This window comes from Streptomyces sp. NPDC054887, assembly GCF_053610585.1.
In genome coordinates this window covers 1-57,671 of sequence record NZ_JBSGYQ010000046.1, presented here as the reverse complement: position 1 = coordinate 57,671, position 57,671 = coordinate 1, and the positions used below count along the sequence as shown (strand labels likewise).

The 57,671-nt window shown below is 69.8% G+C and carries 48 protein-coding genes and 1 pseudogene (1 of these 49 running past the window's edge); 29 read left to right on the top strand and 20 right to left on the bottom strand.

Annotation, left to right across the window (positions count from 1 at the left end):
- Positions 1–713 carry the 3' portion of a bifunctional riboflavin kinase/FAD synthetase gene (locus tag ACWGH0_RS24210; protein ID WP_453406309.1) on the top strand. The gene continues 259 nt to the left of window position 1, outside the view, so 713 of the gene's 972 nt are visible here — the last part of the coding sequence; its start codon lies beyond the left edge, outside the window; it ends in the stop codon at positions 711–713.
- Positions 714–752: 39 nt separating this feature from the next.
- Here the strand turns inward: ACWGH0_RS24210 and ACWGH0_RS24205 are convergent, their stop codons facing one another.
- From ACWGH0_RS24205 to ACWGH0_RS24185, 5 genes are read right to left on the bottom strand one after another with little or no spacing between them, the layout of a single operon-like run.
- Positions 753–1,775 (bottom strand): ABC transporter ATP-binding protein, encoded by a 1,023-nt coding sequence (locus ACWGH0_RS24205; protein WP_453406308.1) that lies wholly within the window; start codon positions 1,773–1,775, stop codon positions 753–755.
- 29 nt (positions 1,776–1,804) lie between these two features.
- A complete protein-coding gene (locus tag ACWGH0_RS24200) occupies positions 1,805–2,812 on the bottom strand; it encodes an ABC transporter ATP-binding protein (RefSeq protein WP_453406307.1) in 1,008 nt (335 codons plus the stop codon).
- The gene (locus ACWGH0_RS24195) at positions 2,809–3,726 is read right to left on the bottom strand and encodes an ABC transporter permease (RefSeq protein ID WP_453406306.1); all 918 of its coding nucleotides are present in this window, start codon (positions 3,724–3,726) and stop codon (positions 2,809–2,811) included. The genes ACWGH0_RS24200 and ACWGH0_RS24195 overlap by 4 nt, the downstream gene beginning before the upstream one ends.
- Positions 3,723–4,793, bottom strand: a complete 1,071-nt coding sequence (locus ACWGH0_RS24190; protein WP_453406305.1) for an ABC transporter permease — start codon at positions 4,791–4,793, stop codon at positions 3,723–3,725. Before ACWGH0_RS24190 ends, ACWGH0_RS24195 begins: the two co-directional genes overlap by 4 nt.
- Positions 4,794–4,796: 3 nt before the next feature.
- Positions 4,797–6,644, bottom strand: coding sequence for an ABC transporter substrate-binding protein (locus ACWGH0_RS24185; RefSeq protein ID WP_453406304.1), 1,848 nt, complete (start codon positions 6,642–6,644; stop codon positions 4,797–4,799).
- Positions 6,645–6,955: 311 nt separating this feature from the next.
- On the opposite strand from ACWGH0_RS24185, the gene ACWGH0_RS24180 reads away from it, so the two are divergent.
- The gene (locus ACWGH0_RS24180) at positions 6,956–7,579 is read left to right on the top strand and encodes a hypothetical protein (RefSeq protein WP_453406303.1); all 624 of its coding nucleotides are present in this window, start codon (positions 6,956–6,958) and stop codon (positions 7,577–7,579) included.
- Positions 7,580–7,657: 78 nt separating this feature from the next.
- Here the strand turns inward: ACWGH0_RS24180 and ACWGH0_RS24175 are convergent, their stop codons facing one another.
- The 4 genes from ACWGH0_RS24175 to eccE all read right to left on the bottom strand — a co-directional run bounded on the left by ACWGH0_RS24175 (position 7,658) and on the right by eccE (position 13,268).
- Entirely contained in the window at positions 7,658–7,891 is a 234-nt protein-coding gene (locus ACWGH0_RS24175; protein WP_453406302.1) for a DUF397 domain-containing protein, read from the bottom strand.
- 119 nt (positions 7,892–8,010) lie between these two features.
- Entirely contained in the window at positions 8,011–10,890 is a 2,880-nt protein-coding gene (locus ACWGH0_RS24170; RefSeq protein WP_453406301.1) for an SCO5717 family growth-regulating ATPase, read from the bottom strand.
- A 213-nt stretch (positions 10,891–11,103) separates the two neighbouring features.
- Positions 11,104–11,943 carry a hypothetical protein gene (locus ACWGH0_RS24165; protein WP_453406300.1) on the bottom strand — a complete coding sequence of 280 codons (840 nt, stop codon included), beginning with the start codon at positions 11,941–11,943 and terminating at the stop codon, positions 11,104–11,106.
- Positions 11,943–13,268 (bottom strand): type VII secretion protein EccE, encoded by a 1,326-nt coding sequence (gene eccE / locus ACWGH0_RS24160; RefSeq protein ID WP_453406299.1) that lies wholly within the window; start codon positions 13,266–13,268, stop codon positions 11,943–11,945. The genes ACWGH0_RS24165 and eccE overlap by 1 nt, the downstream gene beginning before the upstream one ends.
- A gap of 295 nt (positions 13,269–13,563) precedes the next feature.
- Here eccE and eccB point away from each other — a divergent pair, with 295 nt between their 5' ends.
- From eccB to ACWGH0_RS24085, 15 genes are all read left to right on the top strand, one after another.
- Entirely contained in the window at positions 13,564–15,153 is a 1,590-nt protein-coding gene (gene eccB / locus ACWGH0_RS24155; RefSeq protein WP_453406298.1) for a type VII secretion protein EccB, read from the top strand.
- A gap of 205 nt (positions 15,154–15,358) precedes the next feature.
- Positions 15,359–15,670: a WXG100 family type VII secretion target gene (locus ACWGH0_RS24150; RefSeq protein WP_069926597.1), complete on the top strand. Its 312-nt coding sequence runs from the start codon at positions 15,359–15,361 to the stop codon at positions 15,668–15,670.
- Positions 15,671–15,718: 48 nt separating this feature from the next.
- Positions 15,719–16,003 carry a WXG100 family type VII secretion target gene (locus ACWGH0_RS24145; protein ID WP_453406297.1) on the top strand — a complete coding sequence of 95 codons (285 nt, stop codon included), beginning with the start codon at positions 15,719–15,721 and terminating at the stop codon, positions 16,001–16,003.
- Between the two features lie 218 nt (positions 16,004–16,221).
- Positions 16,222–17,436, top strand: coding sequence for a type VII secretion-associated serine protease mycosin (gene mycP, locus ACWGH0_RS24140; RefSeq protein WP_453406296.1), 1,215 nt, complete (start codon positions 16,222–16,224; stop codon positions 17,434–17,436).
- A 49-nt stretch (positions 17,437–17,485) separates the two neighbouring features.
- Positions 17,486–17,833, top strand: a complete 348-nt coding sequence (locus tag ACWGH0_RS24135; RefSeq protein WP_453406295.1) for a hypothetical protein — start codon at positions 17,486–17,488, stop codon at positions 17,831–17,833.
- A gap of 42 nt (positions 17,834–17,875) precedes the next feature.
- Positions 17,876–19,477, top strand: coding sequence for a hypothetical protein (locus tag ACWGH0_RS24130; protein WP_453406294.1), 1,602 nt, complete (start codon positions 17,876–17,878; stop codon positions 19,475–19,477).
- 87 nt (positions 19,478–19,564) lie between these two features.
- On the top strand, positions 19,565–20,914 hold the full coding sequence (mycP, locus tag ACWGH0_RS24125; RefSeq protein WP_453406293.1) for a type VII secretion-associated serine protease mycosin: 1,350 nt from the start codon (positions 19,565–19,567) through the stop codon (positions 20,912–20,914).
- A gap of 296 nt (positions 20,915–21,210) precedes the next feature.
- Positions 21,211–21,549: a hypothetical protein gene (locus ACWGH0_RS24120; protein WP_453406292.1), complete on the top strand. Its 339-nt coding sequence runs from the start codon at positions 21,211–21,213 to the stop codon at positions 21,547–21,549.
- Entirely contained in the window at positions 21,546–22,673 is a 1,128-nt protein-coding gene (locus ACWGH0_RS24115) for a WXG100 family type VII secretion target (protein WP_453406291.1), read from the top strand. Before ACWGH0_RS24120 ends, ACWGH0_RS24115 begins: the two co-directional genes overlap by 4 nt.
- Positions 22,674–23,297: 624 nt before the next feature.
- On the top strand, positions 23,298–23,624 hold the full coding sequence (locus ACWGH0_RS24110; protein WP_453406290.1) for a hypothetical protein: 327 nt from the start codon (positions 23,298–23,300) through the stop codon (positions 23,622–23,624).
- A complete protein-coding gene (locus ACWGH0_RS24105; RefSeq protein WP_453406289.1) occupies positions 23,624–24,904 on the top strand; it encodes a putative T7SS-secreted protein in 1,281 nt (426 codons plus the stop codon). The genes ACWGH0_RS24110 and ACWGH0_RS24105 overlap by 1 nt, the downstream gene beginning before the upstream one ends.
- Before the next feature lie 36 nt (positions 24,905–24,940).
- Positions 24,941–25,645: a hypothetical protein gene (locus ACWGH0_RS24100; RefSeq protein ID WP_453406288.1), complete on the top strand. Its 705-nt coding sequence runs from the start codon at positions 24,941–24,943 to the stop codon at positions 25,643–25,645.
- 31 nt (positions 25,646–25,676) lie between these two features.
- The gene (locus tag ACWGH0_RS24095) at positions 25,677–26,342 is read left to right on the top strand and encodes a hypothetical protein (protein WP_453406287.1); all 666 of its coding nucleotides are present in this window, start codon (positions 25,677–25,679) and stop codon (positions 26,340–26,342) included.
- A gap of 49 nt (positions 26,343–26,391) precedes the next feature.
- Positions 26,392–26,679, top strand: coding sequence for a ribosomal protein L7/L12 (locus ACWGH0_RS24090; protein ID WP_453406286.1), 288 nt, complete (start codon positions 26,392–26,394; stop codon positions 26,677–26,679).
- A 121-nt stretch (positions 26,680–26,800) separates the two neighbouring features.
- Complete coding sequence (locus ACWGH0_RS24085; protein ID WP_453406285.1) at positions 26,801–27,220, top strand: hypothetical protein; 420 nt, start codon at positions 26,801–26,803, stop codon at positions 27,218–27,220.
- A 317-nt stretch (positions 27,221–27,537) separates the two neighbouring features.
- On the opposite strand, the gene ACWGH0_RS24080 is transcribed toward ACWGH0_RS24085, so the two are convergent.
- The 5 genes from ACWGH0_RS24080 to ACWGH0_RS24060 form a co-directional block, all read right to left on the bottom strand.
- Entirely contained in the window at positions 27,538–28,224 is a 687-nt protein-coding gene (locus tag ACWGH0_RS24080) for a hypothetical protein (RefSeq protein WP_453406284.1), read from the bottom strand.
- A gap of 379 nt (positions 28,225–28,603) precedes the next feature.
- Positions 28,604–29,920, bottom strand: a complete 1,317-nt coding sequence (locus tag ACWGH0_RS24075) for an SUKH-4 family immunity protein (RefSeq protein ID WP_453406283.1) — start codon at positions 29,918–29,920, stop codon at positions 28,604–28,606.
- 54 nt (positions 29,921–29,974) lie between these two features.
- The gene (locus ACWGH0_RS24070; RefSeq protein ID WP_453406282.1) at positions 29,975–31,888 is read right to left on the bottom strand and encodes an ATP-binding protein; all 1,914 of its coding nucleotides are present in this window, start codon (positions 31,886–31,888) and stop codon (positions 29,975–29,977) included.
- A 63-nt stretch (positions 31,889–31,951) separates the two neighbouring features.
- Positions 31,952–34,108 carry an SUKH-4 family immunity protein gene (locus ACWGH0_RS24065; protein ID WP_453406281.1) on the bottom strand — a complete coding sequence of 719 codons (2,157 nt, stop codon included), beginning with the start codon at positions 34,106–34,108 and terminating at the stop codon, positions 31,952–31,954.
- Positions 34,109–34,139: 31 nt separating this feature from the next.
- The gene (locus tag ACWGH0_RS24060) at positions 34,140–37,253 is read right to left on the bottom strand and encodes a toxin glutamine deamidase domain-containing protein (protein ID WP_453406310.1); all 3,114 of its coding nucleotides are present in this window, start codon (positions 37,251–37,253) and stop codon (positions 34,140–34,142) included.
- A gap of 790 nt (positions 37,254–38,043) precedes the next feature.
- Here ACWGH0_RS24060 and ACWGH0_RS24055 point away from each other — a divergent pair.
- The 3 genes from ACWGH0_RS24055 to ACWGH0_RS24045 all read left to right on the top strand — a co-directional run bounded on the left by ACWGH0_RS24055 (position 38,044) and on the right by ACWGH0_RS24045 (position 39,759).
- Positions 38,044–38,877 (top strand): hypothetical protein, encoded by an 834-nt coding sequence (locus ACWGH0_RS24055; protein WP_453406313.1) that lies wholly within the window; start codon positions 38,044–38,046, stop codon positions 38,875–38,877.
- Between the two features lie 39 nt (positions 38,878–38,916).
- Entirely contained in the window at positions 38,917–39,267 is a 351-nt protein-coding gene (locus tag ACWGH0_RS24050) for a hypothetical protein (protein ID WP_453406312.1), read from the top strand.
- Between the two features lie 129 nt (positions 39,268–39,396).
- Positions 39,397–39,759, top strand: coding sequence for a hypothetical protein (locus ACWGH0_RS24045; protein WP_453406311.1), 363 nt, complete (start codon positions 39,397–39,399; stop codon positions 39,757–39,759).
- On the opposite strand, the pseudogene ACWGH0_RS24040 reads toward ACWGH0_RS24045, so the two are convergent.
- The 4 genes and pseudogenes from ACWGH0_RS24040 to eccCa form a co-directional block, all read right to left on the bottom strand.
- Positions 39,642–39,986: pseudogene (locus ACWGH0_RS24040) on the bottom strand (WXG100-like domain-containing protein); the annotation flags it as partial. The gene ACWGH0_RS24045 and the pseudogene ACWGH0_RS24040 overlap by 118 nt on opposite strands.
- A 274-nt stretch (positions 39,987–40,260) precedes the next feature.
- Positions 40,261–40,587 (bottom strand): hypothetical protein, encoded by a 327-nt coding sequence (locus ACWGH0_RS24035; RefSeq protein WP_453406280.1) that lies wholly within the window; start codon positions 40,585–40,587, stop codon positions 40,261–40,263.
- Positions 40,588–40,801: 214 nt separating this feature from the next.
- Entirely contained in the window at positions 40,802–41,173 is a 372-nt protein-coding gene (locus ACWGH0_RS24030; RefSeq protein WP_453406279.1) for a hypothetical protein, read from the bottom strand.
- Between the two features lie 157 nt (positions 41,174–41,330).
- Entirely contained in the window at positions 41,331–45,275 is a 3,945-nt protein-coding gene (gene eccCa / locus ACWGH0_RS24025; RefSeq protein WP_453406278.1) for a type VII secretion protein EccCa, read from the bottom strand.
- A gap of 258 nt (positions 45,276–45,533) precedes the next feature.
- Between eccCa and eccD the strand changes: the two genes are divergently transcribed.
- From eccD to ACWGH0_RS23995, 6 genes are all read left to right on the top strand, one after another.
- The gene (gene eccD, locus ACWGH0_RS24020; protein WP_453406277.1) at positions 45,534–46,991 is read left to right on the top strand and encodes a type VII secretion integral membrane protein EccD; all 1,458 of its coding nucleotides are present in this window, start codon (positions 45,534–45,536) and stop codon (positions 46,989–46,991) included.
- Positions 46,992–47,186: 195 nt separating this feature from the next.
- Positions 47,187–47,477 carry a 30S ribosomal protein S15 gene (gene rpsO / locus ACWGH0_RS24015; RefSeq protein WP_018551846.1) on the top strand — a complete coding sequence of 97 codons (291 nt, stop codon included), beginning with the start codon at positions 47,187–47,189 and terminating at the stop codon, positions 47,475–47,477.
- Between the two features lie 282 nt (positions 47,478–47,759).
- Positions 47,760–49,979 (top strand): polyribonucleotide nucleotidyltransferase, encoded by a 2,220-nt coding sequence (locus ACWGH0_RS24010; RefSeq protein WP_453406276.1) that lies wholly within the window; start codon positions 47,760–47,762, stop codon positions 49,977–49,979.
- Positions 49,976–51,355, top strand: a complete 1,380-nt coding sequence (locus ACWGH0_RS24005) for a M16 family metallopeptidase (RefSeq protein ID WP_453406275.1) — start codon at positions 49,976–49,978, stop codon at positions 51,353–51,355. Before ACWGH0_RS24010 ends, ACWGH0_RS24005 begins: the two co-directional genes overlap by 4 nt.
- Before the next feature lie 23 nt (positions 51,356–51,378).
- Positions 51,379–52,131 carry a 4-hydroxy-tetrahydrodipicolinate reductase gene (dapB, locus tag ACWGH0_RS24000; protein WP_453406274.1) on the top strand — a complete coding sequence of 251 codons (753 nt, stop codon included), beginning with the start codon at positions 51,379–51,381 and terminating at the stop codon, positions 52,129–52,131.
- Between the two features lie 14 nt (positions 52,132–52,145).
- Positions 52,146–52,586 carry a hypothetical protein gene (locus ACWGH0_RS23995; protein WP_453406273.1) on the top strand — a complete coding sequence of 147 codons (441 nt, stop codon included), beginning with the start codon at positions 52,146–52,148 and terminating at the stop codon, positions 52,584–52,586.
- A gap of 62 nt (positions 52,587–52,648) precedes the next feature.
- Here ACWGH0_RS23995 and ACWGH0_RS23990 read toward each other — a convergent pair whose 3' ends face one another.
- Both ACWGH0_RS23990 and ACWGH0_RS23985 read right to left on the bottom strand, forming a co-directional pair.
- A complete protein-coding gene (locus ACWGH0_RS23990; RefSeq protein ID WP_453406272.1) occupies positions 52,649–53,206 on the bottom strand; it encodes a hypothetical protein in 558 nt (185 codons plus the stop codon).
- A gap of 95 nt (positions 53,207–53,301) precedes the next feature.
- The gene (locus ACWGH0_RS23985; protein ID WP_138895371.1) at positions 53,302–53,541 is read right to left on the bottom strand and encodes a hypothetical protein; all 240 of its coding nucleotides are present in this window, start codon (positions 53,539–53,541) and stop codon (positions 53,302–53,304) included.
- 190 nt (positions 53,542–53,731) lie between these two features.
- Here ACWGH0_RS23985 and thyX point away from each other — a divergent pair, with 190 nt between their 5' ends.
- From thyX to ACWGH0_RS23970, 3 genes are all read left to right on the top strand, one after another.
- Complete coding sequence (gene thyX, locus ACWGH0_RS23980; RefSeq protein WP_453406271.1) at positions 53,732–54,472, top strand: FAD-dependent thymidylate synthase; 741 nt, start codon at positions 53,732–53,734, stop codon at positions 54,470–54,472.
- Between the two features lie 207 nt (positions 54,473–54,679).
- Positions 54,680–55,579 (top strand): 4-hydroxy-tetrahydrodipicolinate synthase, encoded by a 900-nt coding sequence (gene dapA, locus ACWGH0_RS23975; RefSeq protein WP_453406270.1) that lies wholly within the window; start codon positions 54,680–54,682, stop codon positions 55,577–55,579.
- A gap of 112 nt (positions 55,580–55,691) precedes the next feature.
- Complete coding sequence (locus tag ACWGH0_RS23970; protein ID WP_453406269.1) at positions 55,692–57,377, top strand: ribonuclease J; 1,686 nt, start codon at positions 55,692–55,694, stop codon at positions 57,375–57,377.
- The last annotated feature ends 294 nt before the right edge of the window (positions 57,378–57,671 follow it).

Genomic DNA, 57,671 nt, shown 5'->3' with positions numbered 1-57,671 from the left:
ACGCGGTGCTGATCCTGCCGTTCACCCAGGAGTTCTCGAAGCTCTCGCCGGCCGACTTCATCGTGAAGGTGCTGGTCGACAAGTTGCACGCGCGTGCGGTCATCGAAGGGCCCAACTTCCGCTTCGGGCACCGGGCGGCCGGGAACGTGGCCTTCCTGGCCGAGCTCGGGCAGACGTACGACTACGAGGTCGAGGTCGTCGACCTGTACGTGCGGGGCACGGCGGGCGGCGGCGAGCCGTTCTCCTCCACGCTCACCCGGCGGCTCGTCGCCGAGGGCGACGTCGAGGGCGCGGCGGAGATCCTCGGCCGGCCGCACCGCGTCGAGGGCGTCGTGGTGCGCGGGGCGCAGCGCGGCCGTGAACTCGGTTACCCGACGGCGAACGTCGAGACGCTGCCGCACACCGCGATCCCCGCCGACGGGGTGTACGCGGGCTGGCTGACCGTCGAGGGCGAGCGGATGCCCGCCGCGATCTCGGTCGGCACGAACCCGCAGTTCGACGGCACCGAGCGGACGGTCGAGGCGTACGCCATCGACCGGGTCGGTCTCGACCTGTACGGACTGCACGTCGCCGTCGACTTCCTCGCGTACGTGCGCGGGCAGGAGCGGTTCGAGTCGATCGAGGCGCTGCTCGAAGCCATAGGGGCGGACGTGAAGCGGTCGAGCGAGCTGATCGAGGCGTACGAGGTCCGGGCCGCGCGGACCACTCCCTAGGGTCGCGCCCGACCCGTCACCCGTCACCGGTCGCCCGGCTCAGGCGTCGGCCGCCTCCTTCCCCGCGACGCGGGCCGCCGCCCAGTGGCAGGCGACCTGCGCCTCCCGGCCTCCGGTCAGGACCGGCAGGAGCGTCGTACGGCAGTCCGCGGCCACGCCCGCCCGCTCGGCGTCACCCGAGGCGAGGACCTGGCACCGGGCGTGGAAACGGCAGCCGCCGGGAACGCGGGACGGGTCCGGGGGCTCGCCGCTGAGGACGACGGGTGCTTCCCGCGACTCCGGAAGTACCGACAACAGGGCCTGTGTGTACGGATGCTGAGGGGCGGTCAGCACTTGTTCCGCCGGGCCCGTCTCGACGATCCGGCCGAGGTACATCACCGCGACGCGGTCCGCGATGTTCCAGGCGAGGCCGAGGTCGTGCGTCACCACCAGTGCGGAGAGGCCCAGTTCGTCGCGCAGCGACAGGAGCAGGGACAGGATCTCGCCCCGTACGGAGGCGTCCAGCGAGGCCACCGGCTCGTCGGCGACGATGAGTTCGGGTTCCAGCACGAGCGCGCCGGCGATGACGACGCGCTGGCGCTGCCCGCCGGAGAGCTCGTGCGGGTAGCGCAGGAAGAAGCGCTCGGGGGGCCGCAGCCCGGCGCGGGAGAGCGCCCCGGCGACGGCGTCGCGCTCGTCACCGGCACAACCGTGGATGCGCAGCCCCTCCGCCACCGCGTCGTACACCGTGTGGCGCGGATTGAGCGAGCCGCTCGGGTCCTGGAGCACCAGTTGCACGCGCTTGCGGTACGCCTTGAGGGCGCGCGAGCCGTAGTCGAGGGGCGCCCCGCCGAACGCGACGCGGCCGGAGGTGGGCGGTACGAGGCCCAGGAGTGAGCGGGCGAGCGTCGTCTTGCCGCAGCCGGACTCGCCGACCAGGGCGACGATCTCGCCGGGGCGGATGTCGAGGTCGACACCGTCGACGGCCCGCGCGTCCGCCGCGCCGCCCCGTCCAGGGAAGGCGACGTGCAGTCCGGCGGCGGAGAGCAGGGGGCCGGCGTCGGTGCTGGTGCTGGTGCTCATGGCTGGCTCCGGGGGAGTACGGGCGGTGGTCAGCTGTGCGGGGCCGGTTCCGCGACCGGGGACTGGGGCGGGACGGCCGCCCCCACCCGTACGCACGCCGCCCGGCGGTCCGTCCCCGCCTCCCGCAGCGCCTGGTCCTGCGTGCCGCACTCCTCCAGGGCGACCGGGCACCGGGGGTGGAACGTGCAGCCGGGCGGGAGCGCCGACGGGTCCGGGGGGTCACCGGGCAGGCCGCGCGGTGACCGGCGGGAGGCCGGGTCGCCGATGCGGGGGAACGCGGCCGACAGGGCCAGGCCGTACGGATGCCGCGCGTCCGTGAAGACCTCGTCCGCCGGGCCCTCCTCGACGACCCTCCCGGCGTACATCACGGCGAGCCGGTCGCACGTGTCGGCGAGCACCGACAGGTCGTGACTGATCATCAGCAGGCTGATGTCCTTGTCGGCCACCAACTGCTCGATCAGCCGCAGGATCTGTGCCTGGATCATCACGTCGAGCGCCGTCGTCGGCTCGTCCGCGACGATCAGCCGGGGGTCGCACGCCAGCGCCATCGCGATCATCACACGCTGCCGCTGCCCGCCGGACAGCTCGTGCGGATACGCGTCGGCGCGCCCCGCCGGCAGCCCCACCTGCTCCAGCAGGTCGCCGGCCCGTCGCCGCGCGGCCGCCGCCGTCGCCCCGCCGTGCAGCAGCACCGGCTCCGCGATCTGCTCCCCGACGCGGTGCACCGCGTTCAGCGAGTGCATGGCGCCCTGGAAGACGATCGAGGCCCCCGCCCACCGCACGGCCCGCAGCCGCCCCCACTTCATGGTGAGCACGTCCTCGCCGTCGAGGAGGATCTGCCCGCCGAGCGTCGCCGACGCGGGCAGCAGCCGCAGCAGCGCCAGCGCCAGCGTCGACTTGCCGCAGCCGGACTCGCCGGCGATGCCGAGCTTCTGCCCGGCGGACAGCGTCAGGTCCACGCCGCGTACGGCGCGCGTCCCGGCGCCGTACGTCACGTGCAGGTCCCTCACTTCCAGCAACGGGCCCTGTGTGCTCATCGGCTCGACACTCCCAGCTTGGGATTCAGTACGGACTCCACGGCGCGCCCGCACAGCGTGAACGCCAGCGCGACGACCGCGATGGCGATGCCGGGCGGCGCCAGGTACCACCAGTGCCCGGAGGAGACCGCGCCCGCCTCCCGCGCGTCCTGGAGCATGCCGCCCCACGAGACGACGTCCGGGTCGCCGAGGCCGAGGAAGGCGAGCGTCGCCTCGGTCAGAATGGCGTTCGAGATGCCGAGGGTGGTCTGGGCGAGAACCAGGGGCATGACGTTCGGCAGGACGTGGCGGCTCATGATGTGCCCGTGGCCGCCGCCGAGCGCCGTCGCCCGTTCGATGTACGGACGGGACTCCACGGCCAGGGTCTGCGCCCGCACGAGGCGGGCCGTGGTCGGCCAGCTCGTGACGCCGATCGCCAGGATCACCGTCCACACGCTGCGCGACATCACCGTGGCCAGCACGATCGCGAGGACCAGCGTCGGCATCACCAGGAACCAGTCGGTGATCCGCATGGTCACGGTCGCGAACCAGCCGCCGAAGTGCCCCGCCAGGATGCCCACGAGCGTGCCGATGGCGACGGAGAGCGCCGCCGCCATCAGCCCGACCGTCAGCGAGATCCGCGCGCCCCAGACCAGCAGTCCGAGCAGCGAGCGGCCGAACTGGTCGGTGCCGAGCGGGAACGCGCCGCTCGGCGCCTCCAGCGCCGCCCCGGGAGCGTGCGTCACACTCTGCACGTCACCGCCGACGAGCAGCGGCGCGGCCAGCGCCACCAGGGCGATCACCGCCAGGGCGCCGAGGCCGAGGAGGCCGGCCCGGTGCGTACGGTACGCACGCCAGAAGCGGGCCACGGACCCGCGCCGCCGTGCCCAGGCGAGGGACGAGGCGCTCTGCGCGGCGGTCGTAGGGGAAGTCATCGGCCCACCCGGGGATCGAGCAGCGGATAGAGCAGGTCGGCGAGGAGGTTCATCAGGATCATCGCTCCGGCGAAGACGACGAACAGCCCCTGCACCAGCGGCAGGTCGGGCACGCTCAGCGCCTGGTAGAAGAGACCGCCGAGCCCCGGCCAGGAGAAGACCGTCTCGACGAGGATGGACCCGGCCGCCACATGGCCGAGGTTGATGAAGACCATGGTGACCGTGGGCAGCAGGGCGTTCGGCACGGCGTGGTGGCGGCGCACCAGGTCGTCCCGCAGCCCCTTCGCCCGCGCCGTCGTCAGGTAGTCGCTGCCCATCTCGTCCAGCAGCGAGGCCCGCATGACCAGCAGCGTCTGCGCGTACCCGACCGCGACCAGGGTGACCACGGGCAGCACCATGTGGTGCGCCACGTCGGCGACGTACGCGAAGCCGGTCTCGCCGCCCGTCTCCATGCCGCCGGTCGGGAACATGCCGGGGATCGGGCCGATGCCCACCGCGAAGGTGATGATCAGCAGCAGCCCGAGCCAGAACGACGGCACCGACCACAGGGTGAGGGCCACGCCCGTGTTGATCCTGTCGCCGAGCCGGCCGTGACGCCACGCGGAGCGGGTGCCGAGCCACAGCCCCAGCACGGAGTAGACGACGACGGCGACACCGGTCAGCAGCAGTGTCGCGGGCAGCTTCTCCGCGATCAGCTCGCCGACCGGTGCGTGGAACTGGTACGAGGTGCCGAGATCGCCGCTCAGCGCCTTGGCGCAGTACTCCGTGAACTGCTGCCACACCGGCAGGTCCAGGCCGAACTGCCGCCGTAAAGAGGCGAGTTGCTCGGCGGACACCTGACGGCCGTGCGTCATGGTGCGCACCGGGTCGCCGGGGATGATCCGGAAGAGGAAGAAGCTGGTGACGAGTACGGCGAAGAGCGAGACGGCCGCGCCGCCGAGCTTCCCCGCGACGTACAGCAGATAGGCACGGGCGGAGCGGGCGCGGGGGCCGGACGGCCCGGTCTTCACCGGGACCGGACCGTCGGCCGCACCCTCCGCGAGGGGGGTGGTGCTTGCAGTGCTCATGTACTACTCACGGTCTTCCGCGGTGGAGCGGCGGCGCATGGCGACGAAGACCACGAGCCCGCCGGCGAGGACCACCGCGACGGCGATGCCGACGACCAGGCCGGTGGAGGAACCGCTCCCGCCGGAGGTGTCGTCCGCCTCCGCGGGCACGGCCGACCACCAGCTCCAGTAGCCGTCCTGGCCCCACAGATTGCCGCCGGACTCGGGCATTGTCGTGATCGCCCTGATCTGGTCGGTACGGTACGCCTCGACCGCGTTCGGATACGCCATGACATTCATGTATCCGGTGTCGTAAAGCCGCGACTGCATCTGTTTCACGAGATCGGCGCGCTTCGCCTGGTCGTACTCCGCCGTCTGCTGCGCGTAGAGCTCGTCGAACTTCTTGTCGCAGATGAAGTTGTCCGTCGCGCCCGTGTCCTTCGGTGTGGAGGGCAGCGCGGCACACGTGTGGATGGACAGGACGAAGTCCGGGTCGGGGTTGACGGACCAGCCGTCGAAGGCCAGGTCGTACTCGCCGGCCAGCCAGGGGTCCGAGACGTTGTCCAGGCAGTCGACCTTCAGCCCGATGCCCAGGTCGCCCCACCACTCCTGCAAGTACTTGCCGATGGCCTTGTCGTTCGGGTCGGTGGCGTGGCACAGGATGCGGAAGTCGAGCGGCTTGCCGTCCTTGCCGACGCGCTTGCCCGCGCCGTTCTTCCGGTAGCCGGCCTCGTCGAGCAGCTTGCCCGCCGCGGCCGGGTCGTACGCGATCTTCTGCTCGGCGGACGGCTTCCAGTGGTACGCCGGGAAGCGCGGCGGGATGTACCCCTCGCCCTCGACGGCGTGCCCCTGGAACACCTTGTCGATGATCGTCTCGCGGTCGGTGGCGGCGAAGAGGGCCCTGCGGACCTTGGGGTTCAGCAGCGCCGGATGGCCGTCGCCGAACTTCTTCCCGTTCTTCGCCCTCGCGCCCGGGTTGGTGGCCAGGGCGTAGAAGCGGCGGCCGGGAGCGTCGTTCACCTTGATGTTCTCGGCCTTGGCGAGGGACGCCGCCTGCGCCGGGGTGAGGTTGGACGCGAACGACACCTCGCCCTTCTGGAGGGCGGCGACGGCGGCGTCACCGTCCTTGTAGTACTTCAGGACCAGCTCGTCGAACTTCGGAGCGCCGCGCCAGAACTTCCGGTTCGGCTTGAACTTGACGTACTGGTCGACCTTGTAGTCCGTCAGGACGAAGGGCCCGTTGCCGACGACGGGGAACTGCTTGTCGTTGTTGAACTTCGAGAAGTCCCCCACCTTCTCCCACACGTGCTTCGGGAGGATCGGCACGTCCAGCGCGGCCATGGTGGCCTGCGGCTTCTTCAGCTCGACCACCAGCTCGGTGGGGCTGGGCGCGGTGACCTTCCTGAAGTTCGCGACGAAGCTGCCGTTGGCGGTGGCCGCGCCCTCGTCGGTCATCATCGTGTTGAACGTCCAGGCGGCGTCCTCGGCGGTGGCCCGCTCGCCGTCCGACCACCTGGAGTTCTCCCGGATGGTGTACGTCCACGTCAGCTTGTCCGGGGACGCCTCCCACTTGGTGGCCAGGCCCGGGATGGCGCGGTTGTCCTTGGCGGAGTAGTTCGTCAGGTTCTCATAGATCAGCCGGTGGACGGTGGTGGAGACCAGGCGCTGGGCCAGGAACGGGCTGAGGGAGTCGACGCTCTGCGAGACCGCTACGGTCAGCGTCCGCTGCCCGTCCGCCCGCGCCTGCCGCGGTGCGGGATTCAGCGGGGTCGCGGCCGCGGCGGTCAGGGCCAGCGCGGTGGCGCCGACCGCGAGCAGGGTGAGGGCTCGGGGCAGGTGGTGGGGGGAGGGCGGAACTGTGGTGTTTTCCATGGACGTTTGACCTCGCGTCATCACTCGCACGGAGAAGGCGTGTTGACCACTGGTGTCCAGCTCGTTATGCGAAGGTGTACCAGCGCTGTTCCGGCCGAGTCAACGATGCCAAAACCCCGTGTGTACTGCGGGAATGCCGCCGCCGACGGCGCCGCGCGCGTGTCGCGGACACCCCGCGTCCCCTCATTGGTCTACACCCTTGCCGCCTCCCTGGTGAGGGTATGGCGGAGACCGCGGTCGCGCCCGGGGCGCGGGTGGGGCCGTACGGTAATTTGGGCAGCTCCAGCTTCTGCTTACCGGGGGACCCCTTCATGAGCCAGCCCTGGCAGCCCCAGTACAACCCGGGCCACCAGCCACCCGTACCCCAGCAGCCGCCCGGGCCCCCGCAGGGGTTCGGCGCGCCGCAGGCCGGCCCGGGGCAGTTTCCGGGGCAGTTCCCGGCGCAGCCGGCCCACCCGCAGGCGCCCTACGGGCCGCGGCCGAGGTCGGGAAGCCCGGTCGGAGCGTTCTTCCTCGGCTTCTTCGCCTCGGTGGTCATCTCCCTCGTGTACGGAGGCGTCGTCTACGCCACGTACAAGGACCAGTCGCCGAACACCGTCTACGCCCTGTACCTGCTGCACGCCCTGGTCAACGGAGCCGCCGTCGGCACACTGGTCGGTCTGGTGGGCCACCGGAGCACCGGAGCGCACATCAGCGGGGCTGTCGTGGCCGCGCTCGGCACCTTCTTCGGCTTCACGAACGCCGTGGTGTTCGTGACCCTGGACGCCGGCGGATGGTACGGCTTCCGGAACATGATGCAGGCCGACGCCCTCATCCCCGCCAAGTCGTGGTGGGGCGCCGAGACCGGCAACCCGCTGATCAGCCTGGGCGGCCTCGTGCTCGCCGCGGCGGCCGCCTGGGGCCTCGCCCACCTGGTCGGCAGGAACCGCCGCTGACACCGCCCGTACGCACGACCGCGCCCCGCCGGATCCTGTCCGGCGGGGCGCGGTGCTGTCACGGTCTCGGCGGCGGGCCTAGGTCAGATCGAACTCGCCGTCGCGCGCGCCGAGCACGAACGCACGCCACTCCGCCTCCGTGTAGCGCAGGACCGTGTCCGGGTCCACGGACGACCTCATCGCGACGGCCCCCTCGGGCAGGTACGCGATCTCGACCCGCTCCTCGTGCTCGCTCGTGCCGGGGGCGCTGTGCCACTCGACGCCAGAGATGTCGAGGGCGTACAGCTCTTCCTTCTCCTGTGCGCTCCCCATCAGTGCAACTCCCTTTCGGCAACGGGCAGGACGTCGTCCGGGCATCTTAGGCCGACCCCGTGTGCCCCGCACACGATCACCTTGTAGTACTCACCCGCACGAGGGACGACCGGCCGGTACTACTGCGTCCAGCCGGGACCGGGCTGCTGCGGGTTCTGCGGCTGAGCCGGCTGCTGCTGCCAGCCCTGGCCCTGCGGCGGCTGCTGCTGGCCCGGCTGCTGCCAGCCCTGGCCGGGCGGGGGAGCGGCGCCGGGGTGCTGCTGGGGCGCGTAACCCTGCGGGGGCTGCTGCTGCGGGATCTGCTGCTGCGGGAGGCCCTGTTGCTGCGGTGCGAACCCCTGGCCCTGCTGGGTGCGGGCGATGTCCTCGGCGACGAGGGCGGAGAGGTGGAAGTACGCCTCGCGGGTCTTGGGGCGCATCATGTTCAGGTCGACCTCGGCGCCCGCCGCCAGGTGCTCGTCGAAGGGCACCACGACGACACCGCGGCAGCGCGTCTCGAAGTGCGCCACGATGTCGTCCACCTTGATCATCTTGCCCGTCTCGCGGACCCCGGAGATCACCGTGAGCGACCGCTGCACCAGGTCGGCGAAGCCGTTCGCGGAGAGCCAGTCGAGGGTCGTCGACGCGCTGCTCGCACCGTCCACGGACGGCGTGGAGATGATGATGAGCTGGTCGGCGAGGTCGAGGACCCCGCGCATCGCGCTGTAGAGCAGACCGGTGCCCGAGTCGGTGAGGATGATCGGGTACTGCCTGCCGAGCACGTCGAGGGCGCTGCGGTAGTCCTGGTCGTTGAACGTCGTGGAGACCGCCGGGTCCACGTCGTTGGCGATGATCTCGAGACCGGACGGCGCCTGCGAGGTGAAGCGGCGGATGTCCATGTAGCTGTTCAGCTGCGGGATCGCCTGCACCAGGTCGCGGATGGTCGCGCCGGTCTCGCGCCGCACGCGGCGGCCGAGCGTGCCGGCGTCCGGGTTGGCGTCGATCGCGAGGATCTTGTCCTGGCGCTCGGAGGCCAGCGTCGCGCCGAGCGACATGGTCGTCGTCGTCTTGCCGACGCCGCCCTTGAGGCTGATCACCGCGATCCGGTAGCACGACATCACCGGCGTGCGGATGAGCGCCAGCTTGCGCTGCCGCTCCTCCTCTTCCTTCTTCGCGCCGAGCTTGAAGCGGGACGGACCCGAGTTGTTCTTACGGGCCTTGGGCTGGTTGCGCAGCAGCCGGTCGGAGGAGAGCTCGACGGCCGCGTTGTAACCCAGCGGCGTACCGGGCGCGGCCTGCTGCTGGGGAGCGCCCGCCTGCGGGCCCGTGGGGGCGGTCCAGCCCTGGGAGCCGTAACCGCTCGGCGCGGACGGGGGCTGCTGCTGGGGCGCCTGCTGCTGCGGGTGCTGCTGGTACTGGGGCTGCTGGGTCTGCGGCTGCTGCTGGTACGGGGCCTGCGGCTGCTGCTGCTGCTGGGGCGCGGGCTGAGCCGCCTGCGGGTAGCCGTAACCCGCTTGCTGCGGCGGGTAGTTGTAGCCGGGCTGCTGCTGCGGCGGCTGCGCCTGCGCGCCCTGCGGGTGTCCCTGCTGCGGCTGCTGCACGGGCTGCGGCTGCGGCTGCGCGGCCTGCGGGTGCGGCTGCTGCGGGTAGCCGGGTGCGCCCGGCCCGCCCTGCGCGGGGTGGCCGGGGTGCTGCTGCGGTACGGGCTGCTGCTGCGGCAGCGGCTGGGCCGCGCCGAACGTGCCCTGCGGAGGCGTCTGGTACTGCGGCTGGTGCTGCTGGGGGAACGGCTGCGGGTAGCCGTAACCGGCCGCGGCGGCCTGCTGGTCCGGCTGCTGACCCTGCGCGGGCACGGCCTGGACCGGCTGCTGGGGGTAGCCGTACCCGTCCGGCACGGGCTGCTGCGGCACGCCCTGCGCGGGGTGTGCGGGCTGCGCGGGCGGCTGCGCCGCGGGCTGGTAGCCCTGGGGCAGCGGGGGCAGTTCCGGCGCGCCCTGCGGCTGGGCCTGCGCCACCGGCTGCGGCTGGGACACGGCGGGCGCCGGCTGGGCGGCCTCGGGCTCGGGTTCGGCGGCGGCCTCGCCGTCGCTGTCGCCCGCGGCGGGGGCTCCGTCGGCCTCTGCGGCCACTTCGGCGGACGGGGCCTCGGCCTCGCCGCCGGGCTCCTCGGCCGCCTCTTCGTCGTCGTCCGGGCTGCCGAAGAGCGCCGCGGCCTCGGCGTCGGCCGCGGCGTAGTTCAGCTGCGGGGCCTGCGGGGCGGGCTCCGCCTGCTGTTCCCGCTCGTCGCCCGCCTCGGGGGCCGCAGCCTGGGGCGCGTTGTCCTGCGCGTCGTCGGAGACCGGGCGCAGCACGGGGAACCCGGGCGCCGGGGCGGGCGCCGGGGCCTGCGCCTGGGGCGCCGCGGCCGGAGGCTGCTGGGCCGGCGCCTGCTGCTGCGGGTACCCGTAACCGCCGGACGTGTCCTGGCCGGGAACCGGTGCGCCGGGCGCGGACTGCTGGGCGGCGGCCTGCGGGGGCGCGGGCTGCTGCGGCGCGGACTGCTGCTGTACGGGCTGCTGGGGCGCGGGTTGCTGCTGTACGGGCTGCTGTGCGTGCTGTTGCTGCGGGGGCTGCTGGGGGTATCCGTACCCGCCCGGCGCGGCCTGCTGCGGGTAGCCGTAACCGCCGGCCTGCTGGGGCGCGCCGGGCCCCTGCTGCTGCGGAAAACCGTATCCACCCGTGCCGTACTGGTCCGCCTGCGGCGCTCCCTGCGCGAACGGCTGCGCGGGCGCCGGGCCCTGCGGGGCGGGCGGCCCCTGCTGGCCCGGGCCGCCCTGACCCAGCGGCGGTCCGGTGGGCGGCGGCGGGGACACGGGGCCGGCGTCGCCCTGGCCACCCGGCGCGGAGCCACCCCGCGTGCTCTGGTCGTACCAGGCAGGAGGCTCGTAGACGATTTCGAACTCGCCGGTGAGGTCCAGCTCGCGGTCGTCCCCGTCCGAGGACTGGCCGTCGCCGTGGTACTCGGACCGATCCCTGTTCACTGCTTTGCCTCCTGGTCAGCAACTGCTGCTGGCGTCGTCGCGGTCGGGCGGATGGGGTGGCGCGTTCCTACGCGGCTGCGACGTTCACCGCATCACCAGAAGACTAATCTTTCGCCCCACGGTACGGAAAAGCGCCCTTGCGTGCGGACCGGCTTCGGGTTCCCCCGCCGGCCCGCCCGCTGCACGCCCCTCCACGACGCCCGGCGCGTGCCCTCAGTCCAGGCGGCGGGCCATGCCGAGCAGGCCCGTCTCCGCGTCCGTGGGCTCCGTCATGACGTACTTGCGATGCTTGCGCGTGCACCACAGGGCGACGTTGTCGGACAGCGTCGGCAGCATCTCCAGGTGCTCCGCCGGAATCCCGAGCGTCTCCCGTACGACGTCCGTCTCCTGCGGCGAGATGCGCTGGATGCCGACCAGCTGCGCCTGCGCGAGCCAGCGCGGCGCGTGCTCCCCGACGAACGGCAGCACCGTCACCACGGCCTGCCACGGCAGCGAGGTGACCCGCCCGCGCGGCGGACGCACACCGCAGTCGCGGATGAGCACCACCGGGCTGGACACCGAAGGACCCTGCGCGGGCACCCGGCCCACCGGGTAGACCGTCATGCACTGCTGACCGCCGCCCGCCGCCTGGGCGAGCTGCTGCCACGCCTGCGGACGGCCCGTCTCCACGGCCACCCGGGCGCCCGTCGCGGCCGAACGCAGCGCCAGTACCTGCGCGATCCACAGACCCCCCACGACGACCACGTCGAAAGGGGTGGGGCGGGCCAGGCCGAGCACCGCCGGCTGGGACTGCGTGTCCGTGCCGATGATGACGCCGTCGTCGCCTATCGGCATGCTGATCGCCGCGATCTCCTCGGCGGTCACGACATGACGGTTGCGACGCGGTCCGCGCAGCCCGAACCCCGGGCTGAAGATGCGCCGTTGCTGCTGGGCCGTCTCCGGGCGGATGATCGGGATGAGACCGGTGTCGGTGGGCGAGGCCACGTGCGCCGGGGTGCGGGCGGGCTCCTGGCCGCGCTGCCCCTGGTTCCTGGTCGGCGTGGGGTAGGACATCAGGAGGTACCTCCGAGCGGCAGGGTGGCGAGTGCTCCGGGGACCTGTTCCCGGTCGAGGCGCACGAGACCGACCTTGGCCGCGCTCGCGGTGCGCTCCAAGTCACGCCGCACCTGGTCGAGTTCGTTCTCGCCGCGGCCCGTGATGCGCACGTGCCCGGCGACGGAGATCCCGCGGTTGCCCGCCTTGCTCAGGGTCATGCTGAACGTCGTCGCGAGGAGCGGCAGCGAGGTGAACTGCGTGACGAGCTGCGGCAGCGCGACACCGCCGTCGCCCAACTGCGGCCAGCGGGAGATCCAGTACGTGGAGTGCCACCGGTCGTCGACCCGCCAGCTGCGCACCGACTCGACCGTACGCCGCTGGGCCGGCCGGCCGTCCTGCCCGCGCTGGGCGTTGGCCCGCGGGTTGAGGCAGCTCGACGTGGCGAGGGCCTGTACGAGCTCGTTCTCGTCCAGGATCGTCGCCCGGAACCCGGCTCCGGCCAGCCGGCTCGCCAGCTGGTCCGCGACGCGCAGCAGCGCCCGCTGGGTGCCGGGGACGCCGTCGCCGCGCGCCTCCACCGCCTCGGGGCACAGCTCCGGGTCGAGCTTGAGCGCGACCCAGGTGAGCCGCAGCGCGGGGGAGCCGGCTTGGGCCTGGAGAGGTCCGTACGACCGTGCGGCGACGGACTGCTGGGGCAGATGGGGCGCGGGAGCGGGCTGGGTGTGCTGCACGACCTGCGCGGAGGCGAGCCTGATGCCGTCGACCTCCAGGGCGTCCTGGACGAGCTGGAGCGGGAGTTGACGATGGGCGAACCCGGGGCGCAGCGGCTCGTCGGCCGGCTGCACGAAGAGCACGGCGGTGAGGAACGACCCGTCACCGATCATGCCGATCGAACGGTCGTCACGGGAGACGAAGGTGTACGTCCGCAGGGCGGGGTCGCACTCCACGGTCGGTGCCAGCATCGGGTCCGTGCCCGGCGGAACGGGCAGCTTGGCCTCGCGCCGGCGGCGCTTGAGCGCGCGCGTCGTCTCGAACCACTCGGGCAGCGGACGGTGGTGCCGGCGCACGATCGCCAACAGCAGCAGCACCGCCGCCACCGCGCCGGCCGGGGCGAGCAGCCACGGCTTGGAAGTGACCCAGGCGGCCAGCATGACGGCCGCCGCCAGCTCGACCAGGATGAGCTGCTGGAGCCGCAGCGGGCCGAGGCCGCCGGGGTGCGGCAGCGTGCGCGGCGCCGCGGAGGTGCCGGCCGCCGCGGGGGCAGGGGCGGGGGCGGCTCTGCGGCCACGGCCCGGTTGCTGCTGTGCGCGGCGTCCGCGCCGAGTGCTCGTAGCGCTGGTCATCCCCCGGGACATCCCTTTCGCGAAGTGGTGGCCGTCGTCGGTGCGGTTCCGTCCACGCGGATCGCGGCGACGGGGCCTGGGGCCACAATTGCCCACGTCAGTTGTGCGAGTGGTCACGGTACCCGTTGATGAACACGGGGCGACACAGGTGCCGGGCTACGAACACGGCACAGCTGTGAAGATGCGGCGGGGACGGCGCACCTGGTGGATCACGGTGGTGCGGCGCAGTGCATAGTAGGTGGCCTGTTCGGCTGAAGCAGCCTTTACGCACGACCACAACGGGAGAGCCAGGACCATGGCAACGCGTCGGGATGAGCTCGCCGCCTATACGTTCGCTCGCAAGCGCACCGTCGCAGCCTTCCTGGCGCCTTCGCCCGGAGGCTCCGACGAGGGAGCGCCGCGGCCCATCCGTACGGTGATGCCCAGCCTGGCGGTGGGTGTCGTCCTGGTGATCGGCTTCATCGCCTGGGGCGTTCTCAAGCCGGTGGCGCCCAAGGGGTGGGACACCCCGGGCCAGCACATCATCGTCGACAGCGACTCCACCACGCGCTACGTCGTCATCGACGACGAGGTGGCGAAGGGCAAGAAGGTGCCGACGCTGCACCCGGTCCTCAACTACGCCTCCGCCAAGCTCCTTCTGGACAAGGGCAAGGGCACCGTCATCGAGGTCCCCGGCAAGGAGATCGACAAGAGCGGCATCCCGCACGGGGCGACGCTCGGCATCCCGTACGCGCCCGACCGGCTGCCCACCACGGAGGACGCCGAGAAGGCCAAGACGTGGGCGGTGTGCGAGCAGCCGGCGCAGGGGTCCGACACCGCCATCGACCGCGCGGTGTTCGTCCTCGACGAGGAGGACGCCAAGTCCGTCGGCGGCACGGGGAAGGTCGACGCCCGCGAGGCGCTGTACGTCGTCGACACGAAAACCAAGGCGGAGTACCTCGTCGACGGCAAGGGCAACGCCTTCGTCCTCGGCGGCTCGGCGGGTCTCGACACCACGCAGATGCAGCAACTGCGCGCCTCCGTCATCGGATCGACGGCCAAGCCGCAGCCGGTGAGCACGGAGTGGCTCAAGACCCTCAACCCCGGCGGTGAGATCTCGTTCCCCGCCGTGGAGGGCATCGGGGAGCAGACCACGCTCCAGCAGCTTCCCGCCGAGGCCACGACGGTCGGCCGGGTGCTCAGGGCGGAAGAGGCGCAGGGGCATCAGTACTACGTCGTGCTGAAGGACCGGATCGCTCTGGTCACGCCGTTCGTCGCCGCCCTCCTCCTCGACTCGCCGTCCGCCTCCAAGGCGTACGGAACCGACGAGGTCGCCGCCGTCAAGGCCGTCACCTCGGACATCATCGAGGCCAACCGCGGCCGCAGCGAGTACTTCTACGACGACAAGGGCTGGCCGCACGACGTCCCGCGGCAGGCCAACCCGGCGGCGACGGCGACCGAGGCCGCGCGTACCACCTCGTGCAGCGTCTTCAGCGGAGGCATCGGAGCGGACGCGAAGCCGAAGCTCGCCGCCTGGGCCGGCGCCGCGTACCCCAAGAAGGTCATCGCCGACTCCCTGAACGCGTACGTCTCTTCGGGCTCGGGACTCCTCTTCCAGGAGGTCGCCGGTGCCGCGGAGGGCGGTGGCTCCACGTACCTGCTGACCGACACCGGCCTGCGCTACTCGCTGCCGTCGAACAACGACAGCGCGGCCGACAAGAGCGGCACGGGCGACGCCTCGTCCCCGTCCTCGGCGGAGAGCGGGGCGACCGAGACGGACAAGGCCCGAACCCGCCTGGGATACGAGAAGGTCAGCCCCACCGCCGTTCCGCGGCCGTTCGCCGAGTTCATCCCCAAGGGACCGATGCTGGACACCGGCAGCGCCGCGCAGCCGCAGAGCCAGTGACCCCAACGGGCATAGACGCAAGGGCACTTGGCGTTGTCGATCACAGGGCCGTCGCGCATGTGTGTGAACTCTGTAACTGATAACCGTCACCTGTGGATGTGTGACGGACGGACGATAGAGTGTGTGCAGCGCTCACTGATATGACGCTTATCCGGGGAGTGGCACAGGCTTCCCGGACCATCAACGACATGGGGGAAGGTTCACCATGGCCGGGCAGTTTCGGGTAACAGAAGATGAGCTGACCAGGCTCTCGGGCCAGATCGCCACCGTGAATGGTCAGATCCAGGGCGAGATCCGCCGTCTCGACGGCGTGATCAGCCAGATCGCGGGGGGCTGGCAGGGCCAGGCGGCCAAGTCGTACCACGAGCTCCAGAACCGGTGGAACGAGGACGCCAAGAAGATGAGCGACATCCTCAACGACATCAAGGAAGCCGTGGACTCCACGCGGAGCAACTACACCGCGTCGGAAGAGCAGCAGAACGCCGAAGTCAGCAAGATCATGTCCGACTTCGGCTGAGCCGACTCTTCCCGACTTCCCACGACTTCTTCCTGAAAGGGAGCGACGATGTCGATTCTCGTCAATTACGCCACCATCACCAACGCGTCCACGGACGTGAAGAACACCGCCGGCCGTATCAAGCAGCAGCTGGACGACGTCGAGGCCGCTGTCCGTCGTGTCGCCGCCACCTGGGAGGGTGAGGCGCAGGAGGGCTACCAGCGCAAGCAGCGCGAGTGGGACAAGACCGCGGCCAACCTGCACGCCACGCTGATGAAGATCGCCGCGGCGCTGCAGAGCTCGGCGGAGAACTACCAGGCCACCGAGAAGAGCAACGCCAACACCTGGGGCTGATCCGGCCCGAGGCACGACGAGTTGGGCCGGCCCGGCGACGCCACGGCGTCCGCTGGGCCGACCCACTTCTGCGACAACCAGATCTTCGGCCGGATCCCGGACCGGAGCGAGAAAGCCTGGGGAGCCTGAACATGGGGGTCCTGACACCCCGTCCGCGTACGCGCACGAGTGGAACCCGCGCACTGCAGCGGGCCTGTGGCGTTCTCGCGGCCGCGGGGATGGTGTGCCTCACGGCCGCACCACCGGCAGCGGCGACCGCCCCTGCGCCCCCCACCCGTCTCGCGGACGCCGACAAGCCGGCCTTCGGACTGTCCGCCAGCTCGGAGTGCACCTTCGGCGGCGAGATCATAAAGTCCACGCCCTGGTCGCTCCAGCGCGTACTCCTGGACCAACTGCGGGAGCAGGCTACGGGCAAGGGCGTCACGGTCGCCGTGATAGACACCGGCGTCGACGACACCAACCCGCAGCTGCGCGGCGCGATGGCCCCTGGCGGCAAGGACTACGTCGGCAAGTCGAAGGACGGAACCGACGACATCGAGGGCCACGGCACCAGGGTCGCGGGCATCATCGCGGCCCGTCCGTACCCGGGCACCGGCTTCGCCGGCATCGCACCGAAGGCCAAGATCCTCTCGCTCCGCTACACCGGCGGCGAAGAGAAGCAGGGCGACTCGGGGACGATGTCCGCCGCCATCCGCGACGCGGTCGCCAAGGGCGCGAAGATCATCAACATCTCGTCGGACACGGCGAACAAGAAGGACAACGGCCCGCTGCGCGCCACGGTGCAGAACGCGGTCGACGCCGGCGTCCTGATCGTCGCGGCGTCGGGCAACGACGGCGCCGACGGCACGTCCGCCGACACCTACCCGGCGTCGTACCCCGGCGTCCTGGCGGTGGCGGCGTCCGACCGCAACGACGAGCGGGCCTCCTTCTCGCAGGCCGGCGACTTCGTCGACATCGCGGCGCCCGGCGTCGGCATGGTGTCGACCGTCCCGAAGGGCGGCCAGTGCACGGCCGACGGCACGAGCTTCGCCGCCCCGTACGTGGCCGGCGTGGCGGCGCTGCTGAAGGAGAAGCACCCGAAGTGGACGGCCGCCCAGATCACCACCCGCATCCAGGAATCCGCCCAGCGCCCCGGCCGCGGCCCGAACCGCTACCTGGGCTGGGGCGTGGTCGACCCGGTCGCCGCCCTCTCGGACGACTCCACCCCGGGCACCCGCCCGCAGGAGGACCCGCCACCGCCACCGGGCTCGACCAAGGTCATCCCCATGGCGGTGACGATGGGCGAGACGGAAGCGGAACAGGAGCGCCGGGTGGCCATGTACGTGGTGGGCGCGGGCCTGCTACTGGTCCTGTTGGCCGGCGGAAGCGGAATCGCGGTGCGCGACTGGCAGAAGAAGCGCGCCGGGCAGTCGGGTTCACCCGGGGCAATTTGAGCGCGTGGGCGCAGAAGAAACGTAGAAAACAGGGGAGAGGACACGGGGTATGAGCGACGGAATGCGGGTCGATCTGAGCGCACTGGATGAGGTCATCCGGAAGCTCTGGGGTCTGCTCGACGACATGGACAAGGCCGGCGGCAAGGTGACGTACTCGACGAACGTCCCGAGCAACGCGTTCGGTAGCGAGAGGTTCCTCGAGTCGAACGATCTCCACCTCGCTCACGAGCAGATGAAGACCAAGATCGAAGGCCTGATCAAGGGCCTGCACGGCCTGATCGACGAGTTCGGCAAGAGCGCCTCGAAGGTCCGGGACAAGTACAACGAGCAGGAGCACGCCAACAAGCACGGGTTGGGCGGCGACTCGGGCCCGGCCAACAAGGGTGCTTACGCCTAAACGACTGCAGGCATCGGTCACAAACGGAGGGGATGAACGAAGATGGGGTACGGCTACCGGCCCACACCCGAGCAGATTGAAGCGCAGCAGAAGCAGCACCAGCAGCGCATCAAGGACGAGCACGACGAGAAGCTCGAAGAGCAGGCGAATGGGGGCAAGACCAGTTTCGACCGGAGTGCTCTCAAGACGCAGTTCATGCAGGAGGGCATTCCTGAGCTGCGCAAGATGATCCTGGACTCGGACCCGGATGCCATCTACGAGGCCAGCCTGAGCTGGAAGCAGGTCCACAACATCCTCTCCGGCGGTGACGGAGACGGCGCGACCGGCGGCGTGGACGCGGTCTCGTCGAAGGACAGCGTCGCCGGCATGCTGCAGACGGCCGTCGACAACGTCATGGAGCACTGGGAGGGCGACGCTGCCCGGGCCTTCCAGCGCAAGGCCGGCGAGATCTCCCAGAAGGTCGTGAACGGCGGCGCCTTCGCCAACCTCGCCGCGGCTCAGATGGATGCCGTGCAGAAGGATCTGCGAGCGGCCAAGGAAAAGATGAGGGACGTCAAGGTCCCCTCGGGCTGGGACAGCTTCTGGAACAAGATGGGCGACTCGGGCGGCCGGGACGACACCATGCTGAAGGAGGACGTCAAGAACGGCGTCAGCGCGGACGCGGCGCGCAAGGCCAACGAGGAAATGCTTTCTGCGGGCAAGGAAGCGCAGCTCCAGGGTGTTGCCGTCATGGAGAGCTTGGCGGCGAACTACCAGGTGTACGCCAAGAACATGAACTCGCAGTCCAAGCACGACCCGAAAGATCCCTTCTCGCCGCCGAATAACGACGTGACGATGCCTCCCCCCATCACTGTGCCGAGCCCTTCTGGAAGTGCTCGCCCCGGGGCGGTAGGCGCAGCTCCCAAGCCATGGAGTGCCGGTGGAACCAGCCAAATTGGCGCAGCCCCGCAGATTCCGCGCGCGAAGGGCATCACGGGCGGTGCCTCCACCCTGCCGACTACCGGAACGAACGTGGACAGCATCAAGCCCGGGCTGACGGGCCCCGGACTTAGCCCTGGTCCCATCCCGGGCGGTGGTGGTGGTGGCGGCGCCGGCGGCGGCGCAATGCCGCCCGGCGGCATCGCTCCCATCGGCGGAGGGCCTGGTCTCGGGGCTGGCGGCGGACGCGGCGGCATTGGAGGTCCGCGGGGGATCTCCCCAGCCGCTCGCAGCGGCCTCGGTGCTGCCGGAGGCCGAGCTGGCCTGAGCGGTGGCCCGGGAGGCGCCGGAGCCGCCCGTGGTACCGGAGGCCGAGCCGGCATGGGCGGCATGGGCGGCGGTGCCGGGGCCGGCGCTGCCGGTCGAGGCGGCGCTGCAGCGGGCGGCCGTGGAGCCCTTGCGAAGGCTCGCGGTGGCGTAGTCGGTGCGGCCAAGACGCCTACTGGTAAGGGCACTGGAACAGGTGCTGGACTCCACGGCAGCCGCGGTGGATCCCAGCGCGGCGGCATGGCGGGCGGTATGGCCGGAGGCATGGGTCGAGGCAACGGCCGACGGCCTGAGGACGAGAACAGCAGGGGCGAGCGTCCTGACTACTTGGTCGAGGACGAAGAGACCTGGATCTCGGAGGAGGATCGCAAGCGTAACGTGCCGCGCAACATCGAGTAGGCACACAAGCGGCCCGACTGGCAAGCTGCCGGTCGGGCCGCGTTTGTAGGCTGGCGTAACCAGTCGTAGTTGAGTGAGGAGCAAGGAATGGGTGTCAAGCGAGTCTGGTCCACGACAGGAGTCGTGGCGCTGACAGGAGCCTTGCTCCTCACTTCGGCCCCAGCAGCGTCGGCCGATTACATCCGTGATAAGCAATGGACGTTGGACGCATTTAGTGTTGAGAAAGTCTGGGCTGAATCACAGGGCCAGGGCGTCACCGTTGCAGTCGTAGATACGGGTGTGGATGCCACTCACCCTGACCTCACCGGACAGGTCTTGCCTGGCAAGGATGTAACGGGGGGCGGAAACGCTCATAAGGATGAAGCTGGTCATGGCACTGGGATGGCAAGTCTTATCGCTGGCCATGGCCATGGGGCTAACAATGCTTCTGGCGTGATGGGCCTCGCCCCCAAGGCGAAGATTCTCCCCGTGCGTGCCGCACGTACGGGCGATAATGACTGGAAAGAGAGAAGTTGGGCTGAGGGTATTCGTTACGCCGTCAAACAGGGTGCGTCAGTCATCAACCTCTCATTCGGTGACGACCATGCTTACGAAGGTTCTGATGCCGCGAAGGCAATTGCTTACGCGCAGGAGCGTGATGTTGTCGTTGTGGCATCTGCGGGCAACGAAGGTGACGCGCGAATTCTAGACCCAGCGGGTTTGCCTGGTGTAGTTGCCGTAGGTGCCATCGATCAGTCATCGGATTTTTGGTACAAGTCAAACTTCGGTAAAGGGATGACCCTTGTTGCGCCGGGCGAGAACATTCTCAGTGCTGACCCCACTCGGTCTGGTGGTTACGCAGAGGCGGACGGAACATCTGACGCGACTGCCTTTGTCTCAGCCACCGCTGCACTGGTGCGCTCGAAGTACCCGGACCTGACAGCCGGTCAGGTCATCAACCGCCTGATCAAGTCCACAACCTTCCTCGACCACGAGGTGAAGAAGGTGCCGGACGAGGAGTTCGGTTACGGCGCGATCCGTCCCTACCGCGCGCTGACGATGGACATCCCCAAGGGTCCCAAGGAGGGTCCCCTCGCCCAGGCGCCGGCGTCCACGTCTTCGAAGGCCGGTAAGTCGTCCGACGGTGCTGACGGCAGCTCGAACCAGGCGAAGAAGAAGAGCAAGTCCTCCTCCAACACCATCCTGGTCATCGCCGGTATCGTCGGCGTCCTGGTCATCGGCGGCATCGTCTTCGCCGTAGTGCGCAGTCGCGGCAACCGAGGCAACGGCGGACCCGGCGGCCCCGGCGGACCCGGCGGCGGAGCCCCGCACGGCGGCGGCTACCCGAACCAGCCGGCGTACCCCACCGCCCAGCAGCCCTACCCTGGCTCGCCTCCCGGCCACGCCCCGCAGCACCCCAACCCATACGGTCAGCAGTCCCCGTACCAGGGGCAGTAAGCCGACAACCACGACCGAGCCCGTCGTGCCGTCCTCCGAGGGAGACGGCACGACGGGCTCAGTCGTGCACGGCGCGCTCACGCGTCTACACGCGCCACTCCCAGTAGGACAAGACCATGTCCTGAACGACAGCTTGATCGTTGGGCCGGGCGAGGAGCGCGGGGCGGGCGGCAACGGGGCATCTCGACGGTGGAAACACGAGTCACTGCCTCCGGCTGCAAGCCGACATGCGCACTCTCCGGGGCCGGTATCCGTCCGCCCCAGCAACGCCATAGCCAACCGAATGAGAGTCGCACGTGGCTGACGACGCGCCGTTCTACGCACAGGATGCCGGCAGGAAACTTGCTCGCGATTTCGAGACCCGCGCATACGACTTACGTGCGCACCTGAAGAAGTTCACCGACGAAACCGGTGAGGAAGCCATCTCGGACGGATTCGGTCTCCTGACGGAATCCGACGAGCTGAGGACCGAGTACGTCGACTACTCCTCGGACGCCGCCGACGCCTTGAACCTCGTGCACAAGTACTTGGACGCCGTGGCGGATTCCCTGCGGAAGGTGCACCGCAACACCGAGGTCACCGACGAAGGTGTCGCTGTGCTCTTCGGTGCGAAGGGCGACGGTGCCGAGAAGTGAGTGGCAACGAGTCGGTGGGTGAGGAGCTCGTAGAGCTCGGTATCGAGCTGGTGAATCCGGGCGGCAGGCCGGAGGAACTCAGGCAGGCGGCAAAGGCATGGCGCCGGTTGCAGAAGGAAGTAGCGGGCGCGGACGGGCTGCTGAAAGCCCTCGACAAGAGCGTCGAGAACGTCGTGGGGGACACCTGGCGAGGACCCGCCGCCGAAGCGTTCAGGGACCACTGGCGTGAGATGAAGGCGCAGGTTGAGAAGGCAACGGCGCAGTATGACGAGATCGCCGCGCAGCTCGACGAAGCCGCCGACTCGATCGAGAAGATCAACGAGGAAATCCACGACATCTACATCGAGATCGGTGTCTCCATCGGAGTCGGCGTAGCCCTGTCCTTCGTCACCCTCGGTCTCGGCAGCGCGGCGGCAGCGGCCAACGTCGCACGATTGGCCGGCCAGGCCATCAGCCTCTCCGATCGCCTCGGTCGGCTGTTGCGAGGCATCGCCGCAGCGATGCGTGCCTACCAACGGTCGACGAAACTGGCCAAGCTCCTGGTGGACTGCGGTCTCAACTGGGCCGGGAACAGCTTCACCACGGTTGCCGGCGCCGCGGCGACGGGCAAGGGCGTCGACGGGTCCACCCTCTACCAGGCGGCCTGGCAGGGCGGCGTGGCGTCGGTCGTCGGTACGCCGCTGGGGATGGCCGGGGCGGGAGGGGCGACGGCCCTGCTGCGGAACCGCGGCATGAGCCAGCTCGGGCAGCGCGCAGCCGAGAGTGCGGCGGGCGGTGTGGTGGGGAACGTCGCGGGCGGCGTCGCCGTCGACGGAGTCACCAGGGCGACCGGCGGAAAGCCGGAGTGGCTGAAGAACGCGGTGGTCAACACCGCCGGCGGTGGTGTCGGCGGAGCCGGCGGCGTCGGCATCGGAGCTGCCGCCCACCATCGGCTGCAGGCAACGGGGAACGCCGCCCCCGCCCCCACGAGCCCCGATCCGGCCAGGCCGCCCGCTGCCGGCCGCCAGGACGACGGCCCGCGCCCCGCGGCCGGGGCGACGCGCCCCAGCGGCTCCGCCGCGCCTCCTCCGCCAAACCCGCCCGCACCTCGCCCGCAGCGTGACATCAGGGACGACTTCGGGTGATCGGGTAGCAACAGTGCCCGCCGCAGCGCGAGTTACGTATGCCTAGGAGCCCGACGGCGATGTAGGCCGGTCCCTGGTGAACCACTCGCTGCCGGATGCCGGCGCAAGCCGTACGCGCCAGACGACAGCCACAGCCGGTGCACCCACCACACTCCTCCCGCCCCACGCCGGCGGACTCGAAGCTCCTGATGGTCCTGGCCGGCCGTATCGGTCGCGGCATCGGGAGCTTCTTGTAGTCCGGGGGCAACAGCCAGCGACGCGCCCCCGGAGCAGCTCGCTCCCAATGGCTCCCCAACGGCACGGCCCTCCAGTAACGCGGTCACAAGTTCTCCACCGAACCCGACGACGGGTGGTGCGGCCCGGTGTGTGTACAGGCCATAGGGTGTTGTGTGACTAATGGGGAGAGTGTGACCTGTGGGGCGAGGATGCCTCCCGGGCATCGGGGAACGGGCGCAGCCCGTCGGCGCGTCCTCAGTGGCCAGAGGCTCTCGGGCCGGCCGGATGCCGCCCGGCCCGCCACCCCGCCTGCCGAGTAGCCGCTGGTCGCGGTCTTCGGCCGTGCTCCGCGGACCCGTTCAGTCTGGTGGTGATGATGCGGCAGTCGAAAAGGGAGAACGCCGGTCCATGGGGGATCATTTCAAAGCAGACACGGACCAGCTGGGGGAGTTCCTCAAGACCCTGGAGAACTGTGTCCGCGACCTGAACGAGGCGCGTGCCGCTCTCGATCACGTCCGTGCCGACCAGATCGGCACGAAGCGTCTGGACGAGGCGTGCGACGGGTTCCAGGAACGCTGGAAGTACGGGTCCGAACAGACCAAGAAGATGATCGACGCCATCAGTGAGGGCGTGAAGGCCAACAAGAAGGGCTACGAAGAGGTCGAAAAGGCCTTGGAGAAGGCCTTCAAGGACATGGCTCAGGAATCCACCTCGGGTGGGAAGGACGCGAAGTAATGGCCGTCAATCCCTATCCCAACCTCGGGTGGAACCCGGTCCCCGGCATACCGAGCGAAGTCAACGCGCTGAAGCAGAAGGTCACCACCGCCGCCACCGCGCTGCGCACCTGCCACACCCAGCTCCAGAAGCTCATCGGTGAGAGCAGCTACTGGGAAGGCGACGCGGCCAAGGCGTTCCGCGAGGCGATCGACGGCGAATTGCCGACGTACATCAAGAATGCCGCACGATCCCTGGAGAAGGCCTCCGCCCAACTCGGCAACTGGGACGGGTACCTGACGGCCAACCGCGACTTGGCGCAGAAGTACGACGCCGCGGCCGCCGAGAAGAAGTCCGCCGCCAGCACGGCCAAGGAACGGCACGACAAGGCGGGACAGCATCCCGACCTCAAGCTCGCGGGCCAGCAGTTCGGCACCCAGGAAGAGGCCGACGCCGCGACGGCACGGCTGCGGGCGGCCGAGCGCAGCCTCAACGAGGCGACGACCGCGCTGAACCAGGCCAACGGCGCGTACGACGACGTCATCACCAAGGCCAAGACGCTGGAGACCACGCACTCCGACAACGCGGAGACGGTCGCGAAGTCGCTCGACGACGCCACCGACAAGCTGGCGCCCAAGGAACCCGGCTGGCTGAGCAAGGCCGTCGACGCCATCTGGGACGGCATCAAGGCCGTCGGGGCGTTCCTCTACGAGCACGCCGGGACCATCGGCGCCATTGCCGGCATGCTGGCGCTCTTCCCGACACCGCTGGCTCCGCTGTTCGCCGGCATCGCGGTCGTGGCGAGTGCCGCGTCCATGTCCAAGAACCTCTCCGATCCGAAGTTCAGAAGCGACTTGTTCGGCGGCGGCAGCGGAATGGACATGTTCTCCGCGTGGGCATCCATCGCCGGTGACACGGTCGGCATGATTCCGGGTGGCAAGGCCCTCGGCATGGCGGCGAAAGAGGTGGCCGACGGCGTGGGCATGGCCGGCAGGATGGGCGTGGCCGTGTCCAATACGGAGAAGGCCGGCGCATTCGTCAAGGAAATCGTCCCCGCCTTCTCGAAGAACGCCTCGGACGAGGTCGCCGACGCATGGCGTGCGGCGGGTGAGACCGCCTCCGGGTCGGCGAAGCTCATGGGCGAGATCACGGCCAACGGCGTGAACGTGGCCGCGAACGTCGTGTCGTCCCTGGAAAGCCTGGGCGTGGTCGACAAGGAAGGCGGCGAGCACAACGCCGCGGAAAGCACCAAGGCCGCTGCCACCGCACACAGCATCGCGGGGCTTCTGGGATGGATCTGAACGGCATGGCGCGGCAAATGAAGAGCGGGTCGAAAAGTGACTGAGCACTACGCGGAAGCGGCGATCAAGCCGAAGCCGGCTTTCTGGTACGGGTTGCCGCACGGCTATCTGCAACTGGACCTGGACCCGCCGTACGAGCAGGTCGTGGCGCTGATCCAGCAGGTGCTCAGCCTGCCCGACGAACTGCGCGACCGCGCGGAAGAGGTCGTTCGGTTCTACACCGGCGTCGTGGGCCTGCTGAACGCCCAGCAGGTGCAGGGCTGCGCGATCGGGCTGCACCCGGACGAGGCGGGCGGAGCCGTGTCCTCCGTACTCACCGTCTCGACCGTCCCGGCCTCCGGGGTCAACGCGAAGCTCGTACTGGCCGGCATGGCCGGCACCGCCGCCGACAACCCGGACGAAGGCATGCGCCCTCTGGAGCTGCCGTGCGGAACGGGCTTCATCGCCGAGAAGAAGCGGCGTACGGTCGCCCCCGGCAGGCCGCCCGAAGGCGGCGACGCTCCCGCCGAGGGAACCGTCTGGCAGGGCACGGTCGCGGTGACGGGCCGCGGCATGCCCGACATCGTCGTGGTCCAGCTGGTCACGGCCGCGGTCGATCTCGCCGACGACTACCGGAACATCCTGCTGGGCGTCGCCCACACGCTGACGTTCACCGATCCGGCCGCCCGTGACGAGCCCGACGGTACCGGTACGCGCCACGGTTCCGCGGCCACCAAGGCCATCAGAAACGACTTCGGATAGCCCGGCCGTGGCCCTGCCGAAAGGAAACCCCATGTCAGAGACCCCCCAGGTGGCTTCGCACCAGCCCCCTGCCGTGGACGCGGAGCAGATACGCAGGCAGCTGACCTCCCGCGTGCGCAGGAAGTTCCTCACGTACGGTGGGCTCTTCGCGGCCATGGCGGTGCTGCCGCCGGTGCTGTCGCAGTGGGAGGCTCTGGACAGCGGCCCGTGGCGGTGGGTCGTGTACGTGACGGCTCCGCTCACGGGCGTCGGGATCATCGGCCTGATCGCCGTGCTCTTCTACCTCCTGCCGTCGGCCGTCGCCCTCACACGGGCGTGCGGGCAGACACTCGGCGAGTACGCCTTCGACACGTACTGGCCGCGGGTCGACAAGAAGGGCGGCAAGTCGGCGACCAAGGGGCGCCCTGAACTCACGCTCAGGTTGAGGAGTGCCGAGGGCGTGAGGTCACCGCTGATGCGGGTGGTGGAGGTGCCGAGGCGCGGCGCCTGGCGCGACCCGTGGCCAGACGGAATTGAGAACGGCGTGTGGACGGCGGGCGACCTGCCCTTCGGCGGCGTCGCGTTCGTGCCGGGCAGCGGCGCGGTGCTGCTGATGCGTCCGGAGAAGTGGGACAGGCTGGCCTCGGAGCGCGATACGTTTGGTGCCGACCGTATCGCCAGGGCGGAGCGGGCGGGGCTGGAGCGAAGGGTCTTCTGACCGAGGTCTCTCGGCCGCCGGTCGGAATGATCGAATAGGATCGCCGGTCATGGACATAACGGCCCTTCTCGTTCTCCTCGTTCCGGTTCTCATGCTGCTGGGTGCGATCGAGTCCAAGCTCCGTCGCACCCACCGGGGCATCACCCGCCTGGAGCGGAAGGTGAACCTCGTCATGGAGCACCTGGGCGTCCGTGACAACGATCCGGCCCTCGATCAGGTCGCTGCCCTGCTGAGCGAGGGAAAGAAGATCCAGGCGATCAAGGTCTACCGCGAAATCACCGGCGCCGACCTGGTGGAGGCCAAGAACGCGGTAGAGGCCCTGGACGCCTCCCGCTGAGGAGTCCGGGCAGACGTTCCTGTGCCCCTGCCCGCCCGGAGACCCGTTACAACCGAATGTGACTCGTGCTGAGTTCGGCCGACGCGGGATACTCGTGGCAACGGAAGCGAGGAGATACGAGATGGCCCAGCGACCCCAGAACCCTCAGGGACCCGATTCCGGCCGCGGCGTGTGGGACGAAGCGCTCGAGCCGGAGCAGATGCGGTCGCTGAACTCCGCGTTGCGCAAGCTCGCGGACAACGGCGGCGGTAGCCCGGACCTCCAGGAGGCGGCGAAGAAGCTGCTGTCGGGCCGCGTTCCCCTGCGCGAAGCCATGGACGACCCTTCGGTGTCGCGAGCCCTGGGCGGCGGCCTGGCCTCCCTGCGCAACCAGTGGGAGTCGCTCTCGGAGGAGGAGCAGGAGCAGATAGGGCTGGGCGAAGCACCGTCGAGCGACGGGACCGCCTCCTCTCCGGCCGACCAGAGGCGCTCCGAGGGGCAGCCCTCGCAGCCGCCCCAGAAGGGCCGGGGGCGGCACAGCGGCGGCTTCTCGCTGTACTGAGCACGCGGACGCGCGGTACTGGCTTCCGGAGGGGCTGGGCGGCAACACCCCCCGCTCCGGCGCGCAGGGCGGGCGTTCCGCTGCGCGCGAAGAAGAACTGCACCTGCCGCCGACCTCGGGGAGCCGTGTCGTCCAGGCGAGGTACTCGCCCACCTACCGTCGGGCAGGTATGCCCGACGGCAGGTCCACGGTGAGGCCGTCCACGGCCAGGCAGCCATCCGGTGAGGGGGCGAGGGTGTTGCGTATGTGCGAAGCACGCGCACGCTCCTGCTCGCCTCGGCCGGGGGCCAGTAGTTGTGTCGTCGGTGGCAAGCGCGTCAGGCGGGCAGAGCGCCCTTGAAGCGTGCGCCGAGTACCGCTGGGTGAGTGGTGGCGAGCCAGCCGTGGCGGTGCGTACTCTCGGCGAGCATCGGACCGGGCTCCACCGAGAGGTGGTCGGCGGCTGTGCTTGTGTAGGGAACACCCTCGGCGTACTCCTCGGCCTCGGCCTCGTCCACTCCGTCTTCCCGGTAACTGACCTCGAAGGGCAACGGCTCTCCCGTGAATTGCGGGCAGTCGTACGTGCCGTAGCTGCGGACCTGGTGTCCGTTGCGGGCGATGTACCAGGCTTCGGAGCCGTTGTAAGGGTCGATTACATAGAAGTGAGCCTCGGCGCATTGCTCGCTGAGTTTGTCGGCCAGGGCGAACCCATCGAGGTCGTCCAGGAACGAATTGCCGTACAGCAGGCGCCAGTTATCGAGCTCCGGCTCCGTACACCCACTGGTGAACTCTGGGGTGATGAAGACCCGGTAGGCCGTCTGTGTCTGCTCCAGGGCGTCCTGGAAATCCACTGAGTCGGTAGCCTCCGTGGCGGCGGCCACGCCCATGACGGTGGTGGCCGGCCTGAGGTCGTGCAGACCCAGGATTGATACGGCTTCGTCGAGCCGGTCCGCGGGGAAGGCCAGCCAGCGGCCGGCTTCCATGGGGAGTTCAACCGGCAGTTCGTGCAATAGTTTTACACGCACCAGGCGCTCCAGGACGCGCCGATCGGCTTCGTCGAGACACGCCTCGCCACCTATATCGATGAGGAACCTGAGAGCCTGGCCGCGCAGGCCCGCCCCCGGGCCCCCGACGCCGGATGTCCAGTAGACGCGGCACCGCCTCGTCGCCCAGGCGGCTCAGCACGGCCTGAGCGCCCAGCCGCAGATTCGACGACCCGTCACCGCCCGTGTGAGCCAGCAACTTGTCGACAGCGAGTGCGCCGAGCGCGACCAGGCCGTCCTTAGCAGCACGCCGCCTGCTGCAGTCGCTGCTGTCGGACAGGTCTTGCAGGAGCGCATCAACGCTATCGGGCATGATCCACAGCCTAGTTGTGCTGCGGCGTGGCCCAGGGCCCGCCCGCGCTCAGAAGAGCCCGTGCCACATCTGCTCGAGGATCAGCGACCACCAGGCATCGGGGTTCACCAGCGCCGTGGCGTCGATGGCGACCAACTGCTCCTCCAGGTCCGCCACCGCGGCGCCCGCTGCGACCGGGTCGAGCCCCTGCATCTGCTCGCGGACAGCAGCGAGCAGGGCGAGGGAGCGGACGTACGCGCCGGCCGAGATGTTCACGTAGCGGGCCGACGCGGTGACGGGGTCGATCGCCCACACCGCGCCCAGGCCGTTCGGCTCCGTCGAGCCGGGCAGGCACTGCACGGCGAGCACGGCGACGCCGTCCCAGCCGATGCGGGTCAGGTACGCGAGCGCGGCGATCTTCTCCTCGCCGGCCGGACTGCGGCGCTCGCGCAGATTGGTCGCCACGTCGGTGAACAAGCCGCCTGCCGGGGGAGCGTCGGGCCGATCCGCGGTGAAGAACAGGGGCAGGTCGACAGGAAGCCCGGCCCACGCGAGCAACGACTGTGTGTCCTGAGGCAGTTGTGTGGCTGCGAGGTCGTCGACGTCGTAGCGGCGGACACCGTCGGCGCCGAAGACGTCGGTGAGGTGGCGGCCGACGGCCACATCGCGCAAGGGCTCGGCGGGGGGCACGTGCGTGGGGACGGGGACGCGGTGCGGGCGCGGCGGGGGCTGCCGGCCGGCGATCCGGTGCATCTTCTCGACGTGCTGGATCAGTCCGGCGATGCCCTCGGCGCGGTCCTCGGGGCGGGCCCCGTACGTCTGGGAGCAGGAGAGGCTGGCGTTCCTGTACGTGTTGAGCAGCTCGGCGGTGTAGCCGCCGGGGAGCAGGCTGGGGCGCAGGTCGGTGTGGATCGCGAGGACGTTCTCGTTGGGCACGCCCATGCGCCGCAGCTCGGCGGCGGCCTGGTGCTCGGACGGCGGGAGGCCGGGGCCGGAGTTCCGAAAAAGGGTCGTCTCCTCGCCGGTGGCCGGGTCGGTGTACGTGAAGACGGAGGTGTTCCCGGGGCCGGTCACCGGACGGGCGTCGGCTCCTGATCCGTCCCCGCCGTGCTTCTGCCGGTACATCCGTACGACCTCGTCGACCGGCACCGAGGGCCAGACCGTCAGCTCGCCGGTACGCCGGTCCACGACCCCGCACGCGTCCCCTATCTCGGCCGGCGGGCGCCGCTCCCCGGTCTCGGGGTCGGTCTCCATCGGCGCGGGCGCGGCCCATACGACCCAGCCCAGGTCGAACTTCCGCATCCTGACCTCGCGGCGGCCCGCCTCGCTGCCGTCAGGGTTGAGCCAACGGTCGGCGATGGCGAGCGCCTGCTCCTGGGTGGTCACGCGGGAGGCTCCTTCAAGATCACTGGGGGCGGTTCTGGCTGGCTGAGGCTGGTTCTAGGAGGTTATCGGTGTGGTGGGCCTCAGGATCCGCAGGGCCTTCGCACCGCGCTCGGTGGCGACGAGGAGGATGCCGTCGGGGGAGAGCTCGGCGCCAGTGAAGGGGACGTCGGAGATCAGTGCGGCCACGATCTCCTCGTCGGCGCGGCTCCACACACGCAAGTAGTCCCCACCCACGCTGAGGGCAAGCGGAGCAGAGGCGCGCTCCTCCTCTGAAGGCGGCAGTATCCGCTCGGGGGACGTGTCTCCGGATGGCGTCCCCTGGAGGAGGCTGTGGACGAGCAGTGCGGACCCGCCCCGCGCACCGGTCGGGCACGCGTCAGGCGTGCCCTCCGGGACAGCGAGCGCGGCGACGGGGACCGCCGGTTCGTCGCCGGACGCCGGGATGATCCCGATGGTCACCGCGCGGATGCCCTGGACCGGCAGGCTCCAGAGGGTCTGCCATGGGAGGTCTATGCCGAGCCGGTGGACGGCGGCAGCGTACTCGGGCAGGCCGTCCTCGACGAACGCGGTTTCCAGCAGGGCGGCACGTAGCTCGGCCGGGGCCTGGGTACGCGTCAGCAGGGGAGCGGTGCGGAGATAGCTGCGGGCCGCGGCCCCGAGTCCTTCCGTCGGTACTGCCTCAATGGCAGCGCGCAGCCGTACCGGGTCCGCGTGGACGAAGAGCCCCGGGTCGGTGAGGAGTTGCGGAAGAAGCCCGGCTTCGAGGGTGTGTCCCGCTATGTTGTCGCGTACGTAGGGATCGGCTCGGCTCCAGTCCTGGTGGGGCACGGCTTCGAGCAGTGCCACGGCTATCCGGGACTGGGCGGCGGCGACGTCGCCCAAGCCGTCGCGGATTTCGTCCCCGATGGCCGGGTGCAGCAGGCGCAGCAGCGTACGCCCGTCCTCTTCTTCGACCGGCTCGACGAACGGGGCCACGAGGGCTGTGCCGTTCCCGATCGCCTCGGCCGATTCCGGCCCCGCCACAGCGGCCGCCAGCCGCCTCCACAGCTCGGCCGGAATTTCGGCGCCTTCGCCCAGTGCCAGCGGAGCCAGCATCAGCCGCACGGTCTGCGGGTCATTGCCGAGACGGCGGGAGTGCAGGTCCAGGGCCTGGCCGACGGACATCGGCAGATGCTTGTCGTCGGTGGAGTCGAAGCCGTCGGGTGCCGACAGGATGCTGCGCACAGTCAGCTGGACGATGAGGTGGCTCGTCACCGCCTGCCGACCGATGGCCTCGGCCAGTCGACGACGCTGCCCGGGATCCACGGTGAACGGCAACTCGGGGGCGCCGGACTGAGGAGCCAATGCCGCGCCGGCGTGCAGCACCAGACCCTCGGCGTCGGCCCACTGCGGGTCGTCGAGGTCGATGGTCTGCACGGCTCCGGGCGGCAACCCCTCTGCCAGCTCGGCGGCGAGTTCGCGCGGTACGTCGGCGAGAAGGCGCACGGTCTCGGTGGACGCGAGTGGCTTGAGTACCTCACGCACCACTCGTGCGGGCTCGTGCGCCGCACGCACGGGACCGGCCCGGTCGACATCCGGAACGACGACGGTCACTGGACTGTCGAGAGAGGCCAGCTCGGCGTACACATCCTTGGTGTTGGACGCCCTCAGTTGGTAATGGTCGGCGATCAACCACAGCACCTGGCTCGCCGTCCGGCCTGCCGCCGCGGGAACGGCAGGTGCCGTCAGGGCGGGCGGCACGGATGACGGGTCCATCTCGTCGAGCGGCAGTGCCTTGCGGAACTCCGGATCGCACAGCATGAGGAATCCGGCGAGCAGCCGTGAGCATCCGCTTCCGGGGTTTCCGGTGAGGACGAGGACACGTGGTGCGCCCGGCGCTCCCGTACGCCATGCCGTGAGCGCACGCAGCGCAGCCGAGCGTCCGCCTACGTAGGGGTGCGGTATGTAGCCATCGGTTGCGGCGGTCATCGATCCCGTCTTCCGCCCTTTCAGGGGACTTCGCGTTGTCGTCGATGTTATGCAGTGGCCGGGTCAGACCCGGTCGTCGAAGTTGTAGTCCTCGAAGACCCTTTGCCAGCCCTGTGTCTGGTAGGCCTCGGGGTCGATGAGGTTCAGCCAGTGGCGTAGGTCCGACTCCGTGTCCTCGATCGACCACCAGGAGGCGCGCCACCAGAAGTAGAGGCGGACCATTGCGACGAACTGGGCCAGACTGCTGCCGGCCAGTTCGTCCTCGATCCCCGACCAGCCGTCCTGCAGCACACGCCCGTTGCGGCCGTCGAGGAGGAGTCGCGCGCCTTGCCAGCTGCCGAGGGAGAAGTACGTGGAGTCGGTCTCGTCGGGTTTGCCGAAGGGTTCGACAACGGGGTGCAGGCCCGTGTGCTCGAGGTCCGTGGTGTCGAGTTCGAGTAGGCCGGTGACACAGGGGAAGCCGACGTCGGAGAGGAAGGCGCGTGCGCTGCTGTCGGTGAGGGCGGCGGGCAGGGTCTCTTGAGGGAACCGTTTGACCGCTGCGGATCCGAAGATGTCCGCCAGCCAGTCGGTGGTGGGGGCCAGGGCCTGGGCGGGCAGGTCGGCTCGGGCAAGCGTCGTGTCGGTGCCTGCCAGGCACATGAGGAGGCCTGGTGCATCCTCGTGTCCGGCGCTCTGGTTGATCTCGATCACGCATACCCCGTCCATGGTGGCCAGAGCGATGTGATGGCCCGAGCGCGTTCCCCGAAGGACGTACTCGGGCATACGAGGCAGGTCCACTTCCCCGCTGAGGGCTCCAGCGGGGCGCCACCCCTTGGGCCCCTGGTTCGCGTGCGTCGTGTCGGAGGTGTCCGCGGCCTCGTCGGGCTCGGGGCGGGGCGCGCCCGTGGCCAGGTCCCAACTGCCGATGTGTTCGCGGCGCGTGCGGGCTGTGACCACATCGCCGGTCGGGGTGTGCACGATCTGGAGCGTCCGAAGGATCGGGCGGCTGACCACTTCGTCCGTGCTGAACACGCCAGCACCGACGCCTTCGGCCCAGAGGGTTCGCCAGGGCAGGGTGACGGGGCCGACCGCTGCCAGGAGCCGGTCGGCGGCTGCTTCCTGCGTCGGCCCGGCCTGTTTCAGGGTCAGGTGCAACAGCGCCAGCCACTCACCCTGGGACGACGGCTGAACGCCACGGCGCGCCATGTAGTGAAGGCGGGCCCCGGCACTCCCCTGCGGGATGGGCCGTGCATGGAACGCGGCCTCGAACCCTTCGAAGAGCGTCTCGTAGCCCACCCCGGCGACCGCTGCCGTGTCCTCGAGGAACGCGTTGAACTGGCCGGCTGCTGCTGCGTGACCGGCCAGGGCGCGGTCGGCGTACCAGCGGGTCGCCTCTGGGGCGTCTGCAGCTGAGAGTGTGGTGACTGCGTTTGCGTGCCAGGTTCTGGCCTCTTCGGCGGGCATCCGCGTACGCAGTTGCCGGGCCGCTGTCTCCTGCTTGAAGGAGATGAGGGCAGTGCCTGCCTCGTCGTCCGTGCGGTGGATCCATTGCCCGGCCGCCGGGGCGTCCAGCAGCGCCTCCAGCCGGGACTCGGGGATGTCCCGGCCGAGGGCGGAACAGAGCAGGGACCACACGGGGATGGGAACGAAGCGGTGCTCGGCCAATGCCAGCGCGTCAAGGGCACACGACAGGGCGGCATCCTCGTCTGGCTCTGGGAAGGAGGGCATGCTTTCGAAGCCCCCTTGCAGGGTCAGATGCCGTCCGCCCATCTCCTCGGTTCTGCCCGGGGCGTCGTCGACTTCGACCAGCAGGCGCATCCGCAGCCCGCGCGGATGGAACGTGATCAGGGCCCGTGCCACTCGATCGAGCACACGCTGCGGTTCGCGCGAGGTGCGCAGCCGACCCGCCCACTGCGTGTTCGCGAGCACGACCACGGGGTCGCCCTTGATTCGGCGGGCCACGGCGGCGATGTCGTTGTCGAAGGAGTCGGTGGCGGCGATGCCAAGGGCCGTCGCCAACTCCCGGGCCACCGCCTCCGCTGACTTGCCGGCGCAGTCGACGTGGACTGCGGCCGGGTGGCGGGCAATGACCTCGCGCAGCAGCGCCGTTCTGCCGCTGCCGGCACGCCCGCCGATCCACAGCCAGGCACTCGTTTCGCGAGGCCGGTCGATCCACTGCAGCGCACGGTTCAGCGCGAGTTCTGCCGTGACCTCATCCGGGTTCGGGGTGGTACTCATGCGTCAGGTATTTCCTACCGTCGGGTCTTCCCTATGCAGGGCTTTTTGGCGTCGGCAAGGCGTAGGCCTTGAGAATATCAGCAACCTTGTTCAAATGATCCTGAAAATCGGCTTCCATGGCCTGCATGGCATTGGGTCTGTCCTTGCTCGGAACGAACGGTTCGACCTGTTCGCCTTTTCGGTAAGCCGTTGCGTAGGTTGTCCCCATCTTATCCGGCAGATAGGCGCGGATATAGCCTCCGCAGTCCGCGTGCCCCCTCGACTCGGAAGGGTGACCGCACGGCTCCCGCTCCGTATACAGGTGCGCGGGGACAAGAGGCTTCTGCCCCTTGGCTGCGCGGTCCTCGTTGAGGCGCTCGATCCAGCCGCCCAAGTGCGGTTCGGAGTGGTCGGGTCGTGGTCCCACGTAGTTGAACGAGCTGTCGGCCACGTAGTGGGTCTGTTTGGTTTCCGGGTCGTACACCTCCATGACGGCGAAATTGCGCCCAAGGAAATTCGGTTTCATGTCCTTGGTGGCGTCTACTACCTGATCGACCACGCTTTCGTCGTAGGTCCTGTCGAGGTAGTGGCGGGTGCGCTGTGCAGGATTGGCGGACGGGGCATTGGAGCCCACCACCTCGGAGAAACTCTTTCCGTTCGCGGCCGCGACGGCGGCCCTTGAATCCCGGTATTTATCGGCGTCGTTGCCCGGGAAGTTCGTCTGCCGCTTCTCGTCGCGCGGCCGGTGCGCCTCTCGTGCCTCTGTGGCGTCCTTCGACTCCGGCCAGTGGTAAGCGGACTGGCCGCCCTCGCGCCGGTACGGACTGGCGCCGACGCCCTGGTTCATGTGGAAGTCGTTGCTCAGGCGTGCCAGAACACCTACTGCCGCGGCCTGTTGGCCTCGGTTCAGATCGTTGAAGCCCGGGATGCGGTTGGCGAGGTCGTCGCGGCTCCAGGTCGTACCGTTTCTGCTTCCGTCAAGCAGGTCACGCAGCCCGGCGTTGTCGTTGTTCGCGAAGTCCCGCAGGGTGTCGTAGACCGGATCCAGGTCGATCTGCCGGATGTCCCGGTGCTCCCGGAAGTCCTGCTGTGCCTTGTCGCCGGCGACACCGTAATGCTGGTGATCCGGTTGCTGGTCTGCGTCGAACGGTGTGGAGCCCAGCCGCTCGGGGGCGGCCCCTGTATTGGGTTTGTCGCCCTCGTCGTCCTGGGACTCCTTTGTCTCATCGGGATCGGTTCCGGCAGGTTCGTCGGGCGCACTGCGGTCGGCGCCCGTGGAGGTCTCGGAAGTCTCCCGCTGCGGCTGCGTACCGTGGTCGGCGCGCTGGTGGGGCGTCACGGGCTGCCGGTTCGCGTCCAGCGGAATCGCGAAGACGCCGTTGTTTCCGCTGTGCAGCGGGCTGGGGCTGGTCCGTCCCGTTTGGGCGTCGATGTAGGTGATCTTGCCGTTGTGGTTGACGGCGTTCCACGCGTGGGCGCGGCCGTTCGCGTCCTGCGTGATGATCACGGCCTGGGAGCCGTGGCCGCTCTGGCGGAGGGTGTTCTCCAGGCGGTTGAAGGCGTCGCGGCCGTTGCCCATGTCGCTGAAGCGGGCGCCGAGGGTGTTCTCTATTCGGTCGCGGCCGCCCTTCTCGCCACGGTCCGAGGGGTTGCCGTTGGCATCCAGGTCCGGCGTGCGCGCGCCTGCAGCCGTGGGGTGGCCGGCGTAGGTGTCGACGGTGGACAGGGCGGTGTCGACACAGTTGTTGTTGCGGCCGGGTGTGTCGGGTCCGTCGCCGTTGATGTTCCGGACCCAGGGCCCGTCGGCCGGGTCCGGCGGGCGGGTGGGGTCGCCGTTCTCGTCCCGGGGAACGGAGTTCTCCAGGGCGTCCTGTTCCGCGCGCGTCGGGTCGGTGACGCCGCCCGGGGGTGTGTTGTCGCGGGTGGCCGAGGCCGGCGTGGAGGTGGCTTCGGACTGGTGGGGAGCGCTGGGGGTGCCCGGGGTGCTGCTGTTCGGCGGCGGCGCGCTTTCGGGCGTTTGGCTGGGGGTGGTGGCGTCCGGGGCGGCGGCCGGGCTCGGTGCCGCCGTCGGCGTGTGGGTGGGCGACGGGGTGTCCCTCGGCGGCGCGGGCTGCCTCGGGTCCTGGTGCGGGGTGGTCGATTCGGGACGATTCGAGTTGGACGTCGTCGGCGTCGTCCCTGGGGTGGGCGTACCGCTGTTCGGCGAGTTCGGCGAGTTCGGCGTGCTGGTGTTCGGTGTGTTCGCCTGCGGAGTCGGTGCCCGGCCGGACGAGGTTTCGGGTGTGGTGGTGGAACCGCCGGGTGTCGTGCCGGGGGCCGGCTGGTCGGGACCCGGGGTACGGGCGTCCGGCCCCGGGGTCCGGCTGTCCGGCGACGGTGTCGGCGTGGTTGACGCTGTCGGGCTCGGGGTGGACGAGAGGCCTGTGCTGGTTGGGCTCGGCGTAGAGCTCTGTTCCGAGCGGTTGCTGCCGGTGTCTCCGGCCGGGGGCGTGGCCTGGCCGGGCCGGCTGTCCGGGGTGCTGGAGTTACCGGTCGCGTCACCGGCCATGGACCGGCCCTCGGGGCCCGAAGAGTCGTTCTCGGGGGCGCTCTGCCCGTTCTCCGGCGACGGGGAGTCGTTGCTCCCCTCGTGCGAGTCGTCCGTCCCCGTTCCGGAGTCGTCGGTGGTCTGGTCGGAGTCGTCGGTCGTCCCGTCCGAGCCGTCCGTCTCGGTCTCCGGCGGGAGGATCGGGTTCCGGTCGGCGTCCAAGGGGATGTGCCAGACGTTTTCCGCGTCGGCGATGTGGAGCGGCTCGTGGCTTACCTCACCGCTCTGGGTGTCGACCCAGACGACGGTGCCGTTGTGGTTGACGACATTGAAGGCGTGGCCGCCGCTGCCGTCGGCCCAGTCCACATGCACGATGGCCGACGCGCCGTGACCGGCCTGCTCCAGGTCCCACGCGATGCCCGCTGCGGTGTCGGGGTCGTCGCCGGGCCCGGAGTAGGTGTACGGCGTGCCCGCCCAACGCATCTGATTCTCGTTCGCGTTGTTTTCCGGCGAGAACGGGTCGGGGTTTCCGTCCTCGTCGGCGTCCGGGGTGCGGGGGGCCGAGACCTGCGGGTTTCCGTACCAGGTCTCCAGGAAGGAGCGGGCGCAGTCGGCGCAGTTGTTGCTGCGCCCGGGCACCTCGTTGCCGCCGTCGTTCTGGAGCTGGCTCCAAGGGCCGAACGGGTCGGGGAACCGCTGAGGGGTGCCGTCAGGGTTCTTCGGCACGGCGTTCGCCAGGATCTGCTGGTCCTGCGGGTCGGGCTCCTCCAGCCCTCCTGGGGAGTGGTCCAAGTCGTCGCGGATGCCGTTGAAGCTGTCCGGCTCCGACTCCGGCTTGTCGGGCGTGCCGGGGTCGGCCTGCGGCGAACCGGGCTCCTGCTTCGGGCCGGACGGAGGGGTGCTCGACGCCTGTCCTGACGGAGTCGGGGTGGGCACCGCGGTGTGAATCGGTACCGCAGTCACCTGAGGTTGCTGTTGTTGCTGGTTAGGGGTGTTCGACGGCGTGCCGGGGTTGCTGCCGGCGGGTTGCTGCGGTGTGTTGGGTGTGTCCGGCCTGTTCGGCGTGTGGGGAGCGCTGCCCGCCGGCTGCTGCGGCCGTGGCGGGGCGGTGCTCGTACCCGGCTGCGACGCGGTCGGCCTGTTGCCGGCCGTCGGAGGCGCTGCGGCGTCGGGTGTACGAGCCGGAGTTCCGTTGCCGGGTGCGGCGGCTGCACCCGGCGTTGCCGCTGTCGTCGGGGTCGTGGGCGGCGTCGTGTTTGTGGGCGGCGCAGGCTGCCTCGGGTCCTGGGGCGGTACGGTGCGGCTCGGGTTCGTGCCGGGGCCGGGGCCGTCTGTCGAGTTCGGCGTGGTGGCCGTAGGGCCGGAAGGCCGCCCACTCGCCGGGGCCGGTGTGTTTTGAGGCGGCGTACGGCTGCCGTCCGAGCCTGGGGTGTTCGGGTTCGGAGTACGGCCCCCGGCCGAGCCAGGGGTGTTCTGGTTCGGGGTGCGGGGGTTCGCCCCGCCGGGGGTGCTCCCGTTCGGGCTCGTTACGGCGCCGGGCGTCGCGCCCGGGGTGCGGACGTCGGCCGACGGTGTCGGCGTGCGGGGCGGTGTCGACGGTGTCGGGCTCGGGGTGGAGGCGGGGCCCGTGCCGGTCGGGTTGGGGGTGCCCGGGGTGGTGGAGGGGGTCCTGGGCGGGCTTTGGGAGGGGTTCGGGCTGGTGGGGCTCGTACCGGACGGGGAGCCGCCAGGGGTGGTGTTCGTACCCGTACGTGCCCCCGCTCCGCCGTCCGCGGCCGTCGAGGGCGCCGTGGGCGAGGTCGGCATGGAGGAGTTGCCGTCCGGGCGCGGGCCCGCTGCGGTCGAAGGATCGGCCGTGGTGGGCGCCGGGGCGGCGTTCGACTGGGTGGGGATGCTGGCGGCGAGGCTGTCGATCGACGTACTGATCGAGCCGCCGCTGTTCGTGGCGGAGGGCGTGCTGCCGCCCGTCGGCGTGGGCGCCGACTGCGGGCTCGGTGAGGTGAGGCCGCCGGGGGATGACGAGCCGCCGCGGCTGTCGCCCGCACTGGGCGTGCTGCTGCTGCTGGTGTCCGCAGACGGGGAGGGGGACGGTGACGGTGCCGAACTGCTGGGTGACGGGTCGTCGAAGTCCGACAGCGTCGGCCGGGAGGGCGAGTTCGAGGAGGAAGGATTCTGCCCCCCGTCCGAGGCGCTGGGCGACGGGTTCGCGGTGCCGCTTCCCGTGTCGGTGCTGGGGAGATTCCCGAGGTCGGGGCCGCTGTAGGCCGCCGGCCCGTCCCCGTCGGCGGATATGCCTCCGCCGATGTTCGTGTTGCCCGTGTTCGGGTTCGCACGGGAGGTCGTCGACGTGTCCGAACTGGACGTGTCCGAGGAGTTCGAGGGCCCCGAGGCGTCGGAGGAGGTGGACGGCCCCGATGACCCTGACGAACCGGAGTTGGACGACGTGGACGAGTTCGACGAGCTGGACGATCCCGAGGTGCCGGACGACCCGCCGGCGTTGGACGAGGAGGCGTTCGACCCCGACGCCCCCGAGTTCGAAGAGCTCGAGCCGTCGGAGGAGGAGGAAGAAGAGGAGGAGGAGCCGTCACTCCCCGAGCCGCCGCCGTCGCCACCGTCACCGCTGCCCGTAGTGGGATTGTTGCGGTTGTTGTAGGCGTCCATGCTGCTGTTGTAGCCACTGTCGATGCCGTCGCGGACGCTGCTGCCGGCCCTCTTGCCCAGGCCGTCGCGCAGGCCCTCGGCGAACGTCTGCGGCGTCTGCTTGATGGCCTCCCAACCGCCCTTGGCCCCCTCCTTGACCGTCCTGCTGAGATCGAAGCCCTCCTGGGCGCCGAAGCCGACGTTCACGGACTGCCTGACCAGGTCGGTGACCATGGCCTGGACGGCGGAGACGGCCGGTTCCTTCATCGCTTCGACGATGGCCTCGATCAACGCGTCCTTGAGCGCGTCGAGGATGCGTCGTACGGCGAGTCTGGTGATCTGGGTGGCGGCCATACCGGCGGCGGCGGAAAGACCGAAGGTCACGACCGATGCGGCGGCCGCGGCGGCGATCTGGATGGCCAGCGCGATCAGCTGGACGATGATGGCGTACTTGGCGAACTCCACCACGTACGCAGCGGCCTCGAAGGCGTTCGCGATGATGTAGGCGGCTTCGGAGGCGTTGGCGAGGTAGCCGTCCGAGCCGTCGGAGAACTTCTTGTAGTGGGTCGTGAACTTGTCGATGGACTCGCCCGCGTTGTGCGCGACCACCGTCCGTGCGCTCGTGTCCGCACGTATTCGAAGCTTCTGGGCGTCGTCACCGAACTTCCGCCATAGCGCGGCGGAGTCTCTGAGCAGGTCCTCGTTCGCCGTCGGCCAGTTGTAGCCGAGCATCTTCAGGACCCACTCGAGCTCATCCGGCAACATCATCGCCACAGCGCGCCACACCCCCGATAGGCAGCCGCCGTACAACGTCCCCCAACGACAGGAGAATCACACGCTGTACAACCGCCCCCAGAGCTTACTAACCATCAGCGCCCGTGTCGGAGGCCGCTCCTGTCACAACCGTGCTGCGAACCGGGCAAGTTCGGTGAACAAGTTGTGTGTGCTGCCACGGCGACGGTGTGCCGGCGGTCCCTGCTGGCCCGGCTGGTGCTGTCGGCGGTCCCTACTCGCCCGCCTGACGCTGCCGCCGGTACAGCGCGATGGCCTTCTCCGTCGGGTAATTGGGGACGGTCACGGTCTCACCGGTGTCCTTGGCCACCACGATCTTGCTGCCGCCGGGCTGTGCCGGTTGCGGCCGGCCGGCCGCGTCGGTGGTCCGCGGGAAGGTCGCGTACACCAGGTAACCGATGTCGAACTCGTGGACGTGCATCGGGGCCGGTGTGCCGTCCGCCAGCTTGGGCTGGGCGTAACGGCTGCGGACGATCTCCAGAGCCTGCTCGGGAGTGGTGGGCGGGACCTGCGGCTCGGGGGTGGGGGTCTCCGGATTCATGGATGGTGTCCTTGCCTGACTCGCGTTGCCTTGAGTCTTGAGTGGGAACTCGCCGACACAACCGCCGCACAAGGGACGTGGGGCCATGTGTGTACGTACTGGACGTCGATCGTAAACGTGCGCCGACAGCCGGGCGGGGGCCTGCCCCGTACGGAGGGCCGACCGCCAAGCTCACACCTCGGCGTGTCGGCGCCGCACCGGCCCCAGCACCACCTCACACCGACTTGAAGCCGTCCACCTTCGCGCCGCCGTCCGCCTCGTGCTGCGACGTCAGCGCCGCGTACTTCGCGTCTTCCTCGATCTCGTGCTTCTCGTGCCGCACGCCCATCGCGGTGAACTTGATCCCCATGCCCGCCACCCGCTGCGCCAGACTCGGCATGGATTCCCTCATGCCGTCGCGCAGCCCCTCGTAGACGACGCCGAAGTGCTCGCCCATCTCGTCGTCGCCCCACGGCGGCGTCTTGCCCGAATCCTTCTCGATGGCGTTCAGCCCCTCGAAGAGGGCCTTCGCGGCAATGGCGAAGTCCTGCCCCACCTCGAACATGTGGAAGCCCTCGCCCTTGAGAACCGACGCATCGACCCTCACCCCGTCCCCAGCCACAACTGCCCCCCGTGTCCGCCACACCGCACGTCTGTCGCAGCGTCAGCCTAACGCGCGAGCCGCGCCCCCTCCAAGGGATACGAGGGAGGGGCGGCGCCCACCGGCCGCCGCCCCTCTCGTCACACGCGCACAGCCGCAGCCGTCAGAACCGCGAAGGCAGCCACCCCACCTGCACCATCTGCCCGCTCCGGCGCCGCGTGTGGAAGTACCCGCGCCCCGGCGGCAGTTGCGACGGTGAGATGCTGCCGAGCAGCGCGCCCTCCGACCGGTCGCCGGACATCACCAGACCCTGCGCCCCGAGCTCCCGCAGCCGCTGCATCACCGGCTCGTACAGCGACCGGCTCGCGCCGCCCGCCGAACGCGCGATGATGACGTGCAGGCCCACGTCACGGGCGTACGGCAGGTACTCCACCAGCGGCGACAGCGGGTTCATCCCGGTCGCCACCAGGTCGTAGTCGTCGATGATGACGTACGCGTCCGGGCTGTTGTACCAGCTGCGGTTGCGCAGCTGCTCCGGCGTCACGTCCGGACCCGGCATACGCCGGCTGAGCGACCCCGCGAGACCCTCCAGCGTCTCCGTGAGCGCCGGCGCGGACGCGCAGTAGCGCGACAGGTGCGAGTCCGGCACGGCCTCCAGGTGCGCACGCCGGTAGTCACCCATGACGATCTTCGCCTGCTCGGGCGTGTAGCGCTCGGTGATCTGCTTGATGAGCAGCCGCAGCACCGACGACTTCCCGGACTCGCTCTCACCGAACACGATGAAGTGCGGATCCGTCTCGAAGTCGATGAAGACCGGCGCGAGCGCCGACTCGTCGATGCCGAACGCGACACCGCGGTCCGGGTGCTCGAAGCCCTTCGGCAGCCGCTCCGCCTCCAGGATCCTCGGCAGCAGCCGCACCGCCGGAGCCGGGTTGCCCTGCCAGTTCTCGTTGATGCCCCGGATGAGTACGGCCGTCGCCTCCGCCAGGTCCTCCGTCTCCGAGGAGCCGTCGACCCGCGGCAGCGCCGTCATGAAGTGCAGCTTGTCCGGGCTCAGACCGCGACCGGGTACGGACGCCGGCACGTTCTGCGCCACCTTGCGGTCGATCTCCGACTCCGTCGGGTCGCCGAGCCGCAGCTCGATGCGGTTCTGGAGCATGTCCTTGAGCGCGGGCCGCACCTCGGTGTAGCGGCTCGCCGTCAGGATCACGTGCACACCGAAGCCGAGACCGCGCATCGCCATGTCCGTGATGCTCGCCTCGAGCATCTCGTAGTCCGTCTTGAACGTCGCCCAGCCGTCGATGACGAGGAACACGTCGCCCCACGGCTGGTCGGGCAGCTGCCCCGCCGCCCGGCGCTGGCGGTACGTCTGGATCGAGTCGACGTTGTTCGCGCGGAAGTACTCCTCACGCGCGTTCAGGATGCCCTCGACCTCGCTGACCGTACGACGGACCTTCTCGCCGTCGAGCCGGTTCGCGACCCCGCCGACGTGCGCCAGGTCCTCCATCGCGATCAGACCGCCACCGCCGAAGTCCAGGCAGTAGAACTGCACCTCGCTCGGCGTGTGCGTGAAGGCGAACGACGAGATGAGCGTACGCAGCAGAGTCGACTTGCCGGACTGCGGACCGCCCACGAACAGACCGTGACCCGCACCGCCGGAGAAGTCCCGGTACAGCACGTCGCGCCGCTGCTCGAACGGCTTGTCCACCAGACCGACGGGCACGTTGAGCCGCCCGAGCGCCGTGTACTCCGGTGCGGTCAGACCGCGCTCCGCCGTGACGGCCAGCGCCGGCAGCAGCTGCTCCAGCGAAGGCGCCTCCTCCAGCGGCGGCAGCCACACCTGGTGGGCCGGCGGCCCCTGGTTCTCCATCTTGGCGACGATCACGTCGAGCACGGTGTCCGCGAGGGCGTCGTCGACCCGGTTCCCGGCCTCCGGCTCCTCGACCACGGGCTGCGGCGGCAGCGCCACGTGCTGCGCCGTGAACAGCGCCGGGCGGAGCTGGGTGGAGCGGTGCACCCGCGAAGGACCCTCGCCGTGGTACGGACCCGACACGTACGCCGCCTTGAAGCGGACCATGGTGTCGGTGTCGTACCGCAGGTAGCCCGAACCCGGGATCGACGGCAGGTGGTACGCGTCCGGGACGCCGATCGCCGTACGCGACTCGGCGGCGGAGAACGTACGCAGGCCGATCCGGTACGACAGGTAGGTGTCCAGACCCCGCAGCTTGCCCTCCTCCAGACGCTGGGAGGCGAGCAGCAGGTGCACACCCAGCGAACGGCCGATGCGGCCGATCTGGATGAACATGTCGATGAAGTCGGGCTTCGCGGTGAGGAGTTCGGAGAACTCGTCGAGCACGATGACGAGCGAGGCCAGCGGTTCCAGCGCGGCGCCGGCCGCCCGCGCCTTCTCGTAGTCGTGGATGTTCGCGTAGTTGCCGGCCGTACGCAGCAGCTCCTGGCGGCGCTGCATCTCACCCATGATCGAGTCGCGCATGCGGTCGACGAGCGTCAGGTCGTCCGCCAGGTTGGTGATGACGGCCGCGGTGTGCGGCATGTCGACCATGCCCGCGAAGGTCGCGCCGCCCTTGAAGTCCGCGAGGATGAAGTTCAGCGTCTCCGAGGAGTGCGTCACCGCCAGACCGAGCACCAGCGTACGCAGCACCTCGGACTTGCCGGAGCCGGTCGCGCCGACGCACAGGCCGTGCGGGCCCATGCCCTCCTGCGACGCCTCCTTGAGGTCGAGCATGACCGGCTCGCCGTTCTCGCCGACACCGATCGGCACCCGCAGCCGCTCGTGCAGCGTGCGCGGACGCCAGGTGCGCGAGACGTCGACCGAGCCCGCGTCGCCGATCCCCATGAGGTCGGTGAAGTCCAGGTTGGACAGGAGGGGTTCGCCCTCCTCGGCGGTGCCGACCCGGAAGGCCGCGAGCTGGCGGGCCAGCGACTCGGCCTGCTCCTGGCTGAGCACGTCGGGCTTGCCGCTGTACGCCGACTCGTGGCCCACGTACAGCTTCATGCGGTCCGGCTTCACGTACGCGGTCAGACCGCCGCGCAGCTCGTCCTCCAGTTCACCGGGCGCGATCTCCAGGAACGTGACGCCCTGGAGCCCCTCCGCGCCGGCCAGGCCCGAGTCGGGCGGAACGGTGCCGCCGTCGAGCACCACGATCAGGTGCGGCTGGTCGTACACGGGGTTCGCGTCCCGGTTCCAGCGCGGCCGGTCGGCCAGCTGGTCCTCCAGCGCCTCCTCCAGCTCACCGAGGTCGTCGAACAGCAGCCGCGCCGAGCCCGCGCCGTCCTTGGCCTTCGGGTGCTGGCTGTGCGGCAGCCACTTGATCCAGTCCCAGTCCGCGGCGGCCGAGGGGTGCGCGACCACGGCGATCATCAGGTCTTCGGGGGAGTGCAGCGTCGCGAGCTGCGCGATCGCCGCACGGGCGTTGCCGTACACGGTGTCCGTGTCACCGGCCACCGCCACGTGGTAGAAGGCGCGCAGCGAGACGGAAACCGGCAGGTCGGCCAGGCTGCCGTGCGCGTCGAGGAACGCCTTCATGGCCGCCGCCGTCAGCGGCTCCAGCTCCTCCTTGGGAGCGGTCTCCGGCGCGGCCAGGGGAGTTGCCAGCTGCTGGCTGCCGAGGCCCATGCGTACGGACGCGAAGTCGGCGTCGGTCGGGCGGCGTTCCCACAGCCGCTTGCCGTCCGCCGCCAGCGCCCAGAGCTGGTCCGGGTCCGGGTGCTGGAAGAGCTGCGTACGGCGCTGGAGTTCGGCCGTCTTGTGCACGTCCTTGCGGACCTGCTCCAGGTAACGGAAGTAGTCGCGCCGGTCCTGCGCCATCCCCGCGCCGCCGCCCTGCCGGGACTTGGCGAACTGGGCGATGCCCATGGCGAGGGTAGAGGCCAGCATGAGCCCGCCGACCACCCGCATATAAGAGGGGAGGTTGGGCATGAAGAAGAAACCGACGGAACCCAGCATGCCCATCATCGGCAGCAGGTTCATCAGCACACTGTCGTCGCCCTCCCGCGGAATCTCTGGCGGCGACTCCAGCTTGACCTCGCCGTCCGGGACAGCAGGCGGCTGGATCCGCGGCTGCCGTTTGATGATGACGACGCTCACCGATGCACTCATCCTTCGCGATTGCTGTGTTTTCCTCCGGGTGCAACCCCCGGACCCCCGGCCCGAAAAGTAGGCACGCGTAGCCGCTGATCCTACTGTCACGCCCGTGACCGCAGGGAGGCAGGAGCGTGGAGATGCGGGGGAGTGCGAGGAGGAATGAGGGAGGCGGGCCCGGTACCCCCGTGAGTGGGCGATAAGGTGGCGCTCCGCGTCGTACGAGCGGCGCGGGGAAGCTTGTCTAGCAGGGGGAACTACCAGGTGAGCACGGGCACATCGACGGGTTTCTGCCGAGTCACCGTCGCAGCGCCGGACAGCCGTATCGACGTGGCGCTGCCGGAGGACCTGCCGATCCAGGACATCTACCCGGAGATCGTCAGGCTCTCGGGGATGGCCCAGTCGGACGGCAGCCTCGCCGGCTACCACCTCGTACGCCGCGACGGCCATGTCCTCGACGCGAGCCGTTCGTTGCTGGAACACCGCGTCAGGGACGGTGAGGTGCTGCTGCTGCGCACGTTCGCCGACTCCCTGCCGCCGGCCGTCCACGACGACGTCGTCGACGCGGTCGCCACCGCCGTCAAGCAGGATCTGCGCGGCTGGAACGACAACCTGATGCGGGTCGCCGGCCTCGTCTCCGGCGTACTGCTGCTGACGATGCTCGGCTTCGTCTTCTGGTTCGCCGATCCCCTGCGGCACGACATGCACGGCCTCCAGGGCATCGTCGCCGGAGTGGTCGCACTGACCCTGACCGCCCTCGCCGGCGTGCGCGGCCGGGTGTACGACGACAGGGCCTCCGCCGTCGCGCTGGGCATCGCCGCTCTGCCGCACGCGCTCATCGCGGGCTCCGGCGTCATCGGGCAGGACCCCGGCGAGGGCCCCGGCCGGCTCCAGTTCCTCGTCGGCTGCGTCGCCGTGCTGATCTTCTCCGTCGTACTGATCATGCTGCTGCCGCAGGGCGACGCCCCGTTCGTCGCCGCGGCGCTGGCCGCCGCGATCGGCACGCTCGCCGCGTTCGGCGGAGTGCTCACCGAGGCGCAGCCCCGCGAGATCGCCGCCGCCACCTCGGTCGTCGCTCTGGCCGTCGTCGGCTTCCTGCCGGGCTGGTCGGCCCGCTTCGCCAAGCTGCCGATCGGCTTCCGCAACCCCGAGGACCTGGCCAGGGCCCGCCGCGAGGGCCAGGAAGGCAGCCTGGAGGCCGTCGACGTACAGCGCATCGTCGCCCAGACCAGCCGCGGCCACGAGCTGCTGCTCGGCCTCGTCGGGGGCTGCGCCGTCGTCATCCTCGGGGCCGGCGGCGCCGTGCTCGGCTTCAGCGACAGCGGCTGGGCCCAGCTCATGGCCCTGGTCACCGCGCTGGCCGCGATGCTGCGGGCCCGCCTGTTCCGCTACACCGCCCAGGTCACCTGCCTGCTCGTGGCCGGCGTCCTCACCATGGGCCTGCTGATCCTCGGCCTCGCGATCTCGCCCCCCATGGAGATCCTCGTGGAGCTGGCCCGGGGCGACTCCTCGGCCGTCGACGCACGGACCCTGTGGCTCGGCGCCTCGGTCGCCGCCGGCGCGATGCTCCTGATCGCGATCGGGCTGATCGTGCCGCAGAAGGGCCTGTCGCCCTTCTGGGGCCGCATGCTCGACCTGGCCGACTCGCTGGTCCTGCTCTCCCTCATCCCCATCTGCCTCGCGGTCCTCGACGTGTACGCCAAGGTCCGCGGCGGTTTCTGACCCGCACCGCCCTCCGCCGCCGCTGTCAAGGGGCGCTCGCACTTGCTGGTAAGCTGCATGACGGCCGCTTGTGTATGCGCCCCCGGACAGCCGGAGGCTGCGCCCAGCGGATCCCCGCCTCCCGAGTAACGGAAGCTCCCCAGAGAATTCGACCTGGGGCACTCGATGGCAATACGAAGACCAAGAGGAGTACGCGTGCCGCTCGACGCCGCTACGAAGAAGCAGATCATGACCGAGTTCGCTCAGAAGGAAGGCGACACCGGCTCCCCCGAGGTCCAGGTCGCCATGCTTTCGCGCCGGATCTCGGACCTCACCGAGCACCTGAAGACGCACAAGCACGACCACCACTCGCGTCGTGGCCTGCTCATCCTGGTCGGCCAGCGCCGCCGCCTGCTGCAGTACCTGGCCAAGAAGGACATCCAGCGCTTCCGTGCCCTGGTCGACCGCCTCGGCATCCGCCGTGGCGCGGCCGGCGGCGCCAAGTAAGACGGACGACGTGAAGGGAGCGGTACCCCACTTCCAGGGGACCGCTCCCTTTGCTGTACGTGCGTGACCCACCGGACGCTCAGTAGTCTGGTCGTACAACGGAACACAGAACGAGCGAGAAGCGGCTTCCACGCCGCCGGTCCTCGGTAGTGGCCCCCGGAGCACATCGACACCGGGGTCTTCGATCGAAGACCGGCCCGCAGCTGAAGCGCTTCTCCGCCACTGTCCCCCCGCCACACGGGCGACGGGGACGAAAGACGAAAAGTATCGGAGATAACGCTAGTGGAGAACGAGACCCACTACGCCGAGGCCGTCATTGACAACGGTTCCTTCGGCACCCGCACCATCCGCTTCGAGACGGGTCGCCTGGCCAAGCAGGCCGCCGGCTCCGCCGTGGCGTACCTGGACGACGACACCATGGTGATGTCGGCCACCACCGCTTCCAAGAAGCCCAAGGACCAGCTCGACTTCTTCCCCCTGACGGTGGACGTCGAGGAGCGGATGTACGCAGCCGGAAAGATCCCCGGCTCCTTCTTCCGTCGTGAGGGCCGGCCCTCCGAGGACGCGATCCTCACCTGCCGCCTGATCGACCGCCCGCTGCGCCCCTCCTTCAAGAAGGGCCTGCGCAACGAGATCCAGATCGTCGAGACGATCATGGCGCTCAACCCCGACCACCTGTACGACGTGGTCGCGATCAACGCCGCCTCCTGCTCCACGATCCTGGCCGGCCTGCCCTTCTCCGGCCCGATCGGCGCCACCCGCGTGGCCCTGATCAAGGGCCAGTGGGTCGCCTTCCCGACGCACACCGAGCTCGAGGACGCCGTCTTCGACATGGTCGTCGCCGGTCGCGTCCTGGAGGACGGCGACGTCGCGATCATGATGGTCGAGGCCGAGGCCACCGAGAAGACCATCCAGCTCGTCAAGGACGGCGCCGACGCCCCGACCGAGGAGATCGTCGCCGCCGGTCTCGAGGCCGCGAAGCCGTTCATCAAGGTCCTCTGCAAGGCCCAGTCGGACCTCGCCGCCAAGGCCGCCAAGCCCACCGGCGAGTTCCCGGTCTTCCTCGAGTACCAGGACGACGTGCTGGAGGCGCTGACCGCCGCCGTCAAGTCCGAGCTCGCGCAGGCGCTCACCATCGCCGGCAAGCAGGAGCGCGAGAACGAGCTCGACCGCATCAAGGAGATCGCCGCCGAGAAGCTGCTCCCGCAGTTCGAGGGTCGCGAGAAGGAGATCTCCGGTGCGTACCGCGCGCTGACCAAGCACCTGGTCCGCGAGCGCGTCATCAAGGACAAGGTCCGCATCGACGGCCGCGGCGTCACGGACATCCGTACGCTGGCCGCCGAGGTCGAGGCCATCCCGCGCGTGCACGGCTCGGCGCTGTTCGAGCGTGGCGAGACCCAGATCCTGGGCGTCACCACCCTCAACATGCTCCGTATGGAGCAGCAGCTGGACACCCTCTCCCCGGTGACCCGCAAGCGCTACATGCACAACTACAACTTCCCGCCGTACTCCGTCGGCGAGACCGGCCGCGTGGGCTCGCCCAAGCGCCGCGAGATCGGCCATGGCGCGCTCGCCGAGCGCGCCATCGTGCCGGTGCTGCCGACGCGCGAGGAGTTCCCGTACGCGATCCGCCAGGTGTCCGAGGCTCTCGGCTCCAACGGCTCGACGTCCATGGGCTCGGTCTGCGCCTCCACCATGTCGCTGCTGAACGCCGGTGTGCCCCTCAAGGCCCCCGTCGCCGGTATCGCCATGGGCCTGATCTCCCAGGAGATCGACGGCAAGACGCACTACGTCGCCCTCACCGACATCCTCGGCGCCGAGGACGCGTTCGGCGACATGGACTTCAAGGTCGCCGGTACGAAGGAATTCGTCACCGCCCTCCAGCTCGACACCAAGCTGGACGGCATCCCGGCGTCCGTCCTGGCCGCGGCCCTCAAGCAGGCCCGCGACGCCCGCCTCCACATCCTCGACGTGATGATGGAAGCGATCGACACGCCGGACGAGATGTCCCCCAACGCCCCGCGGATCATCACCGTCAAGATCCCCGTGGACAAGATCGGCGAGGTCATCGGCCCCAAGGGCAAGATGATCAACCAGATCCAGGAGGACACCGGCGCCGACATCACGATCGAGGACGACGGCACCATCTACATCGGTGCCGCCGTGGGCTCGCAGGCCGAGGCCGCGCGCGCCACGATCAACTCGATCGCGAACCCGACCATGCCGGAGGTCGGCGAGCGCTACCTGGGTACGGTCGTCAAGACCACCACCTTCGGTGCCTTCGTCTCCCTGATGCCCGGCAAGGACGGTCTGCTGCACATCTCGCAGATCCGCAAGCTCGCCGGCGGCAAGCGCGTGGAGAACGTCGAGGACGTGCTCGGTGTGGGCCAGAAGGTCCAGGTCGAGATCGCCGAGATCGACTCCCGCGGCAAGCTCTCCCTCGTCCCCGTGATCGAGGGCGAAGAGGGCTCCGAGGCCGACAAGGACGACACCGACAAGTGACGTCCCGTAGTTCCGTGACGACGGCCCGCACCTCCTCGGAGGGGCGGGCCGTCGCCCGTACCCAAACGCTGCTCAAGGGCAGGAACGGCATCGGCACTGTCCGCAGGACCACCCTCCCGGGCGGTCTGCGCGTCGTGACCGAGACCCTGCCCTCCGTACGGTCGGCCACCTTCGGCATCTGGGCGCACGTCGGCTCCCGTGACGAGACGCCCTCGCTGAACGGCGCCACGCACTACCTGGAGCACCTGCTCTTCAAGGGCACCGACAGGCGCAGCGCCCTCGACATCTCCTCCGCGATCGACGCGGTCGGCGGCGAGATGAACGCCTTCACGGCGAAGGAGTACACGTGCTACTACGCCCGTGTACTGGACACCGACCTCCCCCTCGCCATCGACATCGTCTGCGACATGCTGACGGGGTCCCTGATCAGGTCCGAGGACGTGGACGCCGAGCGCGGTGTCATCCTCGAAGAGATCGCGATGACGGAGGACGACCCGGGTGACGTCGTCCACGACCTGTTCGCGAAGACCATGTTCGGCGACACCCCGCTGGGCCGCCCGGTCCTCGGCACCGTCGACACCGTCGAGGCGCTCTCCGCGGACCGCATCCGCCGCTTCTACAAGAAGCACTACGACCCGACGCACCTCGTCGTCGCCGCGGCCGGCAACGTCGACCACGCCACCGTCGTACGCCAGGTCCGCAGGGCCTTCGAGCGCGCCGGCGCCCTGTCCCGTACGGACGCGGTCCCGCTCGACCCGCGCGACGGTTCCCGCGTCATCCGCACCGCCGGCCGCGTCGAGCACCTGAACCGCAGGACCGAGCAGGCGCACGTCGTCCTCGGCATGCCGGGCCTGTCCCGCACCGACGACCGCCGCTGGGCGCTCGGCGTGCTGAACACCGCCCTCGGCGGCGGCATGTCGTCCCGCCTCTTCCAGGAGGTACGGGAGAAGCGCGGCCTGGCCTACAGCGTGTACTCGTACACGTCGAGCTTCGCCGACTGCGGACTCTTCGGCGTGTACGCGGGCTGCCGGCCGGCCCAGGTCCACGATGTCCTGAAGATCTGCCGCGACGAACTCGAGAAGGTCGCCGCGGACGGTCTGCCCGACGAGGAGATCGACCGCGCCGTCGGCCAGCTCTCCGGCTCCACGGTCCTCGGCCTGGAGGACACCGGCGCGCTCATGAACCGCATCGGCAAGAGCGAGCTGGCCTGGGGCGAGCACATCTCCGTCGACGACATGCTCGCCCGGATGGCGGCGGTGACGCCCGACGAGGTACGGGAGGTGGCCGCCGAGGTCCTGGGCCACCGGCCGTCGCTGTCGGTCATCGGTCCGCTGAAGGACAAACAGGCGGACCGCCTGCACGAATCAGTCGCCTAGAGCCCTCCAGAAAGAAGCAAGCAATGAGCAAGCTGCGCGTGGCCGTCCTGGGTGCCAAGGGCCGTATCGGCTCCGAGGCCGTACGGGCCGTCGAGGCCGCCGAGGACATGGAACTGGTGGCGGCGCTGAGCCGGGGCGACAAGCTCGAAGCCCTCGTCGAAGCCGACGCCCAGGTCGTCGTCGAGCTGACCACGCCCGCGTCGGTGATGGGCAACCTCGACTTCTGCGTACGCCACGGCATCCACGCCGTCGTCGGCACCACCGGCTGGACCGACGAACGCCTCGCGCAGCTCCGCTCCTGGCTCGCCGCCTTCCCGGAGACCGGCGTGCTCATCGCGCCGAACTTCTCCATCGGCGCCGTCCTCACCATGAAGTTCGCCCAGCAGGCCGCGCCGTACTTCGAATCCGTCGAGGTCGTCGAGCTGCACCACCCGAACAAGGCCGACGCCCCCTCGGGCACCGCCACCCGCACCGCCCAGCTCATCGCCGCGGCGCGCGCCGAGGCCGGCAGCGCCCCGCAGCCGGACGCCACGACCACGGCGCTCGACGGCGCCCGCGGCGCGGACGTGGACGGCGTGCCCGTGCACGCGATCCGCCTGCGTGGCCTCCTCGCCCACCAGGAAGTGCTCCTCGGTGGCGAGGGCGAGACCCTGACCATCCGGCACGACTCCCTGCACCACAGCAGCTTCATGCCGGGCATCCTGCTCGGCGCGCGCCGCGTGGTCACCACTCCCGGCCTCACCTTCGGCCTGGAAAACTTCCTCGACCTGAACTGACGGCAGCCAGAACCATGCGCGCAAAGATCACGTACTTCGTCCTCGCCGCCGTCCTGGTCGTCTACTTCGTCCTGGCCGGCAGCCGCGGGTACTTCCTCGTCCGGGAAGGCACCGTCCTCACCGTCACCTTCGGCGTCGCGGTGCTGATCCTCCCCGCGATCGGCATGTGGTTCCTCTGGCACACCACACGGTTCGCCCGCAGGGCCGACGCCCTGGCCGCCGAGCTGGACGCGGAGGGCGGCCTGCCCGTCGACGAGCTCGTACGTACGCCCAGTGGCCGTATCGACCGCGACTCGGCCGACGAGGTCTTCGCCCGCCGCCGCGCGGAGACCGAGGACGCCCCGGACGACTGGCGCTCCTGGTTCCGCCTCGCCGTCGCCTACCACGACGCGCGGGACACCCCGCGCGCCCGCAAGGCGATGCAGCGGGCGATCGCCCTCCACGACGGCAGGTAGCGGGCACACGGGAGAGGGGGGCGTCCGGCCGGACGCCCCCCTCTGCCATGCCCGCCGCCGTTTCAGACCGGCCGGTACTCGGCGCCCCACGCCTCGACCGTGTCGGCCGCCCGGTCGAAGGCCTCCAGGCGCGCCAGGAAGTCGGCGTTGTGGTCCGTGAGCAGCTGGAGCCGCTCACCGTCGCTCCCGACCAGTACGAGCGCCTGCCCCTGCACCGTGCGCGGCAGACCGAGCCACCGCACCGGCTGCTGGACCGTACGCACGTCCGTCGCCCGGCTCCACGGCACCGTGGTCGTGGAGAGGAACCGCACCCGCCGCAGTCCGTGCCTGCTGACCCAGGCGCCCACGCGCAGCAACCGCAGCGCGCAGACGATCACCACGACGGCCAGGCCCATGCACGCCGCCGCGCCCGGACCCGCCCCGGTGAAAGCGATGATCATCGCTGCCAGCAGGACGAAGGACGCGAGGAGCAGCAGCAGGGCTGCCGCTGCCACCCGCCAGGGGCCGGGGCGGTACGGCCGGCGCCATTGATCGTGATCGTCGAAGGGCAGCGCGACGTCGTCGGACGCCTCACCGGACGCTTCAAAAGCACGGTCGGCCGTCAGGAAGGGCAGGGGCACGACTGATCCTCACTCACCAGCACGCTCGATTGGGCTGTGCCCGGTGAGGCTACCCAGAGGGTATTCGCCCGGCCACCCCAGGGGGCCCGGACGAGTCACCGCCCGTCGGCGGCCTCGGATTTCTGCGTGACGCCCGGCCCCTGGGCGGGGTCGAGGGCGGGAAGCCCGAAGAGCAGCGATCCCACCAGTCCGGCGACGACGGTGAGACCGATGAGCGTACGTCCGACGACCTCGGACACGCTCGGACGTTCGGGGGGCGGAGGGGTGACGTTACTGCGGAATCGGTCGGCCTCTGCAACGAATGCGAAGGGGACGGACTCTCGCCGGCGCAACATGGGGCGCACTCCTTTGCTCTTTTTGATTGGTACTGGGGCTTCTACAGGGACAGACGTACAAAGCTGTCGCTTGGTGCCCGATTTCCCTGATTCGGCCGAACAATGTCCCCCGGGTGCCGCCGGACCGGCGAGCCGGCCCCGGCCCGTAGAGTGTGGGGCGCCCCAGAGACGTACACGGAAGGACCCGCCGGTGCCCCCCACCCCCCATGAGACCGCCAAGCCCGACTTCCGGAGCGATGTCACGGTCGACCTGGTCAAGCACACCGCCGCGGACTCCGACGTCCTGTGGGCCGCCCGTGTCTCGACCGCCGGCGAGCAGTCCCTGGAGGAGCTGAGCAAGGACCCGGAGCGCTCCAAGGGGCTCATCAACTACTTGATGCGCGACCGTCACGGCAGTCCCTTCGAGCACAACTCGATGACGTTCTTCATCAGCGCCCCGATCTTCGTCTTCCGCGAGTTCATGCGGCACCGCGTCGGATGGTCGTACAACGAGGAATCCGGCCGCTACAGGGAGCTGGAACCGGTCTTCTACGTCCCCGGTGAGTCCCGCAAGCTCGTCCAGCAGGGCCGCCCGGGCAAGTACGAGTTCGTCGAGGGCACCCCGGAGCAGCAGAAGCTCACGACCCGCGCCATGGAGGACTCCTACCGCCAGGCGTACGACGCCTACCAGGAGATGCTCGCCGCCGGAGTCGCCCGCGAGGTCGCCCGCGCGGTGCTCCCCGTCGGCCTGTACTCCTCGATGTACGCCACCTGCAACGCGCGCTCGCTCATGCACTTCCTCGGCCTGCGCACCCAGCACGAGCTGGCCAGGGTGCCGTCCTTCCCGCAGCGCGAGATCGAGATGGTGGGAGAGCAGATGGAGGCCCAGTGGGCCAAGCTCATGCCCCTCACCTACGCGGCCTTCAACGCCAACGGACGGGTCGCGCCGTAAGGCCCGTGCACGGGCCCGAGGACAGATGTACGGATCCACCGTCCGAAGTGTCCGTATTGCCGCAGTTCGAGAATTTCATCTAGGCTGATCAAACGGACCCGGCACTGCTTGAACCCCCGAGCAGGCAGTGCCGGGTTCCACCTCTCCCGTACGTCCGACCTCCCCCGAGGGGACACCACGCGTTGAGCAGCGAGTAGCGTGTTACCCATGGCTCCGATCTCCACTTCGCAGACCCCCTTCGGGCGAGTCCTCACCGCCATGGTCACGCCCTTCACGGCGGACGGCGCACTCGACCTCGACGGCGCCCAGCGCCTTGCCGCCCACCTCGTGGACGCCGGCAACGACGGGCTGATCGTCAACGGCACCACCGGCGAGTCGCCGACCACCAGCGACGCGGAGAAAAACGACCTCGTACGGGCCGTACTGGAAGCAGTCGGACACCGCGCCCACGTCGTCGCCGGAGTCGGCACCAACGACACCCGGCACAGCCTCGAGCTGGCCCGCGCCGCCGAGCGCACCGGCGCGCACGGCCTGCTCGCCGTGACGCCGTACTACAACAAGCCCCCGCAAGAGGGACTGCTCCGCCACTTCACGGCGATCGCCGACGCCACCGAGCTCCCCGTGATGCTCTACGACATCCCGGGCCGCAGCGGCGTGCCGATCAACACCGAGACACTCGTCCGGCTGGCCGAGCACCCGCGGATCGTCGCCAACAAGGACGCCAAGGGCGACCTCGGCCGCGCCAGCTGGGCCATCGCCCAGAGCGGCCTCGCCTGGTACTCCGGCGACGACATGCTGAACCTCCCCCTCCTGTCCGTCGGCGCCGTCGGCTTCGTCTCGGTCGTGGGCCACGTGGTCACCCCCGAACTGCGCGCCCTCCTCGAAGCGCACCTCGCCGGCGACGTACGCAAGGCGACGGAGATCCACCAGCGGCTGCTCCCGGTCTACACCGGCATGTTCCGCACCCAGGGCGTCATGACCACCAAGGCCGCCCTCGCACTCCAGGGGCTGCCCGCCGGCCCGCTGCGTCTCCCGATGGTCGAGCTGACGCCGGACGAAGAGGCACAGCTCAAGCGGGACCTCGCCGCCGGCGGAGTGGCGCTCTGAACAGACTTCACAACTGAATACGCAGGAATCCCACACACAACAGCAAGTGCACGAATGTCATGCGCGCCACGTGCCCTCAGCGGTACGTGGCGTGTGTGGTGAGGAGAGTCTTTTGAGTCATCCGCATCCGGAACTCGGTACCCCGCCCAAGCTCCCCAAGGGCGGTCTGCGCGTCACCCCCCTCGGCGGCCTCGGCGAGATCGGCCGCAACATGACGGTCTTCGAGTACGGCGGCCGCCTGCTCGTCGTCGACTGCGGCGTCCTCTTCCCCGAGGAGGAGCAGCCCGGCATCGATCTCATCCTGCCGGACTTCACGTCCATCAAGGACCGCCTCGACGACATCGAGGGCATCGTGCTCACGCACGGCCACGAGGACCACATCGGCGGCGTCCCCTTCCTGCTCCGCCTGAAGCCGGACATCCCGCTGATCGGCTCCAAGCTGACCCTCGCGCTCATCGAGGCGAAGCTCCAGGAGCACCGCATCCGCCCGTACACCCTCGAAGTCACCGAGGGCCACCGCGAGCGCGTCGGCCCCTTCGACTGCGAGTTCGTGGCCGTCAACCACTCCATCCCGGACGCGCTGGCCGTCGCCATCCGCACCCCGGCGGGCATGGTCGTCCACACCGGCGACTTCAAGATGGACCAGCTCCCGCTGGACCGCCGCCTCACCGACCTCCCGAAATTCGCCAAGCTCGGCGAGGAGGGCATCGACCTCCTCCTGTCCGACTCGACGAACGCCGAGGTCCCCGGCTTCGTCCCGCCCGAGCGCGACATCTCGAACGTCCTGCGCACGGTCTTCGCGAACGCCCAGAAGCGCATCATCGTGGCCAGCTTCGCCAGCCACGTGCACCGCATCCAGCAGATCCTCGACGCCGCCCACGAGTACGGCCGCCGCGTGGCCTTCGTCGGCCGCTCGATGGTCCGCAACATGGGCATCGCCCGCGACCTGGGCTACCTGAAGGTCCCGGCCGGCCTGGTCGTCGACGTCAAGACGCTCGACGACCTCCCCGACCACGAGGTCGTACTGGTCTGCACGGGCTCCCAGGGCGAGCCGATGGCCGCGCTGTCCCGCATGGCCAACCGCGACCACCAGATCCGCATCGTCCAGGGCGACACCGTCATCCTGGCCTCGTCCCTCATCCCGGGCAACGAGAACGCCGTCTACCGGGTGATCAACGGCCTGACCCGCTGGGGCGCCAACGTCGTCCACAAGGGCAACGCCAAGGTCCACGTCTCGGGCCACGCCTCGGCCGGCGAGCTGCTGTACTTCTACAACATCTGCAAGCCGAAGAACCTGATGCCGGTCCACGGCGAATGGCGCCACCTGCGTGCCAACGCCGAGCTCGGAGCCCTGACGGGCGTGCCCAAGGACCACATCGTCATCGCCGAGGACGGCGTGGTGGTCGACCTGGTCGACGGCCGCGCGAGAATCGTCGGCAAGGTCCAGGCCGGGTACGTGTACGTGGACGGCCTCTCGGTCGGCGACGTCACCGAGACGCACCTGAAAGACCGCCGCATCCTGGGCGAGGAGGGCTTCATCTCGGTCTTCGTCGTCGTCGACACCGCCACCGGCAAGGTGGTGGGCGGCCCGAACATCCACGCCCGCGGCTCCGGCATCGACGACTCCGCCTTCGCGGGCGTCGTCCCGCGGATGGAAGAGGTCATCGCCAAGTCGGCCCAGGACGGCGTCCTGGAGACGCACCAGATCCAGCAGCTCATCCGCCGCACGGTGGGCAAGTGGGTCTCCGACACCTACCGCCGGCGTCCGATGATCGTCCCGGTCGTCGTCGAGGTCTGACGGCCCAACTCGGAGCGGAGCCCCTCGATTTGCATCGAGGCGCTCCGCTCCAGTACGTTTGCGACTCCTCCTGAACGGGAAGCCCGGCGCACTGGTGCGTCCGTGGGTCACCCGATCGGGACGGGAATTCCGACTCAGAACTTCTGATAAAGTCGGAACCGCCGGAAAGGGAAACGCGAAAGCGAAGAACTGGAAAGCGCCGAGGAAGTCGGACACGAAAGAGTCTGATAGAGTCGGAAACACGAAATGCCGAACGAAAGCCCGGAGGAAAGCCCGAGAGGGTGAGTACAAAGG

Excerpts from the sequence above, each read along its gene's own strand:
- ACWGH0_RS24205 (WP_453406308.1), bottom strand. The coding sequence starts at position 1,775 with ATGAGCACCAGCACCAGCACCGACGCCGGCCCCCTGCTCTCCGCCGCC.
- ACWGH0_RS24200 (WP_453406307.1), bottom strand. The coding sequence starts at position 2,812 with ATGAGCACACAGGGCCCGTTGCTGGAAGTGAGGGACCTGCACGTGACG.
- ACWGH0_RS24195 (WP_453406306.1), bottom strand. The coding sequence starts at position 3,726 with ATGACTTCCCCTACGACCGCCGCGCAGAGCGCCTCGTCCCTCGCCTGG.
- ACWGH0_RS24190 (WP_453406305.1), bottom strand. The coding sequence starts at position 4,793 with ATGAGCACTGCAAGCACCACCCCCCTCGCGGAGGGTGCGGCCGACGGT.
- ACWGH0_RS24185 (WP_453406304.1), bottom strand. The coding sequence starts at position 6,644 with ATGGAAAACACCACAGTTCCGCCCTCCCCCCACCACCTGCCCCGAGCC.
- ACWGH0_RS24180 (WP_453406303.1), top strand. The coding sequence starts at position 6,956 with ATGAGCCAGCCCTGGCAGCCCCAGTACAACCCGGGCCACCAGCCACCC.
- ACWGH0_RS24175 (WP_453406302.1), bottom strand. The coding sequence starts at position 7,891 with ATGGGGAGCGCACAGGAGAAGGAAGAGCTGTACGCCCTCGACATCTCT.
- ACWGH0_RS24165 (WP_453406300.1), bottom strand. The coding sequence starts at position 11,943 with ATGTCCTACCCCACGCCGACCAGGAACCAGGGGCAGCGCGGCCAGGAG.
- eccE (WP_453406299.1), bottom strand. The coding sequence starts at position 13,268 with ATGACCAGCGCTACGAGCACTCGGCGCGGACGCCGCGCACAGCAGCAA.
- eccB (WP_453406298.1), top strand. The coding sequence starts at position 13,564 with ATGGCAACGCGTCGGGATGAGCTCGCCGCCTATACGTTCGCTCGCAAG.
- ACWGH0_RS24150 (WP_069926597.1), top strand. The coding sequence starts at position 15,359 with ATGGCCGGGCAGTTTCGGGTAACAGAAGATGAGCTGACCAGGCTCTCG.
- ACWGH0_RS24145 (WP_453406297.1), top strand. The coding sequence starts at position 15,719 with ATGTCGATTCTCGTCAATTACGCCACCATCACCAACGCGTCCACGGAC.
- mycP (WP_453406296.1), top strand. The coding sequence starts at position 16,222 with ATGGTGTGCCTCACGGCCGCACCACCGGCAGCGGCGACCGCCCCTGCG.
- ACWGH0_RS24135 (WP_453406295.1), top strand. The coding sequence starts at position 17,486 with ATGAGCGACGGAATGCGGGTCGATCTGAGCGCACTGGATGAGGTCATC.
- ACWGH0_RS24130 (WP_453406294.1), top strand. The coding sequence starts at position 17,876 with ATGGGGTACGGCTACCGGCCCACACCCGAGCAGATTGAAGCGCAGCAG.
- mycP (WP_453406293.1), top strand. The coding sequence starts at position 19,565 with ATGGGTGTCAAGCGAGTCTGGTCCACGACAGGAGTCGTGGCGCTGACA.
- ACWGH0_RS24110 (WP_453406290.1), top strand. The coding sequence starts at position 23,298 with ATGGGGGATCATTTCAAAGCAGACACGGACCAGCTGGGGGAGTTCCTC.
- ACWGH0_RS24105 (WP_453406289.1), top strand. The coding sequence starts at position 23,624 with ATGGCCGTCAATCCCTATCCCAACCTCGGGTGGAACCCGGTCCCCGGC.
- ACWGH0_RS24095 (WP_453406287.1), top strand. The coding sequence starts at position 25,677 with ATGTCAGAGACCCCCCAGGTGGCTTCGCACCAGCCCCCTGCCGTGGAC.
- ACWGH0_RS24090 (WP_453406286.1), top strand. The coding sequence starts at position 26,392 with ATGGACATAACGGCCCTTCTCGTTCTCCTCGTTCCGGTTCTCATGCTG.
- ACWGH0_RS24085 (WP_453406285.1), top strand. The coding sequence starts at position 26,801 with ATGGCCCAGCGACCCCAGAACCCTCAGGGACCCGATTCCGGCCGCGGC.
- ACWGH0_RS24070 (WP_453406282.1), bottom strand. The coding sequence starts at position 31,888 with ATGACCGCCGCAACCGATGGCTACATACCGCACCCCTACGTAGGCGGA.
- ACWGH0_RS24065 (WP_453406281.1), bottom strand. The coding sequence starts at position 34,108 with ATGAGTACCACCCCGAACCCGGATGAGGTCACGGCAGAACTCGCGCTG.
- ACWGH0_RS24050 (WP_453406312.1), top strand. The coding sequence starts at position 38,917 with ATGTTCGTGTTGCCCGTGTTCGGGTTCGCACGGGAGGTCGTCGACGTG.
- ACWGH0_RS24035 (WP_453406280.1), bottom strand. The coding sequence starts at position 40,587 with ATGAATCCGGAGACCCCCACCCCCGAGCCGCAGGTCCCGCCCACCACT.
- dapB (WP_453406274.1), top strand. The coding sequence starts at position 51,379 with ATGAGCAAGCTGCGCGTGGCCGTCCTGGGTGCCAAGGGCCGTATCGGC.
- ACWGH0_RS23995 (WP_453406273.1), top strand. The coding sequence starts at position 52,146 with ATGCGCGCAAAGATCACGTACTTCGTCCTCGCCGCCGTCCTGGTCGTC.
- ACWGH0_RS23985 (WP_138895371.1), bottom strand. The coding sequence starts at position 53,541 with ATGTTGCGCCGGCGAGAGTCCGTCCCCTTCGCATTCGTTGCAGAGGCC.
- dapA (WP_453406270.1), top strand. The coding sequence starts at position 54,680 with ATGGCTCCGATCTCCACTTCGCAGACCCCCTTCGGGCGAGTCCTCACC.